Origin of the sequence: Nocardiopsis sp. NPDC050513 (assembly GCF_044457925.1) — a bacterium.
In the GTDB taxonomy this organism is placed as follows: Bacteria; Actinomycetota; Actinomycetes; order Streptosporangiales; family Streptosporangiaceae; genus Nocardiopsis.
The window spans coordinates 114,367-170,373 of the sequence record NZ_JBITHK010000012.1; the positions used below are offsets into that span (position 1 = coordinate 114,367).

Consider the following 56,007-nt stretch of genomic DNA (forward strand, 5'->3'; position numbering starts at 1 on the left):
GAAGGAGAAGTCGACCAGGCGCATGCGGGCGTCCAGGCCGAGCTCGGCGGCGACGTCCTCGGCGGCGAGCAGCGCGCCGGTCGCGCCGTCGTTGAGGCCGGCGGCGTTACCGGGGGTCACGTTGCCGTGGGCGCGGAACGGGGTCTTCAGACCGGCGAGCGACTCCATGGTCGTGCCGGGCCGCGGCGGCTCGTCCTCGGTGGCCAGGCCCCAGCCCTTCTCCAGGGAGCGGACGACCATCTCGACGAGGTCCTGCTGGATCTTGCCGTCGGCGTAGGCCTTGGCGACCTTCTCCTGGCTGCGCACCGCGTAGGCGTCGGCGCGCTCCTTGGTGATGGTCGGGTAGCGGTCGTGCAGGTTCTCCGCGGTGTTGCCCATGACCAGGGCCGAGGGGTCGACCAGCTTCTCGGAGAGGAAACGCGGGTTGGGGTCGACGCCCTCACCCATGGGGTGGCGGCCCATGTGCTCGACGCCGCCGGCGATCACCACGTCGTAGGCGCCGAAGGAGATCCCCGCGCCGGAGGTGGTGACGGCCGTCAGCGCGCCGGCGCACATGCGGTCGATCGCGTAGCCGGGGACGCTCTGCGGCAGTCCGGCCAGGATGGCGGCGCTGCGGCCGATGGTCAGGCCCTGGTCGCCGATCTGGGTGGTGGCGGCGATGGCGACCTCGTCGATGCGCTCCGGCGGCAGACCCGGGTTGCGGCGCAGCAGCTCGCGGATGACGCGGACGACCATGTCGTCGGCACGCGTCTCTGCGTAGAGGCCCTTGCCAGACTTGCCGAACGGGGTGCGGACCCCGTCGACAAACACGACATCGCGTGCGGTTCGCGGCACGATGGGCCCTCCTTCTCAGGCGGTGGGACGGACTTGTCACGGTCATGCTACTCGCCAGTAACAAATAACGCGAGCGGTGGCGGCACCGACTTCGACCGGATCGCCGGGAGAGGGCCGTCCGGCGGGGAGGAACCGGTCCGGGAACACGAAGGGGGCGCGCGGACCGGATCCGCGCGCCCCCGCGTCATCGGGCTCAGAGCAGGGCGTCCGCCTCGCGGGGCCGGCCCGCGGCGTTGTAGGCGCCCGCGAGGTCGCGCCGCAGCCGCAGCGTCAGCCGCCGCACCTCCGGGTCGCCCGAGGAGTTCAGGGCCACGCGGTAGGCGTCGCGCAGCACCTCGACCGCCTCGTCCGGGCGGCCCGCCTGCGTGAACGCCCGGCCGAGCCGGTGGTGCACGCCGAGTGTGTCCAGGTGGCCCTTGCCCAGGCGGCGGCGACGGGCCGACAGCACCGTGCGCAGCTGCCCGATGGCGGCCTCGCAGCGACCCGCCAGGCTCAGCGCCATGCTCAGCCCCAACCGGAGCTCCTCACGCCGCTCGGTGGTGGCCACGTCCTCGATCGCCCGCTCGTAGTGGGCGATCGAGGCGTCCAGGCGGCCGTCGCGCCGGTAGCAGGCGGCCAGATGGCTGCGCGCCTCCACGGTGTCCTCGTCGGCGGGGCCGAACTGCTCCTCGCGCTCGCGCAGCAGGATCTCCCACTGGTCGGCGGCCTCGGCGGGCTGTCCCGCGTCCTCCAGCGCCCAGGCCAGGTTCTCGCGGATGATCTCGGTGCGCGGGTGATCCTCTCCGTGGACCGACACGGCCTCGCCCAGCGCGAGCTGGAACTGCTGCACGGCCGCCTGGCGCCGCCCCATCTGCGCGTACTTGGTCGCGAGGTTGTTGCGCGCGGTGATGGTGTCCGGGTGCTCGGTGCCGTGCCGCTCCACCAGCGACTGGAGCGTGCGCTCCAGCGACGCCGCGCGCTTGCCCCCGGAGCGGGCGGTCGGGGGCTGGGCCGGAGCGGTGGACCTCACGGCGGCTCGGGCGGGCTCCGCGGCCCGCGGGACCGGACGGCGCGGCAGCGGCTCGACGATCTCGGTGACCGTCGCGCACCCCGCGTCGACCTCGGCGGCCTCGGCCCGGCCCACCACGCGCACGTACTCACCCGCGGTTTCCTCGGACGGACCCATGGGAGCGGGCACGGCGGTATACGCCGGGCGCGTCCTGTCCGCTCGGGACAGGCCGGTTTCGCGCAGAAGCGCACGCCAGAACGCCAGCAGACTCACCACATCTCCCTGATCACCGCCCGCGGCGGGCACCGCCGCGGACCGTCGCCTTCGTCAAGAGCCCCCCGGTGTTCGGGGCACATTTCCATAACATAATCGGACACGAGGCGCGAGAACAGGCGTGAACCACCCCCCATCGGGGGTGAGTTCGGTCACTTTGGGGTTACGTGGGTTAAGCAGGGGTAAAGATCATCCCTTTTCGGCTCCCAGCAGGGCCGTGGCCAGGGCTTGCGCGGTCAGACCCACCTGCCAGTCCCGGGCGCCGCGCTCACGCAGGAACACGGCCACCGAGTCGGCGTCCACCGAGCGCGGCGGCGCCCACGCCAACCGCCGGACGGTGTCCGGCAGCAGCAGGTTCTCCGTCGGCATCACCACGTCCTCGGCGATCCCCGTGACCGTCGCGCGCGCCGCCTCCAGCCGCCGCGCGGCCTCCGGAGCCCTGTCCGGCCACCGGTTCACCGGCGGCGGCCCGTCGCCCGGCGCGTTGGGGCGCGGGAGTTCGGCCTGGGGCATGTCCCGCGCCCGGTTGACGGCCCTGATCCACGTGGTCAGGTAGCGCCGCGCCAGTTTGATCCCGAACTGCCGTATCCCGGCCAGCTCACCGGACGTGCGCGGCATCGCCGCCGCGGCCTCCACGATCGCCGCGTCCGGCAGGACCCGACCGGGCGAGACGTCCCGCTCCTGGGCGATGCGGTCCCGCTCGTACCACAGCTCGCGCACGGCGGCCAGGGAACGCTGGTTGCGCACCCGGTGGATGCCCGACGTCCGACGCCACGGATCCGGCCGCGGTTCCTTCGGCGGCGTCGCGAGCACGGCCGCGAACTCCTCACGCGCCCACTCCAGCTTGCCGGTCTCGGCCAGCTCGTCCTCCAGCGCGTCCCGCAGTTCGATGAGGATCTCCACGTCCAGGGCTGCGTAGCGCAGCCAGTCCTCGGGCAGGGGGCGCTGGGACCAGTCCACGGCGGAGTGCTCCTTGGCCAGGCGCACGTTCAGCAGACGCTCCACCATGAAGCCCAGCCCCACGCGCTGGTAACCGAGCAGGCGGCCGGCGAGCTCGGTGTCGAACAGGCTCCGCGGGCGCAGGTTGACCTCCGACAGGCACGGCAGGTCCTGGTGGGCCGCGTGCAGGACCACCTCGGCCCCGTCCAGCGCCGCGTCGAGCGCGCTCAGGTCCGGGCAGGCGATCGGGTCGATGAGCGCCGAACCAGAACCCTCCCGGCGCAGCTGGACCAGATAGGCGCGCTGACCGTACCGGTACCCCGAGGCCCGTTCGGCGTCGACCGCCACCGGACCCGTCCCGGCGGACACGGCCGCGACCACACCGGCGAGCGCGTCGGCGTCGGAGGTGACGTCGGGCAGGCCCTCACGCGGCTCCCGCAGCAGAGGCGCCCTCTCGGCGTCGTCGCTTCCTGGTTCGTGGGGTTCTGTCTTGGAGTTCAACGCGTTCGCCACACCACTACGGTATGCGCTGTGGCCACCGGACGCGGAACGCGGACCGGTCCCACCGGCCTGGGACGGCCCCGGCCGCGCTCAGGACCGGGAGCGCTGCCGGGCGATGTCGGCGACGTCCAGGGGAGGCAGCCCCGCGGCCGACGCGAGCAGCGCCAACCAGGCGTTGACATGGGAGGACAGCTGATCCGACTCCGGCGTCCAGGAGGCGCGCATCTCCACCTCCGTGGTCGCTCCCTCACCGGACTTGGTGCCGAACCCCTCCGTCGTGGCCCGCGTGACCGTGCCGCTGAGCGTGTGGTGGGCGGCCCCGCGCGCCTCCAGAGCGTCGGTGAGCCAGCTCCAGGCGACCGGTCCGAGCAGGGGATCGGTGGCTATCTCCGACTCCAGTTCGGAGTTGACCTGGCACACCACCCGGAACGGTCCGGGCCAGTCGCGGGTGCCCTCGGGGTCGTACAGGACGATGAGCCGCCCCCAGGCGACCTCCTCGCCCTGGACGGTCACCTCGGCCGACACGGCGGCCGCGTGCGGGGCCAGCCGTTGGGGGGCGGGGATCTCCCGCACGGCGATCTCCGGGCGCACGGTGGGGCCGTGCAGCGCCTCGACCGCTCGCCGGAACGTCTCGTGCGCGTTCTCGGCGCTACCGACATCAGGCATGGTGGAAACGTCAGCCTTCATCTTGTGGTGATCACGTCCCGGGGGTCGTTCGGGCATAGCCAGCCGACCGACACCGGGGCGCGGGTCGGTTGATGGGAACGGAACCGACCGTGGCACGAGTCACCTTCGTCGGTACGGAGTTCGCACGGCGTGTCGGTGTTTTGTGATGATCTTGGGACCGTCGCGCCGCGCGGCGCACCGGATTCCGTGCGCGTCCGGGTCACGGTCCGGTGATCCGAACGAGAGCACCGGAACGGGCATGGCACGATCGAGGTGTGACGCTTCAAGACTCTCCCTTCCTCCGCGCCTGCCGAGGGCTGCCGGTGTCCCACACCCCGGTGTGGTTCATGCGCCAGGCCGGGCGCTCCCTGCCCGAGTACCGCCGGGTCCGCGCCGACGTGCCCATGCTCGAGGCGTGCTCGCGCCCGGACATGATCACCGAGATCACGCTGCAGCCCGTCCGGCGCCACGGCGTCGACGCCGCGATCTTCTTCAGCGACATCGTCGTCCCGCTCCGGGCCGTCGGCATCGACCTCGACATCAAGCCGGGCGTCGGCCCCGTCGTCGCCGACCCGATCCGCGACGCGCCCGGGCTCAAACGGCTCCGCGAGATCGAGCCCGGCGACCTGCCCTACGTGGCCGAGGCGGTCGGGCAGCTCGTCGGCGAGCTGGGCGACACGCCGCTCATCGGCTTCGCGGGGGCCCCGTTCACCCTGGCCTCCTACCTCATCGAGGGCGGCCCGTCCAAGAACCACGAGCACACCAAGGCGCTCATGTACGGCGAGCCCGAGCTCTGGGACGAGCTCATGCGGCGTCTGGCCGCGATCACCCTGGGCTTCCTGCGCACCCAGGTGGAGGCGGGCGCGAGCGCCGTGCAGCTGTTCGACTCCTGGGTCGGCGCGCTCAGCGCCGAGGACTACCGCTCCTCCGTGCTGCCCTACACCTCGTGGATCTTCGGCCAGCTCGCCGAGTACGACGTGCCGCGCATCCACTTCGGCGTGGGCACCGGCGAGCTGCTCGGCCTCCTCGGCGAGGCCGGCGCCGACGTCGTGGGCGTCGACTGGCGGGTGCCGCTCGACGAGGCGGTCCGCCGCGTGGGGCCCGGCAAGGCCCTCCAGGGCAACCTGGACCCGGCGACGCTGTTCGCCCCGTGGGAGGTCGTCGCCGGACGGACCCGCGACATCCTGTCCCGGGGACAGGTTGCCGAGGGCCACGTGTTCAACCTCGGCCACGGGGTCCTGCCGAGCACCGACCCGGACATGCTGACGCGCCTGACCGCCTACGTGCACGAGCAGAGCGCCCGCTGACCGCGGGGTCAGCCCGTACTGGGCTGACCCGCCCCGGCCCCCTAGTCCGACCCGTCCCGCCTCGGCGAACCGTCGCCGTCGCCCGTGCCGTTCCCGTCGCCGTGGGCGGCGTGGCCGGTGTCGCCGCCGGCCGTTCCGTCGCCGTCCCCGCCGGTCCGCTCCGAGGCCCGGTCCCCCTCCTCGCGCGGGGACCGCGCGGCGCGGGCGCGCCGCCTGAGGTACCACCACAGCGGCAGACCGACCGCCGCGGCGATCACCAGGAACGGGAGCGCCCAGCCCGCGATGACCGCGATCCACAGGGCGACGGCCGCCAGGGCGGCCCAGCCCTGGCCCAGGGCCTCGAGGAACCCGACGGCATCGCCGGAGGGGCCGTCCACGTAGGTGTCCGGGCTGTCCAGGCTCAGGTGCACCGTCGAGTAGGCGGTCTGGTTGTCCAGCGCCTCCAACCGCGCCTGGAACGCCTCCAGCTCTGACTGGCGGTTCTGGATCTCCTGCTCGACGCGCAGCAGGTCGTCGACGTCCTCGGCCTCCTCCAGGTAGCCGCGCAGCGTCTCCAGGGCCGCCTCCGCGGAGGCGACGCGGCTCTCGACGTCGGCGACCTCCTCGGTGACGTCCTCCACCGAGCGCTCCAGGGAGGACCGGTCGCCCAGCTCCGCCAGGCCGGTCAGCGCGTCCTCGTAACCCTCGGCGGGGACGCGCAGGGTCAGCCTCGCGCTGGGAGACCCGCCGACAGGGGTCGACAGCTCCTCCGAGGACACGTAGCCGCCCGCCTCGACGGTCAGCTCCGAGGCGCGCTGGGAGGCCTCCTCCACGTCCCGGACGCGCACGCTCATGGTCGCCGTGTGGATCAGGTCGCGGTCCGCGGCCTCGACTCCGGAGCCGAGCGCGCCCGCGCCGTCCCCGGCGCCCTCCTCGGACTGGGCGCTCATGTCCGCCGCCGCGCCCTGGTCCACGGCGGCGCTGTCGGCCCGTTCGGGCGCCGCCCCGCCCGCGGCTTCGGAGGTCATGGACTCACTGCCCGCTCCGCCGCAGGAGGTGATCAGGAGAACGGCCAGACCCGCGAACAGTCCGGCCGCGGTGGTACGCCACCGCTGGGGGAAAGTGGTTGCTCTCATGGCCCTTCGACGCGGGGCACGGAGCGGGCGTTTCGGCCCCCGGGTAACGACGGTGCAACGACGGGGTCGCGGGTCGGGCCGTACACGGGACCGGTGGGGCGCGGGGGTCGCACGGCACGCGGAAGGCCCACCGCGTTTCGGGGACGGCGGGTCGGTGTGACCCGCGGCATCTGGAAAGCTGGGGGCATGGCACAAGCACCGCACGTCGTCGTGGTCGGGGGAGGGGTCTCCGGGCTCACCGCCGCGCACCGCCTCACCGGGGCCGGAGCCGCCGTCACCGTGGTGGAGGCCGCGGACGCGCCCGGGGGAAAGCTGCAGGCCTCGCCCGTGGCGGGCGTCCCCGTCGACGCCGGGGCCGAGTCGGTGCTCGCCCGCCGCCCCGAGGCCCTCGACCTGATCACCGAACTCGGCCTGGCCGACCGCGTCGTGCACCCCGGCCCCGGCTCCGCCGGGATCTACACCCGGGGCGGGATCCGGCCGCTGCCCGCGGGCCAGCTCATGGGGGTGCCCGGCGACCTGCGCGCACTCGCCCGCAGCGGGGTGCTGAGCTGGCGGGGGACCCTGCGCGCCGGGCTGGATCTGGTGTGGCCGCGCACGCCCGTGCGCGGCGACCTGCCGGTGGCCGCCTACGTCGGAATGCGCATGGGGCACGAGGTCGTCGACCGGCTCGTCGAACCGCTGCTCGGCGGCGTGTACGCGGGACGGGCCGACCGCCTCTCCCTCGACGCGGCGCTGCCGCAGATCGCCCCCATGGCGCGCGAGGACCGCTCCCTCATGCGCGCGGTGCACGCCAGCCTCGCGGGTCGGGGCGCTGCCCCCACCTCCGCCGGGCCGGTGTTCGCGTCGCTGCGCGGAGGGATCGCCGCACTCGCCGGCGCGCTGGCCGAGCGGCACGGCGACCGGGTGCGCACCGGCACGCGGGCCGACGCTCTGCGGCGCCTTCCGCAGGGCTGGCGGGTCCACCTGAGCACGGGCGACCGGCTGGACTGCGACGCCGTCCTGCTGGCCTGCCCCGCGCCCGAGGCCGCCCGGCTGCTCGCCGACCACGTGCCCGAGGCCGCGCGCGACCTGTCCGCCGTCGAGTACGCGAGCATGGCCCTGGTGACCCTGGTGCTGCCCGCCGCGGCCTTCCCGAGGCCGCTGACCGGGAGCGGCTTCCTCGTCCCGGCGGGAGAGGGGCTGACCATCAAGGCGGCCACCTTCTCCAGCAACAAGTGGCCCTGGATCGCCGACGAGCTGCGTGCGGCCAACCCCGGCGACGACCTGGCCGTGGTGCGGTGCTCGATCGGCCGTGGCGGCGACACCGCCGTCCTGGAGCGCTCCGACGAGGATCTGACGGCGGTCGCCACCGCGGACCTGGCCACCGTGACCGGGCTGGCCGGCCTCCCCGTGCGGAGCCGGGTCACCCGTTGGTGGAACGGCATCCCGCAGTACGGGGTCGGCCACACCGCCCGGGTCGACCGGATCCGCGCCGCGGTCGACCGGCGCCCCGGCCTGGGAGTGTGCGGCGCCGCCTACGGTGGCGTCGGCATCCCCGCGTGCGTCGCCGACGCGGGCCGCGCGGCCGAGCGCCTGGCGCGCACGCTCCCCCCGAACAGTCACACAGCCCCCGGCGGCGACGCCGAAGGAACGAACGAGCAAGGAGTCAACCCGTGACGGGCCAGCAGAACACCGCCGTCGACCAGGACGGCACCGACCTGAACGCGCTCATCCGCTACACCATGTGGTCGGTCTTCAAGGTCGAGGGCCTCGACGGAGTCGACCGGGCCGCGGCGGCCGACGAGCTCCAGGCCCTCTTCGACAAGTCCGCCGAGCGCGGGATCACCACCCGGGGTAGCTACGACGTGCAGGGCCTGCGTGCGGACGCCGACATCATGTTCTGGTGGGTGGCCGAGACCTCCGAGCAGGTCCAGGAGATGTACACGGCCTTCCGCCGCACCCGCCTGGGCCGGGCCAGCACCCCGGTGTGGTCGGTCGTGGGCCTGCACCGGCCCGCGGAGTTCAACCGCGGCCACGTGCCCGCCTTCCTCGCCGGCGAGGAGCCGCGCGACCACCTGTGCGTCTACCCGTTCGTCCGCTCCTACGAGTGGTACCTGCTGCCCGACGACGAGCGCCGCGCGATGCTCGCCGAGCACGGCCGCATGGCCGCCCCCTACCCGGACGTGCGCGCCAACACGGTGTCCTCCTTCGGGCTCAACGACTACGAGTGGCTGCTGGCCTTCGAGGCCGACGAGCTGCACCGCATCGTCGACCTGATGCGCCACCTGCGCGGCGCCAGGGCCCGCCTGCACACCCGTGAGGAGCTGCCGTTCTACACGGGCCGCCGCCGGAGCGTCGCCGAGCTCGTCGACGCCCTGCCGTAGCCAGCGTTCGCCACGGTCCTCCGCCACCCTCGACGGACGCCTGCGGCGCAGTCCCACCCTTGGAGCGCCCCGGCGGTGCCCGAACAGGGCCGGCAGGCCCGCGCCGGTGCGGGGTGCCCCGGGCGGAGATCCGCCCGGGGCACCCCGCGTGCGTCCGTCCCGCGGCTCAGCGCCCCGCCGACCTGCGCGTCGCCAGGACGTAGAAGGGGATCGTGACGATGAAGCCCAGGACCACCGCGCTCATGAGGTAGATGAGCACGTCACCCGCGGGCAGGCCCACCCCCCAGGCGGCCATGAGCGCCACGCCGGTCGCCAGGGAGCCGAGCACGGCGTAGATCTTGCGCCCGCGCGGCTTGGGGTACTCCATCCGGCTCACCATCAACCAGGAGATGAGCAGCACGGCGGAGACGCCCGCGTACAGCGGCGGGTCCATGAGGACCACGGTCACCACCGCCATCGCGCCGAACGGGCAGGGCAGCCCGGTGAAGTAGGTGGCCCCCGGAGCCTGGCAGGAGAAGCGCGCCAGGCGCACGATGACCGCCAGCAGGACGGCGCCCCCGGCGACCACCGGCAGTGCGGCCGGACCTCCGGAGAACACGCCCCACACCACGAAGAAGAACGCGGGGGCGAACCCGAAGCTGACCACGTCCGCGAGGTTGTCCAGTTCGGCGCCCATGCCGCTGCCGCCGAGCTTGCGCGCGACGCGTCCGTCGAGGACGTCCAGGGCGGCGGCCACCAGCATCAGCCCGACCACGGTGGCCATGGCGGCCTTGGGCAGCGGCCCGCCGACACCCGAGGCGGCGTGCGCCGACTGCGCGGCGGCCAGCGCCCACACGGCCAGGAAGCCGCACAGGGCGTTGCCCAGCGTCAGGTAGTCGGCCACGCCCAGCCGGAGCCGGGGGGCGTCGGCCGGCGCCGTGCCGTCGGGCTCCAGGACCGCTCGCTCAGTCGGCGTCAAGACGGGTTTCTCCGGCACGGACCTTCTGGCCGACCTCCACCGCCGGGGCGACCCCGGACGGAAGGTAGACGTCGACCCGCGACCCGAACCGGATGAGACCGATCCTCTCGCCTTGCTCGACCTTCTGCCCCGCAGCGAGATACGGGACGATACGCCGGACCATCGCGCCGGCGATTTGAACGACCGTGACCTCACCGATCTCGGTTTCAAGGGTCCAGATGACGCGCTCATTACGCTCGCTGTCCTTGTCGAATGCGGGGCGGAAACCCCCGGGGCGGTGCTCGACCCGGGTGACCACTCCAGAGAGGGGTGCACGGTTGACGTGCACGTTCAGGGGGTTCATGAACACCGCCACCCGCGTGCGGCCGTCGGCCTGGGGGTCGATGCTCTGGACGACGCCGTCGGCCGCGCAGATCACGCGCCCGGTGGCCGGGCCCCGCTCGGGGTCGCGGAAGAACCACGCCATGCCCGCGGCGAGGGCGACCACCGGAACGGCGGCCGCCGCGCGTCGGCGGGATCCCCGGGCGGCCAGCGCGGCGGCGCCCGCCGCGCCGAGGGCGGGCAGCAGCCAGGGCGCCGACCCCTGGGCCATGCCGAAGCGCGGCCGGGCCGGGGGTCGGGGGGAGGCGGCTGTGGAAGGTGAGTCGTCGGTCATCGAGCGCTTTCGTCACGGGTCGGTCGGTTCGTCCGCGCCCCGGACGCCACCGCGGGGCTGCCCGGCGGTTCGGTGCGCGTGCGCGAGGACCGGGTGGGTCTGCATCGCGCGGCGCCCCGCGGGTGGGCGGAGCCGACCGTTGGTGCGCTGGAGGAGATTATCCCCGATCCGGCGTCGGCGGGGCGTGGGTGCCGACCCGCCGTTGGTCGAGGAGGGGCCTCCCGTGTGTGTCCGGAACCAGGATGGTACGCCAACCTACTGCGTCGGGTCGGTGGGCTCCAGAGTCAGAGCGACGGAGTTGATGCAGTACCGGGCGTCGGTGGGGGTGTCGTACCCCTCACCGTGGAAGACGTGGCCCAGGTGGGAACGGCAGGTCGCGCATCTCACCTCGGTCCGCACCATGCCGAGGGAGGCATCCTCGTGCAGGGTGACGGCGGCGGAGTCGGCCGGGTCGTAGAAGCTGGGCCAGCCGCAGTGCGAGTCGAACTTCTCGCCGGAGCGGAACAGCTCGGTCGCGCACCCCCGGCACCGGTAGACGCCGGTGGTCTTGGTGTCGACGTGGGCGCCGCTCCACGGGCGTTCCGTGCCCGCCTGCCGGAGCACGGCGTACTCCTGCGCGTTGAGCCGCTCGCGCCACTCCGCGTCGGTCTGGGGAATCCTCGGGTCCGCGCCGTTGGCGCCCTGTTCCGCTGCGTCAGCCATGGTGATGACGCTACCGCTAATCGGGCTCGGACGCCGCCTCGACCGCGTTTGGGAAGGAACGCTAATCACTGTCCGTAATGGTGCAAATCCTCCCTAAGCGCCATATACACCTAACCTCCCCCTGGGTCGCGTTCGGTCGTCAAAGCCGCGGGTAGGCCTCAACCAGGGTCAGTGGTCGATGTGCGCCGAGGCGGGTGAGATGGCAGTTACGGCACAGCAAGCACTCGGAGTCGGCAGGCGACCACTGCGCGTGGGGAGAATCAGATACGGACTGTGGTGGCTGGATCAGGCCACCGCGGGCGTCAGGGCCTGGCCCGGATCGGCCGCCGCGGGCGCGGCGGCCGCGGGCCGGGAACTGCGCTGGGCGACGGTGCTCAGCGCGCGCGTCGCCCTGGCGCGGATCGACGCCGCCAGACCCGAGCCGTGGAACGACGGGAAGCTGCTCGCCTTCGTCGCGGTCGTGGCGGCGTGCGCGCTGGCCGTCGCGCTCGTCCTCGGTCTCGGTATCGCCCGATGGGCGATGACGGCGTCCGACAGTCTGCCCTTCGCGGCCGCCGGGGCGGTCGCGGTGGGGCTGGTGTTGCTGGTCCTGACGTATCTGGTGTTCGCCTCCAGGCGGAGTGGCCGCTGAGGACCGAGGGGAGGGGCCGCGTACGCGGCCCCTCCCCCCACGTGCGGTCGCCCGGTCCCAGCGGGTCTCGGGGAGTGTCGGCGGGGAGGCGGGGGACGGGCGGGGATCTGCGGCTCAGGCGTCGAAGTCGTACTGCAGGACGTAGGCCGACCCGTCCATGGTGATCTCGTTGAACTCCACCGGGCGGTGCTCGCCGGTCAGCGCGGTCCGGGCCACCTCCAGCACGGGTGTGCCCGCGCTGAGTTCCAGGTCGGCCCGTTCCTCGGGAGTGGGCATGCGGACACGGATCTCCTCCGTGAAGTGCGCGGGAGCGTGCCCCAGGTCGGCCAGACGCGCGTAGATCCCGCCGGGGCCGGTGTCGTTCTCGCGTACGCGGCGGGCGGCGGGGGAGTCGCCCAGCGCCTCCAGGACGGCCAGCGGCAGGTGCGAGACGGCGCACTGTACGGGTCTGCCGTCCACCAGGTAGCGCCGGGAGCGGCGGAGCACCCGGGCTCCGTCGGGCAGGTCCAACGCGCGGGCCACGTGTTCGGGCGCCACGGCCTCGTCGACGTCGAGGGAGTCCACCTCGTAGCCGCGGTCCTCGCTGTCGGTCTGCCAGATCGCCCGTCCGCTGCCCCACAGTTCCTTGGACAGGCGGCGTGCGCCGTGCCTGCGGACGGGCCGGAAGAGCCGTACGTAGATGCCCGAGCCGCGCACCGCCACGGCCAGGCCCTCGTTGATGAGCACGGAGAGCGCCTGGCGTGCCGTGGCCCGTGCGACGCCATGGCGCTCCATCAGGGCGTTCTCCCCGGGAAGGCGGTCGCCGTCGGCGTACCGCCCGGAGCGGATCTGCCCGCGTAGCTCCTCGGCTATCTCCCGGTAGACCGGAGGGGACCCGTTTTCGGACGTCGGCACTACGTTCATCCTCTCACCCGGGGGGCCAAGCCGGTAAGCCCCGTGGCGGTGTGTCCAGTGGGGGTGTTTCCAGTGGATGGCACACATCGGGTATGTCCGGTTGCGGGGCGATTCATGCGTGGTTGTGGGGCAGCCGAAACCAACCGGATACGGTCCCACCCCCAAGACCTCCCTATTCTCGGACGTAACGTGCGAAGAGGTTCTCCTCCGCCTCCAGAAGGTGCGCCATGCGCACGGGTGTGTTCCTCACCGACGCCCGCGCCGGAGCACCCGGTGTCCCGGGGCCCCCGGCCACGACACGCGGGGCGCCCGACCCCAACACACGCGGGCTGAGGGTGAGGCACAGCTCGTCCAGCAGCCCCGCCCCGACGAACTCCGCCAGCAGGTGCGGACCGCCCTCGGTGAGCACCCGGTACAGCCCCCGCTCGCCGAGGGCGTTCACGACGTGCTCGGGTCCCACGGACAGACCGTCGACCACGACGAGGTCGGCGCACGCGCGGACCCGCTCGCGGCGCTCCCGGGGCGCGGAGGCCGCGGTGAGGACGATGGTTCGCGCGTCCTCGGGCGCCGAGGTCAGCAGGACCTCGGGGATGTCCAGGGTGCGGGAGACGACCGCGATCGCCGGGGTTGCCGGGCGCCCGCGCCGCAGCGGCTCCCAGACTTCACGCGGGCGGACGGGCGCGTACCCCTCGATCCGGGCGGTCGCCGCTCCCACCAGCACCACGTCGCACAGGCCGCGCAGGACGCCCATCACCCTCCGGTCCGAGGCGGAGGACAGGTCGCGGCTGCGCCCGGACGGGCCGACGGCGCCTCCGTCCACGCTGGAGACCATGTTGGCGCGGACGAACGGACGGTCCAGGTCTTCGGGGTAGGCGTACGCGGCGGCCAGGTCCACGTCGGCGCCGGGCTCGGGCAGGAGCTGACGGAACGGGCCGGGACCGGAGGACGCGGTGTTCGGGGTGTTCGGGGTGTTCGACGGCATGGTCACCAAGCGTAGGCGTTCCGGGTCCGAGGCTCGCCGGACCGGCCACCGCCGGGTCTCGGCGGCCTCGCTGAGGTGTTCGCGCCGGGACGGCGCCAACACGCGGTCGACCGGCCCCGCCTAGGGGGTGCGTCCGTGCCGGTGGGACACCCGGCGCAGCAGCACCAGCGCCCGGTCGATCACCCGGACGGGGCCGGAGGCGGCCACGGACGGGCGTCCGGACACGTCGGGTTCGGCGGTGTCCAGGACCGTCTCCCACGCCATTCCGTACTCGGTGCCCGGCACGGTGAAGTCCACCGCGTCCGCGCCGCTGTTGAGCAGCAGGAGGAACGAACTGTCGCGGATGCGCCGCCCGCGCGGGTCCGGCTCGGTGATGGCGTCCCCGTTGAGGAACACCCCCAGCGCCTGCCGGGTCGAGTTCCAGTCCGCGCCCGACATCGGCCTGCCGTTCGGACGCAGCCACACGATGTCGGGCAGCACCCGGCCGTCACCGCGGCCGCTCTCCACCGGGCTCCCGCGGAAGAACCTGCGCCGCCGGAACACCGGGTGGTCGCGGCGCAGACGCGCCAGGACGCGTACGTAGTCGAGGAGGTCGTTGTCGGGCTCCTCCCCGTCCAGACCGGCGGCCTTCCAGTCGATCCAGGAGATCTCGTTGTCCTGGCAGTAGGCGTTGTTGTTGCCGTCCTGGGTGCGGCCCACCTCGTCCCCGTGCGAGAGCATCACCACGCCCTGCGACAGGTACAGGGTGGTGAGGAAGTTGCGCACCTGGCGCCGGCGCAGGGTGATGATCTCGGGGTCGCGGGTGGGGCCCTCCACACCGTGGTTCCAGGACCGGTTGTCGTCCGTGCCGTCCCGGTTGTCCTCGCCGTTGGCCTCGTTGTGCTTGTGGTCGTAGGAGACCAGGTCGGCCAGGGTGAATCCGTCGTGGCAGGTGATGAAGTTGATCGAGGCGACGGGGCGGCGGCCGTCGTCCTGGTACAGGTCGCTCGACCCGGCCAGGCGGGAGGCGAGCTCTCCCAGCACCGGTTGGCCCCGCCAGTAGTCGCGCACGGTGTCCCGGTACTTGCCGTTCCATTCGGTCCACAGCGGCGGGAAGTTGCCCACCTGGTAGCCGCCGGGCCCTACGTCCCAGGGCTCGGCGATCAGCTTGACCTGCGATATCACCGGATCCTGCTGGACGATGTCGAAGAACGTGCTCAGGCGGTCCACGTCGTGGAACTCCCGCGCGAGCGCGGAGGCGAGGTCGAAGCGGAAACCGTCCACGTGCATCTCCAGGACCCAGTACCGGAGCGAGTCCATGATGAGCTGGAGCGAGTGCGGGTGGCGCACGTTGAGGCTGTTGCCGCAACCGGTGTAGTCGAGGTAGTAGCGCTGGTCCTCGTCGCTGACCCGGTAGTAGCTCAGGTTGTCGATGCCGCGCAGCGACAGGGTGGGGCCCATGTGGTCGCCCTCGGCGGTGTGGTTGTACACCACGTCGAGCAGGACCTCGATGCCCGCCTCGTGCAGGGACTTCACCATCGCCTTGAACTCCTGCACCTGCTGGCCGCGCGACCCGAGCGCCGCGTAGCCGCTGTGCGGGGCCAGGAAGGCCAGGGTGTTGTAGCCCCAGTAGTTGGTCAGCCCGCGGGCGACCATGGCGTGCTCGGGGACGAAGTGGTGGACGGGCATGAGCTCGACCGCCGTCACCCCGAGCGAGGTGAGGTAGTCGATCATCGCGGGATGGGCCAGCCCCGAGTAGGTGCCCCGCTGGTGCTCCGGGATCCCGGGGTGGCGCATGGTCAGGCCGCGCACGTGGGCCTCGTAGATGACCGTGCGGTGGTAGGGCGTGCTGGGGCGTGACTCGTTGCCCCAGTCGAAGAACGGGCTCACCACCACGCACTTGGGCACGTAGGGCGCGCTGTCGGCGTTGTTGCGGCGCGCGGGGTCGGCGAAATGGTAGCTGAACAGGGACTCGTGCCAGGTGAGTTCACCGTTCAGCGCCTTGGCGTAGGGGTCCGTGAGCAGCTTCCTGGGGTTGCACCGCAGGCCGTGCTCGGGCGCGTAGGGGCCGTGCACGCGGTATCCGTACCGCTGCCCCGGACCGATGCCGGGAAGGTATCCGTGCCAGACGAATCCGTCGTACTCGGCCAAGGAGACGCGGGTCTCCTCCCCCTCGTCGTCGAACAGGCACAGGTCCACGCGTTCGGCGGCTTCGGAGAAGAGGGAGAAATTGGTGCCGGACCCGTCGAAGGTCGCACCGAGCGGATAGGAACTACCGGGCCAGACTTCCACCATTGGCGTCGTCAGTCTCTTGGTGTCGGGGCCTTCGCCAGCCGGTTCGGGGGCACTGCGTCCCACCACGGCCCGAAAGCGAGCGGTCGCGTTCGCCTTCTTCCTTCCGCCAAGGTCGCCGAATTATGCGGGTCGGGGGCGATGATCATTCGCGCACTGTCTCGATTTGTGGCTTTTCGTGGGAATTATCAGCGTGTCCCAGTACGGGCCGAGGGGTCGGGGAGGGGCCCTCCCCGACCGCCGCGACTACCTCCGGGGGCGGGCCCGCGCCAGGATCGCCTCGGTGTCCACCCAGTCCGGCAGTGTGCCGAAGACGTGGCCCCACTCACCGCCCAGACGGCTGGCGGTGAAGGCCTCGGCGACGGGGGTCGGCGCGTGCCGCAGCAGCAGCGAGGCCTGGAGGGTGAGCGCCATCAGCTCCACCACCGACCGAGCGCGGTACTCCGCCGCGTCCAGGTCGGAGAGGATCCGTTCCAGGCGCTTGAGGGCGGCGTCGAAGGAGGCGTGGACGCCCGCGGCGGCGCGGAGTTCGGCGAATACGGCCTCCACCGACTCGGGGCTGCGGCCCATCGCGCGCAGGACGTCCAGCGCGGCCACGTTCCCCGACCCCTCCCAGACGGAGTTGAGCGGGGAGTCCCTGAACAGGCGGGGCATCCCGGACTCCTCGACGTATCCGTTGCCGCCCAGGCACTCCAGGGCCTCGGCCGCGTGCGGGGGCTGTCGCTTGGTCACCCAGAACTTGCCCACGGCGACGCCCAGACGGCGGAAGGCGGTCTCCGCCTCGTCGCCGCGCACCGACCGGTCCACCGACCCGGCCAGGCGGGTCATCAGCGTGGTGGCCGCCTCGGACTCCAGCGCCAGATCGGCCAGGACGTTGCGCATCAGGGGCTGCTCCACCAACCGTGCGCCGAAGGCGGAGCGGTGCTCGGCGTGGTGCAGGGCGTGCACCACGGCGGCGCGCATCCCGGCGGCCGACCCGATGACGCAGTCGAGGCGGGTGCTGTTGACCATGTCGATGATGGTGCGCACGCCGCGGCCCGGCTCGCCGACCAGGTGCGCGACCGCGCCGTCGTACTCCAGTTCGGCGGACGCGTTGGACCGGTTGCCCAGCTTGTCCTTGAGCCGCTGGACGCGCAGCGCGTTGCGGGCGCCGTCGGGCAGCACGCGGGGGACCAGGAAGCAGCTCAGGCCCTCGGGCGCCTGGGCGAGGGTGAGGAAGAAGTCGCTCATGGGCGCCGACGTGAACCACTTGTGCCCGGTCAGCAGGTGGTGGCCCTCGGCGGTGGGCACGGCGCGCGTGGTGTTGGCCCGCACGTCCGACCCGCCCTGCTTCTCGGTCATCGACATGCCCGCGACGAGGCCCCGCTTGGTCAGAGGAGGGCGCAGGCCGAAGTCGTAGGTCCGCGAGGTGAGCAGGGGTTCGTACCGCGCGGCCAGTCCGGGGGCGTGGCGCAGCGCCGGGACGACCGCGTAGGTCATCGAGATCGGGCAGCCGTGGCCGCTCTCGGGCTGCGACCAGAGGAAGAACTTGGCGGCGCGCGCCACGTGCGCGCCCTCGCGGGAGTCGGCCCACGGGGCCGCGTGCAGGCCGTGGTGGACCGCCTGCTCCATGAGCACGTGGTAGGCCGGCTGGTAGTCGACCTCGTCCACGCGGTGGCCGTAGCGGTCATGGGTGCGCAGAACGGGTGGGTAGGTGTTGGCCGACTCGCCCCAGGCACGGACCCGTTCGGTCCCGGCCGCGTCGCCGACCTCGCGGACCTCGGCCTCGGCCCACCCGGCGCCCTCGCGCCGCAGCCCCTCCAGGAGCGCCGGGTCCTCCGCGGCCGCGTAGTCGCCGAGCGGGATGGCCTGGTTGAACACCTCGTGTGTGGCGGGCATCGTCGCCTTTCCGTCCGTGGGTCAGCGGTGGGAGTGGCGGCATCCTAACCCGCGCGCCCACCCCGAACCGAATCGGGTTCGGTTTGACGGCGGTCTCCGGACTCCCCGAGCGCGGAGCCAGGGGCGTCGGGGCCGCCGTCCGGGCCGCCCGCACCGGCTCAGGGCCACAGCAGCCCGCGGTCCCATTCCGCCTCCACGGTGGGCCTGGTGTAGCGCAGGCGGGTGTGCCGCCGGTCCCGGTCGGCCTGCCAGAACTCGACCTCGGTCGCCGCCACCCGGTACAGCCCCCAGTCCGACGGGACCAGCTCCGGATCGGCCGTCAACCGCGCGCGGCTCTCGTCGGCCGCGCGGTGGACGTCCGCCAGTCCGGCCAACGGCTCGCTCTGCCTCCCGTGCAGACCTGCCACCCGGGACTCCAGCGGTCTGGCCAGGTAGTCGGCGGCGCACCGCTCGGGGCTCGCCAGCTCCGCGAACCCGCCCACCCGGACCTGGCGCCCCTGCGCGCCCCAGTAGAACGACAGCGCGACGGCCGCGTTCCCGGCCAGGTCCCGCCCCTTGCGGGAGCCCGTCGTGGTGGCGAACCACCACCCCTCGGGCGTGAAGTCCTTCATGATGACCACCCGGGAGGAGGGCTCCCCGTGCGCGTTCACCGTGGCCACCGTCATCGCGTGCGGTTCTGGGACACCGGCCTCGACCGCCTCGGCGAACCAGTCCCGGAACAGCCGCGCGGGATCCTCCGGCGCGGTCGCCGGATCGAACTCCGCGAGCGGGCCCGCGAACACCGTCAACCCCCGCAGCAGTTCCCGCATCCCCCCGTGCTCCGACACCTTCGCCCTCCGCGTCCGACGTGGCTTCGGCGCCCCGGACGAAGCGCCGTGCCCACGATTCTTCTCGGCGGCGAGGCACCTCACAAGGGCCGATCGCGCGTCTGTGGACGGCGGGCGCAGCGGCCCCGCACGAGCACGGGCGGCCCCCCGCCGGGGGGGACCGCCCGTGCCTCACACGCGCGCGTGTCGCGCCGCGACCGCGGCGTCGTAGCGCTCCAGCACCACCCGGGCGAGCTCGGGGGCGTCGCCCAGGGCCTCGGACACCGCCGACGCGCCCGCCGCCGCCGACCGGTCGCGCACCCGGTCGGCGAAGAACCCCGGCGCCAGCAGGTAGCTCGCCACCGCCACCCGCGCGGCGCCCCGTTCCCGCAGCGCCGCCACGGCCTCACCGGGTCCGGGCGCCGCCGCCGACGCGAACGCCGGAACCACCTCCCGCCACGGCCCCCGCTCGGCCAGCCGCGCGGCCAGGGAGCCCACGGTCGCGTTGGCCTCCGGGTCGCTGGACCCCGCCGAGGCCAGCACCAGGGCGGTGTCCGGTCCGGGCCGGACCCCCGCCTCCGCCAGCCGCCGCTCGACGGCGTCGACCAGCAGCGGATGCGGGCCGAGGGTTCCGGCGTAGTGCACCCGGAGCCAGGGGCTCTCCTCGCGAGCCCTGTCCAGGACCCGGGGCAGGTCCACCTTGCTGTGGTAGGCCGCCGTGAGCAGGGCGGGCAGCACGACCGCCTCGCCCGCGCCGCCTCTGGCCAGGGCGGTCAGCGCCTCCTCGGCGCTGGGCGACACGTGGTCGAGGTAGGACACGCGCACGTCCAGGCCGGGCCGCAGCGCCCGCACCCGGTCAAACAGCGCCGCCACGGCCGCCGCCGACCGCGGGTCGGCGCTTCCGTGCGCCACCGCCAGCAGCGGGACCGATCCCCGCTCCGCTCCGCCCCGGGTCCCGGTGCTCATGCGTGGATCCCGCACTCGGTCTTGCCGGTCCCGGCCCACCGGCCGCTCCGGGGGTCCTCCCCGGGGGCGACACGCCGGGTGCACGGCTCGCACCCGATCGACGGGTACCCGTCGTACTGGAGCGGATTGACGATCACGCCGTGCTCGGCGACGTACGCGTCCACCTCGTCCTGCGTCCACCGCGCGATCGGGTTCACCTTGGTCATGCGGCGGCGCCGGTCCCACTGGACGATCGGGGTGTCGCGCCGGGTCGCCGAGTCGCCCCGGCGCACGCCCGTCAGCCACGCCGAGTAGGGCGCCAGCGCCCGCCGCAGCGGCTCGACCTTGCGCAGGTGGCAGCACAGCTCCGGGTTCCGTCCGTGCAGGCGCGGGCCCAGGGCCTGGTCCTGCTCGGCCACCGTGCGGTTCGGCTCCACGTTGACCAGCGTGATGTCGTAGACCGACTCGACGGCGTCGCGCGTGCCGATGGTCTCGGGGAAGTGGTACCCCGTGTCCAGGAAGATCACGTCGATCCCCGGCTTGATCCGCGAGGCCAGGTCGACCATCAGCGCGTCGGCCATGGACGAGGTCATGCACAGGCCGTCGCCGAAGGTCTCCGCGGCCCAGGCGATGATCTCCTGGGCCGTGGCCTCCTCCAGTTCGCGCGCGGCCCGCTCGGCGAGTTCGGGACCGCCCACGGAGGTGGTGGTGGCGTTCATGCGTTACCTTCCGTCGGTCTGGAGGGGGCGCCTCCCGCGGAGAACGACGCGGAGCGCAACCCGACGTACTTCACCCGGAACACCCGGGCACAGGAAAGACAGGCCCAGGGGTATCCCTCGCCCTTGACCGCGGCGCCCTCCTCGGGCACCAGGTCCTCGTCACCGCAGTAGGGGCAGTAGTAGGGCGCGGCCCTCTCGGACATGGCGCACCTCTTCTTCCTTGGTGGTGGGTCCGGCCCCGCCTCCGGGGCCGGACGGGCCTACTTCAGGTCGGTTTCGTCGGCCCGGCCGACCCAGGCGGCGAAGGACTCCCCGTCCCCCTTCTGGGCCTGGAAGCGGCGCAGCACCCGCTCCACGTAGTCGGGCAGCTCGTCGGCGGTGGTCTTCAGGCCGCGGACCTTCTTGCCGAAGGACGCGGTGAGCCCCATGCCGCCGCCCAGGTGGATCTGGTAGCCCTCGACCTGCTCGCCCCGGTCGTTCATCACCAGCTGGCCCTTGAGCCCGATGTCGGCGACCTGGATGCGCGCGCAGGAGTTCGGGCACCCGTTGACGTTGATGGTCAGCGGCTCCTCGAAGTCCGGGAGCCGCTTCTCCAGCTCGTCGATCAGGGACGAGGCGCGCCCCTTGGTCTCCACGATGGCGAGCTTGCAGAACTCGATGCCGGTGCACGCCATGGTCTGACGGCGGAACGTGCTCGGCCTGACCTGGAGCCCCTCGGCCTCCAGCGCCTCGCTGATCGAGTCGACCCTGTCCTCCTCGATGTCGAGGACGACCAGCTTCTGGTCGGCGGTGGTGCGGATGCGGTCGGACCCGTGGGCCTCGGCGATCTCGGCGAGGCGCAGGAGCGTGGTGCCCGACACCCGGCCCACCTTCGGCGTGAAACCGACGTAGAAGCGCCCGTCGCGCTGGCGGTGCACGCCCACGTGGTCGCGTTCCAGACCCGGGTCCAGCTCCGGCGCCGGGCCGTCGGGGAGGGCGTAGCCCAGGTACTCCTCCTCCAGGACCTGGCGGAACTTCTCCGGGCCCCACTCCTTGATGAGGAACTTGATCCGGGCGCGGGTGCGCAGGCGGCGGAAGCCGTAGTCGCGGAAGATCGAGCAGACCCCCGCCCACACCTCGCTCACCTGGTCGGGGCGGACGAACGTGCCCAGGCGCTTGGCGAACATCGGGTTGGTGGACAGACCGCCGCCGACGAACAGGTCGTAGCCCGCCTCACCGGCCTCGTTCCGCACCCCGACGAAGGCCACGTCGTTGATCTCGTGGTTGGTGCAGTACGACGAGCACCCGGAGATCGACGACTTGAACTTGCGCGGCAGGTTGGAGAACACCGGGCTGCCGATGTGGTCGTCGTAGACCTGGCGGACCTCCGGAGTGGCGTCGAGGATCTCGTCCTCGGCCACGCCCGCGAGCGGACAGCCCAGGATCACGCGCGGGGTGTCGCCACAGGCCTCCATCGTGGACAGGCCCACCGACTCCAGCTTTTCCCAGATGGCGGGGACGTCCTCGACCCGCACCCAGTGCAGCTGGACGTTCTGCCGGTCGGTGACGTCGGCGGTGTCGCGCGCGTAGTCACGGGAGATCTCCGCGACGGCGCGCAGCTGGGCGACGGACAGCTGGCCGCCGTCGATGCGCACGCGCAGCATGAAGTACCGGTCGTCGAGCTCCTCGGGCTCCAGCACGGCGGTCTTGCCGCCGTCGATGCCGGGTGCGCGCTGGGTGTAGAGCCCGTACCAGCGGAAACGCCCGCGAAGGTCGGCCGGGTCGATCGAGTCGAATCCGGCCTTGGAGTAGACGTTGACGATCCGATCGCGGACGTTGAGTCCGTCGTCGTTCTTCTTGTTCTCCTCGTTCTTGTTCAGCGGCTCACGGTAGCCGAGGGCCCACTGGCCCTCGCCACGGCGGCGGCGGGGCTTGGCCGCCGACGTCGGCGTGCCTGGCTGCGCGGAAGAGGGAGGCATCGCGGGTGTCTCCGATGGGGTCGCGGGGTGCTCACGGGCCCGGCGCCCGCACCGCTGGCCCGATCGCGCCGCACGTCGTCGTGCTGGGCGGACGGGTGGAGACCACGGGTGTGGGAAACGAAGAGGGCGAGCGCCGGGGCCGCGCGCACTCCTGAATAACGGGTGCGTCACAAAGGCGGCGAGGTCAACCGACGCTGCAACAGATGGCGCTACGGACCCGCAGGAAGTCCACGTGGCGGCGCACGCAGAGCATGGGGTCCAGAGCAGCGATCATGCATCGAGAATGGCACGTGGCCAGCCGCCTTGTCCAGGCACGTCCGCCACGACGGCACGTGAGTCACGTCACCCTCCGGGGGGCGGGGGAGGGGGCGGCCCCCGTGGCGGCCGCTAACGTTCTCCCCGTGGCCGGTTTCTGGGAGGGGCTCTGGCGGGCGATCGACGCGTGGCTGCGTCGACACCCGTTCACGCACGGTGCCGTCCTGCTCTTCCTGCGCACACTGCGCTCGTTCTCGCGCTACCGGGTGCTCGGGCTGGCCGCCGAGTCGGCGTTCTTCTCGCTGATCTCCCTTCCCGCCCTCCTGCTGTGCCTGCTGGGAGCGCTCGGGCCGCTGGCGGCGGTGTTCGGCCAGGACCTGGTCGAGGAGATCCGCGTGTGGATCCTGGACCTGGCCGCCCGCACGCTGACGCCGGACACCGTGCGGACCGTCGTGGAACCCCTCGTCGACGACTTCCTCGGCGGGGTCAGGGGAGGCCTGCTGTCGGTGACCTTCCTGGTCTCGCTGTGGTCGGGGTCACGGGCGATGAACGTCTTCATCCGGTCGATCACGATCGCCTACGGCCTGGACGAACTGCGGGGATGGCTGCGCCAACGCGTTCTGGCGTTCGTCGCCTACCTGGGCGGGCTGCTCTTCGCGATCCTGGTCCTGCCGGTCCTGGTCGCCGGGCCCGACCTGGTCCACCAGCTGCTCCCGGCGACGGTGGGGCGGCTCAACCACTTCTACTGGCCGGTGGTCGGGCTCCTCGCCACGACCGCGGTAACGCTCCTGTACGTGCTCAGCGTGCCGGTGCGCATGTCGCCGTGGCGGCACCTGCCCGGCGCGCTGCTCGCGACGATCGTGCTCATGGCCGGGTCCGCTGGGCTGCGCGCCTACCTGGACGCCTCGTTCGGCGACGTGAGCATCTACGGTTCCCTCGCCGCGCCGATCGCCATCCTCGCCTGGCTCTACGTCATGGCGGTCGCGGTCCTCGCGGGCTCCTCGCTCAACTCCGAGATCGACGCGATGTGGCCGACCGTGCGCACCGCCTCCGCCCGCGCGGAGATCGCCGACCGCGGCTTCGAGCGCGCCGACCGGCTGGTCCGCCGGCGGGAGAAGGCCGTCATCGAGACCATGGCGGGAGGGCGCTGACGGCGGCGGTGGCCAGATTCGGCCAGTTTCGGTGTGAACCAATTGCCGCCCTCGGGTGTCCACTCCACAGGCGAGGATGTTCCGGAGGCCGGCGATTGGCCTGAGTGGGAGGGGATTTCCCAGGTCATGAGGGAAATGGGGGGAGCATGTGTGTGCGTGTGCCCGCCATTGACCGAATCCCTGGCCAGAAATCCGTTCCGGCACGACCACCGACGGTCAGTATCATCTCGTGCAGCATTGACCACGCGTGCGCCGAACCGACTCCCGGCGGCTTGGGGCCGCGAGCCGCCGCCATAGCCGACCGAGGCCACCCGTCACCCGCTCACAGGAACAGGTCCACCCTTCCCATGCCTTCGGAGGCACCATGAGCCGGGCGTCCCGACCGGGGCAGTCCCGGCCCACAGTCGTCATCGTCATCGCTCCTGACGAACGGAGCGCCGAGATCTCCATCGAGGGGCACCGCCAGATCGTCACCGGGCACGTGCCCAAGGAGACGAGACGCGCGGCGCTGGACGTCGCCACCGGCTACGCCGCCAGGATCGGGCAGCCGGTACTCGTCGACGCCCGCGACGCCAACGGCTTCTGGCGGTTGGTCGCCACGCCCGACGGGGTGGTCCAGGCGGCCGAGACCGTCGAACCGGGCCCCGCGCACGGCCCGCGGCCCGCTGAGGGCGGTGGGCGCGGACGTGGGCGGGCACTGCTGATCGCCGGAGCCGCCGTGCTCGCCCTGGTGTTGATCGTGGGCGCGGGAGCCCTCGCCCTGCGCTTCCTGCCGGACGATCCCACCGGGCCCGTGGCGGAGGAAACCGACGACCCCGGTGAGCCGCTGCCCGCCCCGGCGCCGCCCGGCTACTCCGAGACCTACGTCTTCGACGCCGCGGTGGCGCCCGGGACCTGGCCGAGGACCAGCCGCGACGGTGAGTACCTGGCCCTCGTCGCGCCCGGCGACCAGCTCCACCTGTACGACGCCGCGGGTGAGCGCCTCTGGGCGGTCGACCTGCCGTCAGACGCGGGCGAGTCCCTGGGCATTCCGCGGATCAAGGAGTACGACGGGGCTCCCGCGGTCGTGCTGGAGACCGCGGACGCCCTGTGGTTCTGGCCCGTCGCGGGCGGGGACCCCGTGAGCGTGGAGCTCCCCGACGACGGGATCGTCTGGTACGTGGGCGACTCCGTGCTCGTCCTCAGCGGCGGAGCCTCCCTCGTCCCGATCGGCGACGAGCTCCGGGAGGTCGAGGTGCCCGAGGGGTATGCCGCCATGCTCGCGGACGGGGACCGGGTCCTCACCGCGGTCGTGGAGGGCCCCTGGGTGTGGGTCGACCCCGACGGCGGATCGACCGAGGTCTTCGCCCAGCGTCCGGAGGAGGCCGGTGAGATGGACCAGGTCCTGACCGCCCTCCGGGACTACGTCATCGTCCTCTGGCGGTCCGCAGACGGCGACGGGAGCTACATGGCCTACCACGACGTCGAGGACGGCGCCGTGGTCGCCGGGATCGAGGTCGACGCCTCCGACGTGGCGGACACGGACCACCAGGCGATGCCCATCGGTACGCGCGTCGCCGCCTACGGCCCCACCGTGGTGGACCTCGAGACGGGCGAGGGCGCCGTCCTCCCCGGTTTCGAGCCGCGGATCGCCGTCGGTGAACGGGCCTTCGGCGAGCTGGACGGACGCTCCGTGGCGGTCGCCGCCGACGGTACGGTCACCGACCTTCCCGAAGGCTCCGAACAGCCGCGCGGCGCGCTCGGCGACAACGCGATCGTGGTCCACGACGACCACCTCTATGCCATCCCCCCTCAATGAGTACACGAAGGAAAGAAAGGAGACGGATGTCCCCCAAGAAGCGGGCTCTGACGGTGACCGCCGCGAGTCTGTTCATGGCCGGATTCTCGGTCGGTCCGGCGTTCGCCGACACCTCCCCCGAGACCCTGCCTGACACCTCCCCCGAGACGGAACAGCAGGCGGTGGCCTCCCCCGAGGTCCCCCTCGTCACCCTCGACGCCGAGATCGATCTCCCCGATCTGCCGATCCCCGGTGACCCCGGTGACGGCGGTGGTGACCCCGGTGACCCGGGCGATCCTGGTGACCCGGGCGACCCGGGCGACCCGGGCGATCCCGGTGACCCGGGCGATCCCGGTGACCCTGGTGACCCGGGCGACCCTGGTGACCCTGGTGACCCGGGCGATCCTGGCGACCCTGGTGACCCGGGCGACCCTGGTGACCCGGGCGACCCCGGTGATCCTGGTGACCCGGGCGACCCTGGTGACCCGGGCGACCCTGGTGACCCGGGCGACCCCGGTGACCCGGGCGACCCTGACCCCGACCCCGGTGACCCGAGCCCCAGCCCCGGCCCGGGCGACCCCGGTGACGACGGTGACGACAGCGGAACGCCGGGCGACGGCGGTTCCGATGACGACGCCGACGACGGTTCCGACGACGGCGACGACCAGTCCCCGAGCGACGACTCGAACTCCAACGGGTCGTCCGACGATGACGAGGAGCAGGAGGCGCTCGCCACGACGGGCGTCGACCTCCAGGGCTTCGTGCTCGGCGGCGTGGTCGTGACCGGGATCGGCGCGATGGCCCTCTGGGCCGGTGCCCGCCGCCCCGCGTCGGTCGCCTGACGACCGCACCCCCACGGCCCCGACGGGTCGTGACGTGCGTCGGGCCCCCGACCCTGTGCGGTCGGGGGCCCTTCCCATGCCTCCGGCACCCGTCCTCCGCGCGGGTCGGCGTTCGGCTCACGGCCGGTCCGCTCGGCGCGTCCGGCGGTGGTCGTGGGGCTGGACGGGGACGCGCGCGTCCACATACCGGCGTGCGCTCCGATCCGGTCCGAGCGGCCCGCGAGAACGCGAGCGAGAGGAGGCGCCACTCCACGGGACGCGCCCCGCCGACCAGGTGCCCGGCCGGTCCCCGGCTCACAGGCCGGACCGGCCACCGCCGCCCGGCGGGCCCGGCCGGCCGACCCGACCCGGCTCACGACGGTGCCTCAGCGGCGCGGGCGCAGTGCGGGGGAGAGAAGGAAGGCCGCCGCACCCGCCGCCGCGACCACCCAGAGCGCGGTGCCCAGGTCGGTGGCGTCCGCCAGCACCCCCACCAGCGGCGGGAAGGCCAGCATCCCCGCGCGCCCCAACCAGCCCACCACCGCCAGGCCGTCCCCCGTGCGCACGCCCGGCACGTCACCGGCGGCGGCGAGTGTCAACGGGAACAGTGTGGACACACCCAGGCCCATGACTCCGAATCCCACGACGGCCGCCACCTGGTGCGGGACCAGGAGGGCCAGGGCCATGCCGCCCGCGGCCAGCAGACCGCACGCGCCGCCCACGGCGGCGGCGCCGAAGCGGTCGGTCACCCGGTCGCCGACCAGGCGTCCCACCGTCATCATCGCCTGGCACGCCACGAACGGCATGGCCGCGAGGAACAGCGGCGCCGACAGCTCCGTCGTCATGTACACCGCCCCCCACGACGCGGCCGAGTCCTCGACCCCGGCCGCGAAGACCAGCAGCACACCCAGCGACAGCAGCAGGAGCAGGCCCCGCGCGGGCACGCGTGCGCGCCGCCCGTCGGCGCCCTCGGCCCCGTCCTCGCGTTCGCTGTGCTCGGCCCCGGGCAGCAGCATCCGGCTCACCGCCAGGTTGACGCACACCAGCACGAGCGCCACCCCGCCCAGGTGCGCCAGGATGGGCACACCCGCGCCGGCCATCGTCGCGCCCACCACACCGCCCGCGACCGCGGCCATGCTCCACACCGCGTGGAAGGTGTTGATGATGGTGCGCCCGTAGCGCCGCTGCACCCGCAGGCCGTGCGCGTTCTGCGCGGAGTCGGTCCACGCGTCGGCGCTGCCCAGGACGAGGAACGCGGCCGCGAGCATCCACCAGTTCTGCGCCAGGGCGATGAACGGAAGCGCTCCCAGGGTGACCAGGCTCGTGCCGACGGCCGCGCGCCCGCTGCCGAACCGGTGGATCAGCGGTCCCGCGAGCATCCCGGTCAGGAGCGCGCCGCCGGGTCCCGCCGCGATCGCCATGCCCAGCTCCGCGTTGCTCAGGCCCAGGTCCGCCTTGATCACGGGCAGCCAGGGCACCGCGTTCGTGTAGGTGAACCCGTTGACGAAGAAGAGGGTGGAGACCGCGACCCGTGCGCGCCGCGCTTCGGGCGGGGGCGCGGCGGTCGGGGTCTTCGGGGCGGTGGACCTGTTCACGGCGGCTCCCGGGGCAGCGGACGGTGCGTGCGGATGCTATCCGTTCGGTCCCAGGGCCGGCACCCCGTTATCGTTCGCGTCGGCTCCGGGCTTGCCTCCGACGCCGCCGCCGATTTACATAGGTGTTCCGCCACCTTCACCGTCACGTTCCGCACCGGCCCCGCGGCCCCTCCCGCAGCGGCCCCACCCCTGTCCGCCGACCCCCAGGCCGGGAACCGTGCGCACGGCCCGGACGGAACCGGAAGTGCCCATGATGAACGCGAGCGCGCTGCGAGACGCGCCCACCCTCGTCGGCGAACGTGTGCGCCTGGTACCGCTGGGCCCGGAGCACACGGACGCCTACTTCGCCGCCAGCCTCGACGAGGAGGTGCGCAGACTCACCGGCACGCACCGCCATCTCACCTACGATCAGGCGCGCGCGTGGTGTGAGACGCGGGCCGGCCGCACCGACCGCCTCGACCTGGCGATCACCGCCCCCAAGGACGGGCGCTACCTGGGCGAGCTGTCCGTCTACGACGTGTCCCCCGAGAACGAGAGCGCCGGGTACCGCATCGCGCTGTCGGCGATCGAGTTCGCCGGACAGGGGTTGGGCCGGGAGGCGACCGAGCTCGTACTGGACTACGCCTTCGACCGGATCGGTCTGCACCGCGTCTGGCTGCACGTGTACGCCTTCAACATGCGGGCCATCGCGGTGTACCGATCGTGCGGATTCACCGTCGAGGGGAGACTGCGCGACGCCCTGCTGTGGGAGGGGCGCAGGCACGACGCGCTGCTCATGGGCGTGCTCAGAACCTCCCTGAGAAACACCTGACCCACGGTTTTTGCCTGACGGCGGGGTTGTGACCGCCTTCGCGCGGGGTATGCCGGTACCACTTTCCCAACGGCTCACCCGGACAGCCGAGAGGAGCGGTGCCGGGGCCAAGGTCCCGGCGCCGGTGAGGACATGAACCCGGTACCCGTATCGCTGCCCTTCACCGACCGGTCCGAGGCGGGCCGCCGCCTCGCGGAGCGCGTGCGTCCCTACGCGGTCACGGACCCGCTGGTGCTCGCCCTGCCCCGAGGCGGGGTTCCGGTCGGCGCCGAGCTCGCCCGCCTGCTCGACGCCGACTTCGACGTGCTCATGGTCCGCAAGGTCGGTCTCCCCGGCCGTCCCGAACTCGGAGTCGGCGCGATCTCCGAGGACGGGCACGTCACCTTCGACGACATCGCCCTGGCCCGGATGCGCATTCCGCGCCAGGCGCTGGCCGAGACCGTCGAGGCCGAGCGCGACGAGCTCGAACGCCGCCGTCGCGTGTACCGCGGGGACCGTCCCGCGCCCCGGATCGCCGGGCGCGACTGCGTGGTCGTCGACGACGGAGTCGCCACCGGCGGCACCGCCCGGGCCGCGCTGCGGATGGTCCGCCAGGCCCAGCCCGCCCAGCTGATCCTGGCCGTGCCCGTCGCGGCCCCGGAGGCGGTCGAGAGCCTGCGGCCGGAGGCCGACGCCCTGGTCGTCCTGAGCGCCCCGGACAACTTCCACGCGGTCGGGGAGTGGTACCGGGACTTCTCCCAGCTCTCCGACGGGCACGTCACCGCGATCCTCGCCGAGCGGGGCCGCGCCCAGCCGCCGTCCGACGCCACCCGCGGTGTGCGGATCCGGTCCGGTGAGGACTACCTCGACGGAGATCTCACCATGCCCGCGACCCTGCGCGGCGCGATCGTCGTGGCCGTGGGGGAGGGCCGGGCCGATCCGCGCTGGAGGGCCGTCTCCGCGGTGCTGCGCCGAGCCGGCTACGCCACCCTGCTCCTGGACCTGTTGACCGCGGGCGAGCGGGCGGAGCGCGCCGAGGGCGCCGACACCGGGGTGCTGGGCGACCGGTTGAACGCGGCGGTCACGTGGCTGAGGCGCGCCACGGACGCGGCAAGCGAACCGGTGGGGATCCTCGGTTCGGGGACGGCGGCCCCGGCGGCGCTGCTCACCGCGGCCGGGCGCCCCCAGGACGTGGGCTCGGTCGTGGTCTACGGAGGCCGGATCGACCTGGCCGAACCGAGCCTGCCCAAGGTGCGGGCGCCGACGCTGGTGATGCTGGAGAGCGGTGACTCCTTCGTCCGCGAGTTGAGCGAGTGGGCGCGCGGCCGGATGGGCGGGCCCACCGACCTCCGTGTGATGGAGGGCGCCGAACAGCTCCTCGAAGGGGGCGCGGAGTGGCGCCGGGTCGCCACCGAGGCGCTCGACTGGTTCGACCGGCACCTCGCGGGGCGCGGGGGGTGAACCCGCCGCCGCGCCGGGCGGCGTTCTCCCGCGTCCCGCCGAGGGCCGGGGGTACGGGCACGAGAAAACCCGCGGCGCCCTCGACGAACGATCGTCGGGGCGCCGCGGGTTGTTCGGGGGCCGGGGCCACCGGGGGAGATCCGCAGAGCGGGCGTCGGGCGCCTCGGCTAGGCAGCGTTGGCGCGGCGCATTCGGCGGCGGCGCTCGGAGGCGCGCTCGTCCTCGTTGAGCCCGCCCCAGGTGCCGTATTTCTCCGGACGCGAGATCGCGTAGTCCAGGCAGTCGGTTCGCACCGGACAGGCCGCGCAGATCTCCTTGGCCTTGCGCTCACGGATCTCCCGCTCCGGCTGGCGCTCGCCATCGGGGCCGAAGAAGAGCACAAGGTCCTCGCCCCGGCACGCGGCGGCATCCTGCCACCCCCAGCTCGGGCGGGGGCGCAGCGCGGCCTGCCGACGTACCTGAGACATGCTTGAACCACCTCTACTGAAATCGCTAGTAAGCTGTCGAAAAAAGCTTCAGTCACCAAAAGTTGTCGTGCGGCGTGAGGCACCCCGCACGACGCGAACGCCGGACGGTGTGGCGGTGTTCCCCGGTGTGGCTGAGACCACGAGATGACACGGTCCTGGCGGCGCTGGTCCGCCGGGGACGGAGTGCTCTCACACGAACGGCTGCGGAGGCGGTGACGGCCTCCGTCCGAGCCGGTACGTAATCATGCCATCCCCACTCCCGCTCATGCACGGGGGGTAGGGAAATTACTCGCAGAACCGTTACCGAAACCTGATGCCCGCTGGGTGGCATCTGGCGGATTGCCCGAGTTTGTCGCAAATTGCACGTTCTATGGCCTTGCGAAGGACACAGCACATCGTATGGGGCGATGTCCCGCCTGCCTAGGGGCTCTCCCTGATGCGCCGATCACATTGTGGACAGCACCAGGACGCGCGATAGGGCTTGACCGTATGTCCTCACCCTGGGCGACGGTCGCCGGGAGGGGACGGGCGCCGGCCGCGACCCCTAGGGGAAGGGTCCGGGAAACGGCGCCGAACGGGTCGTGGCGTCCGCGCGTCACAGGCGGTAGAAGTGCGGAGGCGGCCACGCGGGTCGCCGACCCGACCGGACACACAAGGAGACGAGGCACACCATGGCCCTCCTGCGACTCATCCTCAACATCATCTGGCTGTTCGTCGCCGGGTTCTGGCTGGCGGTCGGCTACGTCGTGGCGGGGGTGATCTGCTGCGTCCTCATCGTGACGATCCCCTTCGGTGTCGCCTCCTTCCGCATGGCCAGCTACGCCCTGTGGCCCTTCGGCCGGGAGCTCGTCCGCAAGCCGGGATCGGGCGGGGGGAGCACCGTCCTCAACGTCGTCTGGCTGATCGTCGCCGGATGGTGGCTGACCATCGGCCACGTCGTCACCGCCGTGGGTCTGGCCGTGACTATCATCGGGCTACCCATGGCGTGGGCGTCGCTGAAGATGATCCCCGTGGCCCTGGCACCCTTCGGCAACGAGATCGTCCGGAGCGGCAGCCCTCGGGAACCCTGGCAGTTCTGATTCGTTGGGAACCGTGTGACGTGGGAGAACCGGATCGCGCACCCCCGCGGTCGCGGTGACGGCGGCTCCTCGGGCCCGTCGGCTCCCGGACGCCCGACCCGCAACCCCCAGAGAATGGAGTCCATGTGCAAGCCCAGCGGCCGGGAGTGTGGGCGCTCCTGAACAAGTGGATCTCGGCCCGCAGAGTCCGTGCCGAGCGCCGCGCCCGGGCGGCGGGCCCGATCGCGGCCGCGCCCGAGCCCGACATCCCCGAGGAGGAGCTGGCCCAACAGGACGACGTCGGCGCGGGCGACATCCTGCGCATGGTCAGCGACGTGGCCTGGCGGGTGCTCATCATCGGCGGTGTGGCGGGCCTGCTCGTCTACGCGCTCATCTACCTGAGCGTGGTCACCTTGCCGCTGATCCTCGCGGTGTTCCTGACCGCGTTGCTCATGCCCATGGCCAACTGGCTGCGTCGGCCCAACCCGGTCAAACGCTCCGGGTTCGGCCGGGGCACGTCCACCGCGGTCAGCGTGGTCTTCGGGCTCGCCGTGTTCAGCGGGGTCATCTCGCTGATCGTCACGCCCGCCGTCAGCGGTTTCGACGACCTCGTGGCGAGCGTCAACAGCGCGGTCATCCAGCTCCAGGAGCTGGAGGTCCCCTTCGGCCTGGACCCCGCGCTGTTCAGCAACATCATCGACAGCGCCTGGGCCCAGATCGAGGACACGATCACCGAGAACCAGGACCAGATCCTCACCGGCGCCTGGACCGCGACGACGGCGGTGTTCCAACTGCTCGTCGGTCTCGTGCTGATGCTCGCGCTGACGGTGTACTTCGTGCACTCGGGCGACCAGTTGGTGGAGTGGATCGTGACCCTGCTGCCGCCCAAGTCCCGCCCGGGTCTGCGGTACAGCGGAAGGGTCGCCTACGGGGTCATGGGCCGGTACGTGCGCGGAGTGGCGATGGTCGGCCTCTTCGACGCCGTCGGCATCGGTGTCTTCCTCGTCTTCCTCATCGACACCAACCTGGCCATCCCGCTGATCGTGCTGACCTTCGTCGGCGCGTTCCTCCCGATCATCGGCGCCTTCCTCTCCGGCCTGCTCGCCGTCCTCGTCGCCCTGGTGACGGAGAACTGGGTCGTGGCCCTGGTCGTGCTCGGCGCCGTGGTCCTCGTGCAGCAGCTGGAGAGCAACGTCTTCGCCCCCCGCATCTACGGCCAGGCGCTCGAACTGCCCTCGGCCGTGGTGCTCATCGCCCTGACCGTCGGCGGCATCCTCGGCGGCATCCCCGGCCTGTTCCTGGCCACGCCGATCGCCGCCGTGCTCGCCGCCCTGTTGCGCAACCGCCCGCCGGCGCACCACGCCGTCGCGGCCGTCGAATCCGAGGGCTCGGTCGACACCGGCGGAGCGGGACCGCCCGGGAACGCGGGGCGGCCGGGCGGCGAGGGGGCGGACGGCGCCTCCGCGACGAAGGCCTGACCCGCGACCGCGGAGCGGCTCCGCGGGGGAGGACGTCCGCGGTGGACGTGCGGGGCGGCCCGGTCCCCTGGGGGAATGCGTGCAGCCCCGCTCCCGTTGTCGGGGCGGGGCCGCCCGCTCCGGCCTCCGGCCTTATCCCGGTGCCAGCTCGGACAGGTGCCGTTAGGCTGTGTCGGTCGGCCGCCCGGAGCGGCGTTCGGGGCCGACCGCCGCTCCGCCGTCGGGCCGTGCCCGGGCCCCGGCCGCCACCGTTCCGTCCCACCACCGCTAGGAAGCCCCTGCCATGCTGATCGCCACCGACCTCGAACTGCGCGTCGGACCCCGGGTCCTCTTGGAGCCGAGCACGTTCCGCGTCGCGGCGGGAGACCGGATCGGACTGGTCGGTCGCAACGGCGCGGGCAAGACCACCATGACCAAGGTGCTCGCGGGCGAGGGTCTGCCCACCGGCGGCGCCGTCACGTCCTCCGGGTCGATCGGCTATCTGCCCCAGGATCCGCGCACCGGTGACCTCGACGTGATCGCCCGGGACCGGATCCTGTCGGCGCGGGGCATCGACGAGGCCCTGGACGGGCTGCGCGCGGCCGAGAAGAAGATGGCCAGCACCGACAGCAAGACGCGGAACAAGGGTGTGCGCGCCTACGCGCGGTGGGAGGAGCGGCTGCACGTGCTGGGCGGGTACGCCGCCGAGTCCGAAGCCGCCGCGATCGCGTCCAGCCTGGGACTGCCCGACACCGTGCTCTCCCAGCCGCTGCACACGCTCTCCGGCGGCCAGCGCCGCCGGATCGAGCTGGCGCGCATCCTCTTCAGCGGGTCGGACACCCTGCTGCTGGACGAGCCCACCAACCACCTGGACGGCGACTCGGTCGTCTGGCTGCGCGACTTCCTCAAGAGCCACCAGGGCGGCCTCATCGTGATCAGCCACGACGTCGACCTGGTCGAGCACGTGGTCAACAAGGTGTTCTACCTCGACGCCAACCGCAGCGTCATCGACATCTACAACATGGGCTGGAAGCAGTACCTGACCCAGCGCGAGGCCGACGAGCGCCGCCGCCGCCGGGAGCTGGCCAACGCCGAGAAGCAGGCCGACACCCTGCGCAAGCAGGCGGACAGGTTCCGGGCCAAGGCCTCCAAGGCGCGGGCGGCGCAGCAGATGCTCAACCGGGCCGACCGGATCATGGGCGGCGTGCAGGGGGTGCGCAAGGTCGACAAGGTCGCCAAACTGCGGTTCCCCGACCCCGCGCCCAGCGGACGGACGCCGCTCACGGCGGAGGGGCTCTCCAAGTCCTACGGGTCCCTGGAGATCTTCTCCGGCGTGGACCTGGCGATCGACCGGGGCAGCCGCGTCGTGATCCTCGGGCTCAACGGCGCGGGCAAGACCACGCTGCTGCGCCTGCTGGCCGACGTCGAGACACCCGACACAGGACGGGTCGTCCCAGGCCACGGGCTCAAACTCGGGTACTACGCCCAGGAGCACGAGACCCTGGACGTGGACCGCAGCGTGCTGGAGAACATGATGGGCGCGGCCCCGGACCTGCCCGAGGTCGAGGCGCGCAAGACCCTGGGCTCCTTCCTCTTCACCGGCGACGACGTCGACAAGCCCGCCGGGGTGCTCTCGGGAGGTGAGAAGACCAGGCTGGCCCTGGCCACGCTCGTGGTGTCCAGCGCCAACGTGCTCCTGCTGGACGAGCCGACCAACAACCTCGACCCCGCCAGCCGCGAGGAGATCCTGGCGGCGCTGCGCAACTACAAGGGCGCGATCGTCCTGGTCACGCACGACGAGGGCGCGGTCGAGGCGCTCCAGCCCGAGCGGGTCATCCTCTTGCCCGACGGAGTCGAGGACGTCTGGAACGCCGAGTTCGAGGACCTCATCGCGCTCGCGTGAGCCGTGCGCCGCGCGGCTCCGGAGGTCCGCGGCAGCGGGGACGCCCAGCGCGCCTCGAGGTTCACCCCCGTCCGTTTCGGGCGTGGATTGCGGTGTTCCGAAATCCTGTCCGAGGAGAGTGACGGGGGCGTGGCGCACCGTGGGTGTGGCGTCGCCCCGTTCCGGTGCCGGATCATGGCGGTGAGCCCGATCCGGCTCACGACGACTCCGAGGAGTGATCTGTGAACGATGCGCTGAGCAAGGGCACGCGCGTGTCCGGGGAGGACCGCTCGGCTCTGGCCACCCGACTCAAGCGCCGCTACGACGAGGGCGAGAGCATCCGCATGCTGGCCGCGGCCACCGGCCGGTCCTACGGGTTCGTCCACCGGCTGCTCGGTGAGGCGGGGGTCGAACTGCGCGGACGGGGCGGGGCCACCCGCCGCCAGCGGCCGGTCGTCTAGGGGGCGGCGGCGTCGCGCCGCGCTGGGCCGCCCGGCCGCGGCGTTTCGGTTACCTGCGAGTAATGTCAGGGTCGAACCCGACACGACGGAGGAACCCATGGCACAGGCAGCGCACGGTCCCGGGGCGGCGCCCACCGAGGAGCAGCTGTCCAGGGCGGGGCTGCGGCTGGCGGTGGACGGGCCGGTCGCCCGGATCACCATCAGCCGTCCGGAGCGCCGCAACGCGATGACCGGGCGTACGTGGACCACGCTGGCCCACATCGGCCACACGCTGCCGAACGATGTCCGAATCGTCGTCGTCGCCGGAGACGGTGACATCTTCTCCGCGGGCATCGACCTCGCCATGTTCACTCCTGAGGGAGTCGACGGCGAGCGGTCCATCGTCGCGGGCCTGGCCGACGGATCGGCCGACACCGCCGACCTGGAGGAGTACATCGCCGGCCTCCAGGAGGGCTTCCTGTGGCTGCGCCGCCCCGACCTGGTGACCGTCGCGGCCGTGCGCGGCCACGCCATCGGCGCCGGGTTCCAGCTGGCCCTGTCCTGCGACCTCCGCGTCCTGGCCGACGACGCCTCCCTGTGCATGAAGGAACCGGCGCTCGGCTTGGTGCCGGACCTGACCGGGACCAAGCCCCTCGTGGACATCGTGGGTGTGCACCGCGCGACCGAGATCTGCCTGACCGCGCGCCGGGTGGGCGCCCACGAGGCCCGCGAGCTGGGTCTGGCGGAACTCGTCGTCGGCGTCGACGAACTCCCCGGCGCCGTCGACGACCTGGTCCAGGCTCTGCTCGCGACCGACCGCGACGCCGCGACCGCCACCAAGGCGCTGCTCCAGCAGGCCGCGGGCAACACGCTCGAACAGCAGGCCGCGGCCGAGCGCCGGGCCCAGATCGGTCGGCTCACCGCGCTCGCCGCGGGGATGGCCGCGGGGCGGGGGTAGCGCGCGCTCCCGCGCGGGGCGGGGTGGGGAGACCTGGATCACCGGTGAAATCCGCCCATCCCGTCCCCGATCCGAGGGGATCTCTAGTACGCTGCTCCAAGCGGTCATTCCATTGCCGCGCGCATCCGAGCGTGCCGGGCCGCACAAGACGCGGACAGCGTGTCGACGGTGTCGACACCACTCTCGACTCGAAGAGCCCAGGAGCCCCATGTCTATCGGGGCCCGCTTCCGCGTGTGATCAGGCGCGTTTGTGTGATTTCTTCGCTGGGTCCCCGTGGCCGTGTGGAGCCTTCCTCGAAACGCCGCCAAACGATGAGGAAGGTACACGTCACTTGACGGACACTGCCGTAGAGCCTGCCTTCGACGGTCTCGGGCTGCCCCAGGACATCGTCGACGAGCTGGCCAAGAACGGTGTGACCACCCCGTTCCCGATCCAGGCCGCCACCATCCCCGACGCGATCGACGGTCTCGACGTCCTCGGCTGCGGCCGCACCGGATCGGGTAAGACCCTGGCCTTCGGCCTGCCGGTCCTGACCCGCTGCTCCGAGCGCCGCGCCGCCTCCGCCCGACCCCGGGCCCTGATCCTCGTGCCCACCCGCGAACTCGCCCACCAGGTGCGGGACGCCCTGCGCGGCTACGCCCGCGTGCTGGGCGTGCGCGTCGGCGACGTCGTGGGCGGCAGCTCCTACACCCGCCAGATCAACGAGCTCCGCCGCGGTGTCGACGTCCTCGTCGCCACCCCGGGCCGCCTCACCGACCTGATCGAGCAGGGCGCCTGCGACCTGGGCGACGTGGAGATCTCGGTCCTCGACGAGGCCGACCAGATGTGCGACATGGGCTTCATGCCGCAGGTCAGCGAGCTGCTCGACCAGGTGCACCCCGACGGCCAGACCCTGCTGTTCTCCGCCACGCTCGACGGCGACGTCGACAGGCTGGTGCGCAAGTACATGGACAACCCGCGCACCCACTCGGTGGACCCGCCGGTCTCCCAGGTCACCACCATGGAGCACCACCTGCTCAAGGTGCTCCCGCGCGACAAGAACAAGATCGTCGCCCAGATCGCCGCGCGTGAGGGCCGCACCATCCTGTTCGTGCGCAGCAAGTACCGCGCCGACACGATCAGCGAGCAGCTGGTCCAGGCCGGCGTGCCCTGCGCCTCCCTGCACGGCGGCAAGACGCAGAGCGTGCGCACCCGCACCCTCGCCAAGTTCCGCGAGGGCCGCATCCAGGCCCTGGTCGCCACCGACGTCGCCGCGCGCGGCATCCACGTCGACGGCATCGACCTGGTCGTCAACATCGACCTGCCGACCGGCCACAAGGACTACCTGCACCGCGGCGGTCGTACCGCCCGCGCGGGCTCCTCGGGCGCCGTGGTGTCCCTGGTGGCGCCCAACCAGCGCCGGACGGCCCGCCGTCTGCTCAGCGACGCCGGCGTCGAGGCCAAGCAGCACCTGGTCAACCCCGGCGACGAGCTGCTCACCGAGGTGACCGGGGCCAAGGAGCCCAGCTGGGAGCCCTGGATCGAGCCGCCGGAGCCCGAGCGTCCGCGCCGCGGCCGCGGCGGTCCGCGCCGGGGCGGTCCCCGTGGCGGCGGATACCGTGGGGGCGGTCCGCGCGGCGGCTACCGCGGCGACCGCCGCGGCGAGGGCGGCGGCTTCCGCGACGGCGAGCGTCGCGGCGGGTACCGGGACGGCGAGCGCCGGTCCGAGCACGGCGAGGGCGGCGGCTTCCGCGGTGACCGTCCGCGCGGCGAACGCTTCGGCGACTCCGGCGAGCGCCGGGGCGGCGGCCCGCGCGGCGGCTACCGGGGCGATCGTCCCCGTGGCGAACGCCGCGGCGAGGGCGGCGGCTTCCGCGACGGCGAGCGTCGCGGCGGGTACCGGGGCGACAACCGCCGCGGCGACCGCTACGACTCGGCATCGCGGTACTGATCCGCACTGACGGGCGCCCCTGACCCGGGCGTCCGCGCACACCACGGGCTCGGGTCCGGCTTCGGCCGGGCCCGAGCCCTCGTGCGTTCGGGGTCAGCGGCCGGCCGGTTCGGGCGCGGCCTCGCCCAGGTCGCGTCCGCGCGTCTCCCGGGAGACGGCCACGGCCACGAGGGTCACCGCGCACATGGCGGTGAGGTACAGCGCCACCGGCAGCGAGCTCCCGAACGCTGCGAGCAGGGCGGTCGCGATGAGCGGCGCCAGACCGCCGGCGACGATCGACGCCAACTGGTAGCCCACGGACGCGCCCGAGTAGCGCACCCGTGTGCTGAACAGTTCGGAGAAGAAGGCGCCCTGGGGGCCGTACATGGCGCCGTGGAAGATCAGTCCGACGGTCGCGGCCAGGGTCGCCGCCCAGAAGGTCCCGACGTCGATGAGCGGGAAGAACGCGAAGGCCCACAGGGCGATGCCGACCGCGCCGACGGTGACGACGGGCCGGCGGCCGATCCGGTCGGACAGCGCTCCCCACGCGGGGATGGTCACCAGGTGGACCGCCGAGGCGACCAGCACCGCGTTGAGCACCTCGGCCCTGGACAGCTCGGCCTCCTGCGTGGCGTAGACGAGGATGAACGCGGTGACGATGTAGTACGACACGTTCTCGGCCATGCGCACGCCCATGGCGACGAGCGCCTCGCGCCAGTGGTCGCGCAGGACGCCGACGATGGGGGCGCGCTCCGGGACGGCCTCGGTCTCGGCGCGCTCACGGGCTTGGCGGAACACCTCGGACTCGCTGACGGCGAGCCGGATCCACAGCCCGACCAGCACCAGCACCCCCGACAGCAGGAAGGGCACGCGCCAACCCCAGGAGACGAAGCTCGCGTCGGTCATCGTCACCGACAGGATCGCCAGGACGGCCGTGGCCAGCAGGTTGCCGCCGGGCGCGCCCGCCTGCGGCCAGGAGGCCCAGAAGCCCCGGTGCTCGGGCCGTCCGTGCTCGGACACGAGCAGGACCGCGCCGCCCCACTCCCCGCCCAGGGAGAAGCCCTGGACGACCCGCATGAGCGTGAGCAGCAGGGGAGCGGCCACACCGATCGCGGCGTAGGTGGGCAGCAGGCCGATGGCGAAGGTCGAACCGCCCATCATCAGCAGGCTGATCACGAGCAGTTGCTTGCGGCCGATCCGGTCGCCGTAGTGCCCGAAGACCAGCCCGCCCAGCGGTCGGGCCACGAAGCCCACCGCGTAGGTGGTGAATGCCAACATGGTGCCGACCAGGGGGTCGGACTCGGGGAAGAAGACCTGGTTGAAGACGAGGGCGGCGGCCGCACCGTACAGGAAGAAGTCGTACCACTCGATCGTCGTGCCGACGAGGCTGGCCGTCACCACGCGCAGGATGGGCGTTCTCGCCCGATCCGGGGTGGGGGAGGAGGCGGTGTTCGGTTCCATGGAACGAACGGTAGGGACCGAACGTGACCTGGGCCATGTTCATGGTCCCCACAGGCGGGCGCGTCGCCATGTGGGGGACGGGCATAGGTCGGCGCTGCCGGATCCTGACGGTCCTTTACCCCGATTCCGCGTGTCCCGCGTGCCCCGGACGCCCGTCCTTGTGGACAGTGGCGGGACGGCCCCGGTCCCGGTCCGGGGACCGCGTCACCAGAAGGGGAACGGGTGAACGTCCTCAACGACGCCATCAGCGCGGCCAACGACGTCTTCTGGAGCTGGTTGGTCATCCCGCTCCTCGTCGTCTTGGCCGTCTACTTCACCCTGCGTTCGGGCTTCGTCCAGCTCCGGCTGCTCCCGGAGATGTTCCGGGTGATCCGCAGCAGTCCGGGTGTGGCGCCCGACGGGAGGAAGGAGATCTCCTCCTTCCAGGCCTTCGCCATCTCGGCCGCCTCCCGGGTGGGCACCGGGAACATCGTCGGCGTGGCCAGCGCGATCGTCCTCGGCGGACCCGGCGCGGTCTTCTGGATGTGGCTGATGGCGACGGTCGTGGGATCGGCCGCCTTCGTGGAGTCCACCCTGGCCCAGCTGTACAAGGTACGCGCCGACACCGGGTTCCGGGGCGGTCCCGCCTACTACATGCTGCACGGGCTGGGCCAGCGCTGGATGGGCGTGCTCTTCGCCGTGGTCATCACCCTCACGTTCCCGCTGGTGTTCAACTCCGTGCAGGCCAACAGTATCTCCGGTTCGGTGGGCACCTCGGTGGCGGCGCTCGGCGGGCCCGGCGGTTGGCTGCTGAACGCGGTCGTGGGACTGCTGCTGGTCGGCCTGGTCGCCCTGGTCATCTTCGGCGGCGTACGCCGGATCGCCCACTGGACCGAGGCGCTCGTCCCGACCATGGCCCTCCTGTACCTCCTGCTCGGGCTGGCCGTCGTCCTGCTCAACGCCGGGGAGGTCCCTCGGGTGATCGGCGACATCCTGGCCTCGGCCTTCGGCGTGCGGGAGTTCGTCGCCGGGGGTGTGGGAGCGGCGATCGTGCAGGGCATGCGCCGCGGCATGTTCTCCAACGAGGCGGGTCTGGGGTCGGCTCCCAACGCCGGCGCCACCGCGTCGGTGTCGCACCCGGTCAAGCAGGGCCTGGTGCAGTGCCTGGGCGTGTACTTCGACACCCTGCTCATCTGCTCGGTCACCGCGTTCATCATCCTGGTGGCCGAGCCGGAGTACGGGGGGGAGGGCGGCGCCCAGGTCACCCAGGTGGCACTGGAGTCCACCCTGGGCGGATGGGCGGTGCACGCGCTCACCGTCATCCTGTTCCTCCTCGCCTTCTCGTCCGTGCTGGGCAACTACTACTACGGTGAGACCAACCTCAGGTTCCTCGACGCCGACCCGCGCCACCTGACCTACTTCCGCGCGTTCGTCCTGGCGGCCGTGTTCGCCGGGAGTGTGGCGCCGCTGACCCTGGTGTGGGCCCTCGCGGACGTGTTCATGGGCGTGATGGCGGTGATCAACCTGATCGCGCTGATACCGCTGTCGGAGATCGCCTTCCGCCTGCTGGCGGACTACGGCCGCCAGTACCGCAACGGTCTGGACCCCCAGTTCACCCTGGCCAAGATGCCCGAGCTGAGGAACGTGGAGTGCTGGGGCGACGCCGAGGGCGCGCTGCCCGAGGACATCGCGCGCGGCCACGGCGTGCGGCTGGGCGACCCGGTGGTGCCGACCGACGACCAGGACCGTCCCGACGACGGCGGAGACGGCGGAGGCACCGGTCGCTGACCCGGCGGCCGTCCGGGCGTGGAGGTGGGCGTTGTCCACAGCCCGAGCCCGTCGGTCCCGGACGAAAACGGTTTTCGGTTACCATTCCTGAAGATCCCATCCGACAACGCGGAGTAGCACCGTGCCCGACCGGACCCCTTCAGCCGCCGGTTCCACCCCCAACGCCTCCCTCGGCGACTCGCTCGCCGCAGGGTGGGACGAGCGCGGGGACGAACTTCCCCCCTCGGAGTGGGGACGCCGCTCCGGAGCGCGCAGGACCGGGACGGTCTGGCTGTTCGCCCTGTTCATCACCGCGATGGCGCTCGCGCACGCGTGGCTGTCCGATCAGCTGACCAGTCAGGCCTTCCTCGCCTGGGCCACCGTCTTCACCGCGATCAGCTTCCAGGCGCTGCCGTTCCTGGTCTTCGGCGTGGCGCTGTCGGCCGCCCTCACGGCCTTCGTGCCCGCCTCCGTCTACCAGAGCTTCTTCCCGTCCAGGCCGAGCGCGGCCGTGCCCGTCGCCGGACTGTCCGGGGCACTGCTGCCCGGGTGCGAGTGCGCGTCGGTGCCCATCGCGGGAAGCCTGGTCAAGCGCGGGGTCGCTCCAGCGGCCGCGCTCACGTTCCTGCTGGCCGCGCCCGCCATCAACCCGGTCGTCATGATCGCCACCGCCGTGGCCTTCGCCGGACAGCCCGAGGTGGTGCTGGCCCGGTTCGCGGCCTCGCTGCTGGCGTCGGTGGTCATCGGCTGGATCTGGGTCCGGTTCGGCCGGGCGGACTGGCTGCGGCTGCCCGCCCCCACGCACGCCGAGGGCGCCGGCCGCTGGCTGGTCTTCCGTGACTCGATGCTGCACGACATGATGCACGCGGGCGGCTACCTCGTGGTCGGCGCGCTGGCCGCCGCGAGCCTGAACATCCTCGTGCCGCGCGAGTGGCTGCTGTCGGTGGCCGAGGCGCCCGTGGTGTCGGTGCTCGTCCTGGCGGGGCTGGCGGTCGTGCTGTCCATCTGCTCGGAGGCCGACGCCTTCGTCGCGCTCAGCTTCACCGACTTCTCGCCCACGGCCAAGCTCGCCTTCATGGTGATCGGCCCGATGGTGGACCTCAAGCTGATCGCGATGCAGGCGGCGGTGTTCGGATGGCGCTTCGCCGTCCGGTTCGCCCCGCTGTGTCTGGTGGTCGGCCTGCTCAGCACGTTCCTGATCGGAGGCCTGCTCCTGTGAACCGCATCGCCCAGGGACTCACCCTCGTGCTGCTGGGCGCCGCCGCGCTGACCAGCACCGTTCCCACCGACATGTACCTGAACTGGGTCAAACCGGGGTTCGGCCCCTTCCTGGTCGCCGCCGGTGTGGTCACCGTCGCGCTGGGCGCCGTGGTGGTGGTCGCCGAGATCCGCCGCGGGAACCGGGGCGGGGACGACGGGCAGGACCACGCGTTCTGCGCCGCCGCGACCGGCGACGGGGGAGCGGACGGCGGTCACACCCCCGGGGACGCGCACGGTCACGACCACTCCCGCGCGCCCCGCGTGGCCTGGTTGCTGCTGGTGCCGGTCGTGGCCGTCTTCGTCGTGGCCCCGCCCGCGTTGGGCGCCTACACGGTGGAGCGCAGTGAACCCGCGAGTGCGCCACAGGAGGGGCCGCCCTCGGGTCGGTTCGACGACGGCCTGGACGACGCGGAGACGGGCGAGGTGGTCGCCATGGACATCCGTCAGTTCGTGATGCGGGCCTGGATCGACGAGGAGCGCGCGCTGTCCGGCCGCGAGGTCGAGCTGACCGGGTTCGCCGTGCCCAACCCCGAGGGCGAGGGGTGGTACCTGGCCCGGCTCCAGATGGCGTGCTGCGCCGCGGACGCCATCGTCAACCGGGTGCTCATCACCAACGTGCCGGAGCCGGAGGCGGACTCCTGGTGGACGGTCCGCGGCACGTGGGTCGAGCCGGAGGGCGAGCTGGTCGACGTCAGCGAGCACCGCTTCGAGGCGCTGGAGCGCTCGGAGGTGGCCAACCCGCCGGACCCCTATGAGGCCTGACGCCGGCCGGTCCCCGGCTGTCCGCGCCCTGCCGGTCGAGGGACCGGGACCGGTGGGGGCGCTGCGGGAACCGCGCTGATCCCCACCGACCGGCTCCCCGCGCGCAGTTCCGGATCGCCACACCGAGCACCATCCGACGCAATTGCGTTACTGTGGGTGACAATGGCCGGGTGTCAGAGTGGATCGACGAGAGTCAAACGATGTGGCGCCGTCTGCGTCCGAAGTCGATCCGTGCCCGCGTCACCCTCTGGGCGGTCGCGGTGCTCCTCGTGGTCATAGGCCTCTGGTCCCTGGCGACCGCCATCGCCGTCCGGGAGTTCGTTCTCGACCGCGACCGGGACCAGGCGGCCAGGGCGGCGCGGTTGGTGGTCGGCGACATCGTCGACAGCCGCTACGACGAACTGATCCCGACCGACGCGCCGATCCTGTGGCTCCAGATCGTCGACCAGGACACCCACGAGGTGCTGGCGTCCAGCGCCGCCATGCACGGTGAGCCCGCCCTCGCCATGCCGGACCCGGACTCCGAATCCGAATCCGTCCGCTTCGACACCACCGTCTGCGCTCCAGAGGTCCATCTCAGGGGCCGCGAGTGCCTTCTCGTGGTCGGCTACGAGGCGGACGCGACGGCCTACGGGGACGTCTGGGTCCTCGCGGCCTCCCTGAGGCCCACCCTGGTGGAGACGGTCACCCCCGAGGTGTTGCTGGGCGGAATGTCGGCGTTGCTGCTCTGCATCAGCGGGCTCGTCACGTGGTACGGCGTCGGCCGGGCCCTGCGCCCCGTGGGACGGATCAGCGCGGAACTGGACCGGCTGTCGGCGAGCAACCTGGACCGCAGACTCCCGGTCCCCAGGAGCCACGACGAGATCGCGCGCCTGGCGCGCACCGCCAACGCCAGTCTCGAACGCCTCGCGGAGGCCGTCGCCAAGCAGCGCCGGTTCGTCTCCGACGCCTCGCACGAACTGCGCAACCCCATCGCCGGTATGCGCGCCCGGATCGAGGTGGAGCTGTCCGACCCGGATCCCGACCCCTGGGCTCGCGAACTCCTGCTCACCGCCCTCCTCGCCGACACCGAACGGCTGGAGAACATCGTCGCCGACCTCCTGGAACTGGCCCGCCTGGACACCGGTGCGGTCGCCGACAGCCAGCGCGTGGACCTGTCCGCGCTGGTGGCCGACGAGATCGTCGGCCGCCGCAACGGCCCCGTGATCAGGGTGCACTCGGCGGGGCCGGTGTGGGTGCTCGTCAACCGGCTGCGCATCACACGTGTGCTCACGAACCTGCTCGCCAACGCCGAACGGCACGCCCGGTCGCGGATCGAGGTCACCGTCGACCGCGAGGGGGAGAGCGCGGTCCTGCGGGTGCACGACGACGGCGCCGGGGTGCCCGAGCGTGATCGGGGGCGGGTCTTCGAACGCTTCGCCCGACTCCAGGAATCACGCGAGCGCGACCCCGGCGGCAGCGGCCTGGGCCTGCCGATCTCCCGGGAGATCGCCGAGGACTACGGAGGCACGCTCACGGTCGCGGACAGCGACGTGCTCGGCGGGGCCGTGTTCACGCTCACGCTCCCCGCCGAGCCCGGTCGGCTGGCCTGACCCGCGCCGCCTACCCGGCCGCGTCCGCGTCCGAGAGCGGGACCTCGCCGGGGCTCGGCCGGTCCAGCTCGAACTCCAGGATCTCGCCGCCGCCGCTGTCGGTGGTCCTGGGCTCCTGGAGGACCTCCAGGCCGCCCTCGGCGTGGTGCTGCACGACCATGACCCCGGTGTACCCGCTGTGGTCGTTCTCGGTAGCGGAGAAGGGCACCAGGCCCGGTCCCGTCCAGGCGTGGGAGTTCAGGGTGGCCAGGAGCGCCTCACGGTCCAGGTCCGGGCCGACCTCCATGAGCACCTGGGCGAACAGCGTCGCCTGCGCCATGCCGTAGATCGTGGTGTCGGTGAACGGCGTCCCCTCGTTGTACCGTTCGTGGATCTCCCGGAAGAACTCGGTCCACGGGTCGTCGGACTGGGCGGCCATCGGCAGGAACGCGGTCATGATCAGCCCGTCCAGGAAGGCCTCGGCCGGGATGTCCTCGGCCGGGGTGCCCTGGGCGTACTCCTCGATGAGGCCGGTCACGATCCGCACGTCGGCGCCGAAGCTGGGCGCGACCCACTGGGGCTCGTAGCCGATCGCGGCGGACTCCATGACGGCCAGGGCGAGGTAGGAGGGGATGCAGTAGCACACGGCGATCTCCGCGCCGGACTCCTTCATCGCGGCGATCTGACCGGCGAGTTCGGGCACGCCGGGGTCGTAGGACTCCCAGGCCACGATCTCCTCGGAGAGGTACTGCTCGATCCCGGCGTGCGACGCGGGGCCCACGTCGTCGTTCTGGTACAGGAGCGCGACCTCGTCGCCGGCGAAGTGCTCGGCGATGAACGCGCCCTGGACCTTGGCCTCGCGGGTGTAGTCCACCTGGAAGCCGTAGCTGTAGGGATACTCCTCGGGCTGGTCCCAGGACAGCGCGCCGGAGGAGACGAACAGGTCCGGCACGCCCTGTTCGTTGAGCTCGTCGATGACCGACTCGTGGGTGGGGGTGCCCAGACCGCCGAGCATCGCGAAGATCTCGTGGTCCTCCATCAGGGTGCGGGTGGCCTCCTGCGTGTGCGCGGGGTCGAAGCCGTCGTCCTGGACCTGGTACTCGATCCGCCTGCCGTGGATGCCGCCGTTGTCGTTGACGTAGTCGAAGACGGCCCGCGCGCCGGTGGACACGTGCCGGAAGCCGGGTGCCGCGGCACCGGTGAGCGGCTGGTGCGTGCCGATGACGACGGCGTCGTCGGTCACCCCCTGGGTGAGGTTCGCGGCGCCGGCCCCGCCGTCCGACTGCTCCCCGCCGCAGGAGGCGGTGAGGACCGCGACGGCCAGGGCCAGAGCGAGGGTTCTCAGAGTGCGCATGATGGTGTGTCCTGGGGGTCCTTGATAGGTCTCGGCGGGCGGGGGCTCCGTGATCGGGGGGCGGAGCCGGAGGTCAGAGAGGGTTTCGGTGGGTTACTCGGGAGTACGTTACCCGCGGGTTAACACCATACGCGTGTCGCAGACCACTGCAACCTCCTGGGGGTCTGTGCGTGGCCCTCTGGCCGGACCCGGCCACGCGGCCTCCCGCCCGCGCCCGGGGTGCGGCTCGCCGCGCGGGGTGGAGGACGCACGGCCGCGTTGCGGAACACCGCCGACCCCCTCGGCGGCGGGGAAGGATGAAGCGCTTTCCCGTAGCACGGATCGTGAGGGCTCGAAGGCGGCGGGACGACTCCTCCCGAAGGCCCGGAGGCGGGTCACCCCACCGGCCGGACCTCCATCGTGGGCGCGGGCTCCGCCGTCCGGGAACGGGCGCCGGTGCTCCGACGGCGGGAGCTGCCCCGACGGGGCACGGAGGCGGCGCGCGGCCGGGGGAGGCGTGCCAGGGCCCAGCCGACGCCCACGTGCGCCGTGCAGACGCGGGACCGCCCGGGACCGGCGAGGTGGGCGCTCAGGCGCGGGCCGCGGAGAGCCGGGGCGTCCAACACCGTGAAGCCCGTCGCGGCGCCCTCGTTCGCGGGGCCGCGGAAGCGGGTGGGGGTTCCGTGCGGGAGCGGGACGACGCGTTCCGGGTCCCTCGTCTCCGCGGCGTGCCCCCGGTCAGGAGGGACCCGCCACGGTCCCGGCCATGTGCCGGTCGTCGGGCTCACCCGAAGGGAAGCCGCGTCTGCGGACGTGCGTCCAGGATGTGCCCGGGGCCGGCGCGCGGTGCCGCGGTGCCCTGACGGAGGTGTGCGCGGTGCCTCCCGGGCGCGGGGGTGGATCAGCCGCAGACCAGGGCCGCGGATCCGCCGTCCTGGTACTCGGCCTGGAGGGGGGAGGTGTCCGCGAGGGTCACCGCGATGGGGGCGTCGGTGGGGGCGAGCCGCCGCATCGGCAGGTGGGTCCTGGCCTCGTTGCCCGGCGAGACCTCGACACGGGCCGGGGAGGCGCCGACGTAGACGTTCTCGCGGCCGTGGGAGATCCCGGTCCGCATGGCCAGGGCGACGATCGTCCAGTTCCCCGCCGGCACGTCCGTGAGCGTGAAGCCGACACGGGGTCCCGAGGGGAGGAGCCTGTGGGCGACGGGGGCCTGCTGCGGGATCCGGGAGTGGAAGGCCCCGACCAGGATGTTGGTGTCCCTGGCGGCGCGGGGCAGCTCCACCGTGCCGCTCAGGGTGCCCGTGGGGCGACCGCTCGCGGGCGCCGGGCCGAGGCCCGTCAGTTCGTGCGTGCAGGGCATGCGGCTGAACCCGCCCGAGGCGGCCACCAGCAGCCGCTCGACGTCGGGGTGGCGGTACTGGCGGGGAGTCATCCCCACTGTGCGGGTGAATCGGCTGGTGAACGTGCCGACGCTGTTGTATCCGACGGTGTAGACGATGTCGCACACGTTCATCGGTGAGCTGATCAGGAGTTTCTTGGCCTCGAACATGCGCACCGCGGTCAGGTACCTGCCCGGTGGAACTCCGACTTCCTGCGCGAAAACCCGAGACAGGTGGAAGGGGCTGACGAAGACCTCGTTGGCGATGTCCTCCAGCGTGATGGGATCGGAAAAGCGTCTGTGGATCATCGCGACTGCCTTGCACACTGCTTCGCGCACTACCACTCCTACGGTGACGGGCCAGCACGGAGTCGACGTGAGCGCGAGCCCGAGGGGAAGCGCGCGGCTCACCGCTCCATCCTTCTCAGGGGGTCAGGCGCTAGCGTCTCCAAAATTGCTCTCTGCATCCATAACTATCTTTTCCGATCGTGTGCACTAATCGGACATGTGTTCGCATCGCGTCGAATTATGTGCTGGCTCAAATTCCCCACCAGTCAGCATGGGCCATTTCGGTCCCGTTTGTCGCATGGTGCTGGTGTGAGTCGAGTTAAGAGTCTCCCATTCAGTGCTAATAAAACATTCTGTGATTGCGGTCAAGGGGGTGGTGTCCCCCGTCCTGCCGCCGTGGGGTGCGCGGGGATGGCACGGGCATGTCGGCGGTACGGGTGTGCGCGGGGGTGACTGTCACATGAGAAAGACATAGTGGAAGTCGACCGTGTGCGCGGTGCCCCGGATGGGCCGGGAACCGCTTGCCAATGCGTTCCGACCCAGTTCGGAGCGGGTGCCGCGGCCAGCGGAGAGAGCAAGGGCAAAGTAGTATGTGTTTAGGAAGTGGATCTACGATTCCGTGGGGTGGATTCTGGTGAGTCGGTCTCGGCGTAGGTACAACCAGTACTGCGGGCTGGCGTCGGCGCTGGACGTCATCGGGGAGCGGTGGACGCTCCTGATCGTGCGGGAGCTGCTCATCGGCCCGGCGCGCTACCGCGATTTACTGGAAGCGCTCCCGGGGATCGGCACCAATCTCCTGGCCGAACGTTTGAAGTTCCTGACCGAGCACGGGGTGGTGCGCAGACTGTCGGGGGGAAACGAACGCGGGTACGCGCTCACCGACCACGGGGAGCGGCTCCGGGCCCCGGTCCTCCAGATCGCCCACTGGGGCCTGGGCCACCTCGGGGCGTCCACGGGGGACGAGGAGGTCCGACCGGGTTGGGGGTTCCTGGCGGTCCAGTCCATGATCGACCCCTCCCGGGTGGGCGACGCCGACGAGTGCTACGAGTTCCGCGTCGACGGCACTGACTTCCACATCCGGGTCGGGGACGGACGCGCCACCGCGCACGAGGGGCGGTGCGAGGCGCCGGCGATGGTCGCGGCCACCGACGCGCGGACGTTCGTGGAGATCGGCTCGGGCAACCTCGATCCGATCATGGCGGTGGTGAGCGGCCGGCTCTCGCTGGAGGGCGACGAGGAGGCGGTCCAGCGGGCCATCGCCCTCCTGGGACTCGCCGGTGCTCCGACGGGCGTGCGCCGACGGGTCACCGGGGCCGCGTGACGGGCCCGGTCCCGGGGGCGGCAGGCCATCAGCCCATCCCATGCTTGAAAATCCAGTGGTCATTCTCCCGGAGGAGGGCAGCGGTGCTCGTGCCCGGTCGCCGGGTGCGCCAGCACGGCGTCCCTCCCGCCTGCCTGGGCCTGGAGCAGCGGATTGCTTTCCTGCATGTCCGCGGTTGCCTCCCGCGGGCGGATCGGCGTCCGTACGCGGCAGTCAGGAGGGAGACACGCTTGCCGCTATAGGCAGATAAAGCTCATGGAGGAGGGTGTATCCGCGAGGCGGAACGGCGCCCTCCTTCTTTTCCCTTGCGCCCCGTGCGCGGGTCGCGGCGGAGAGCAATCCTGAAGAGGAACGGGGTTCGGCGCCCGCCCACGATGGGCGTTGTCCCCCGGGTCGCCCGCGACCTCCCCCACCTCCGAGGAACGCTCATGCGGTTGTTGTTCCGCCTGGCCAGAATCGCCAGCACCGCCCCGCCCGCGGGCGCCCTGGCGTCCATGACCGTCCGCCCCGCCCCCAGTCCCGCCGTCGCGCCCCTGGCCACCCGAGGGCGCCAGCGTCCGACCACCGACTCCGGGAGTGTCCGATGACCCTGAGCAACAGCGCCCGCCGGGCCTACCGCGGCGGCATCGACGTGCTCAACACCCGACGCCACCGGACCGGGCTGCGCGTCTTCATGGTGATCGTCCTCGCGCACTGGGCCGAACACCTGGCCCAGGCGGCGCAGATCTACGCGCTGGACTGGCCGGTGGCCGAGGCGCGGGGTGTGCTCGGCATCCCCTTCCCCTGGCTGGTCACCTCGGAGTGGCTGCACTACGGCTACGCGCTCGTGATGCTCGTGGGGTTGTTCCTGCTGCTGCCCGGCTTCACCGGGCGCTCGCGCACCTGGTGGTGGATCTCGCTCGGCATCCAGCTCTGGCACCACCTCGAACACCTGCTGCTGCTGGTCCAGGCCCTGGTCGGAGTCAACATCGCCGGCCGGGACGCCCCGACCAGCCTCGTCCAGCTGCTCATTCCGCGGGTGGAGCTGCACCTGCTGTACAACTCCCTGGTCTTCGCGCCGATGGTGGTCGCCCTGTACCTGCACGCGCGGCCCAGACCCGCCGAGCGGGACACGATGGTGTGCGACTGCGCCGACGAGGAGGAACCGTCCGGGGCGGTCGCGTGACCCGCCGCCGGATGGGCGCCTTCCCGGTGGTGGTCCTCGTGCTCGGCCTGTTCCTCGCCTACCTGGGCGCGGGCAACGTGGACCGCAGCATCCGCGCGCTGCGCGCCGACGGGGACCCCGGCCGGTTCACCGCGGCCGCGCAGGACTGCGTGAACCACTTCGGGCACGTGTCCTGCACGTGCTACGGGGACTACAGCGCGGACGACGGGTCGGTGGAGCGAGAGTGGGTCTACCTCTCCGGCGGCGACTTCGCCTGTGAGGAGGGCAGCGTGTCGGCGGCGGTGGACATCGGAGCCGAGACGCGCGTGTACCACCCCGACGGCTCGCACGAGTGGATCGCGACCGCCGCGCTGATCCTGGCGGGGCTGGGCATGGCCGCGTGGTCGGTGGTGCCGTGGGCACGCGCCGTGCTGCGCGCCCGGGTCCACGGCTGAGGGCCTACTCCCGGTCGGCGTCCACCCGTCCGGCCGCCACCGACTTCGGGGACCGGTCCAAGAGTTCGCGCGCGGCCCGGGCGATGCGGTCCGAGGCCTGGTGGACCGGGCTGTCGCGGCGCCATACCAGCAGGTGGCGCAGCTGGATCGGGGCCCCGGCCAGGGGCCGGATGACGACGCCGCCGGAGGCGTCGAAGTCGGACTGGCACGGGGCCACCGCGCGGTGGTCGGCGATGAGGTCGTGGATCTCCGAGCGGTCGTAGAGGCGGAAGGGCACGTCCGGGGTGAACCCGGCCCGTTGGCAGGCCAGATAGAAGCACTCCGGCCAGCCGCTCCCGTCCGGAGGCGTCAGCGCCCACGGGCTGTCGGCGAGGTCGGCCAGGCGCACGGTCGGCCGGCCGGCCTCGGGGTGGCCCTCCCACAACGCCACGTGCAACGGCTCGACGGCGAGCATCGCCCACGCGAGCGGCCCGTCGGTGGGCAGGTCGCGGTCCACGTAGTCGACGGTGGTCCCCATGTCCAGGCGACCGGCGCGGACCAGGTCGGTCACCAGCTTGGGGGAGTACTCGGTGCGCACGTGGACGGGCGCGTCGGGGAAGACCTCGGGCAGCCGCGCGGACAGCTCCAACGTCAGCGGCCCCACACCCCCGATCCTGATCGTGGTGGGGGAGGCGCGCCGCGCCGTGATGTCGTGCAGCAGGTCGTCCATGGACAGCAGGACCGACCGTGCTCGGACCAGGACGAACTCGCCCAGTTCGGTGGGGCGCACCCCGGAGCGCCCCCGGTGGAACAGGGGGCCGCCGACCTCGCGCTCGATCCGCTGGAGCTGCGTGGTCAGCGCGGGCTGCGACGTCGACAGGGCCGCGGCGGCCCTGGTCACGCTGCCGGTGTCGGCCAGGAGGCAGAGGGTACGCAGGTGGCGGAGTTCGAGGTCCATTCCTGGAATGTAGGACGAGTGGATGGTTCGTGTACAGACGTGCGTTCGCAGGTCGGTGAAACCAACGCCCCGTCAAGCCGATCGCGTTCCCCCGCCCCGCCCGTCCAGCCCCGAACGACCTTCGCGCGGTCCTTGTGGGATAGGGTGCCGTTCGTCACCATATAGTTGGACGACCTACTAAATCGCTCGTGGGTCGCCGCAACCGTGGGAGAGGCTCATGGCGGTCGAACGCACACTGCACACACCGGAGGCCGAACAGCTCCTGGAGCTGACGCGGGAGATCGCGGACAAGGAGCTGGTCCCCCGCGCCGCCGGGGACGAGGAGAACGCCGCCTTCCCACGGGACGTCTTCCGCACGCTCGGCGCCGCCGGGCTGCTGGGCCTGCCCTACCCCGGCGAGTACGGCGGCGGCGACCAGCCCTACGAGGTCTACCTCCAGGTCGTCGAGGAACTCGCCCGCGGCTGGCTGGCCATCGGTCTCGGAGTGAGCGTCCACACGCTCTCCTGCTACCCCGTGGCAGCCTTCGGCACCGACCGCCAGAAGGCCGCCCACCTGCCCGACATGGTCGGCGGCGACCTGCTCGGCGCCTACTGCCTGTCCGAGTCCGGCTCCGGCTCCGACGCCGCCGCCCTCACCACCCGCGCCGAACCCGTCGGCGACGGCTACCGCGTCAACGGCGCCAAGGCGTGGATCACCCACGGCGGCCGGGCCGACTACTACACCCTCTTCGCCCGCACCGGCGGCCCCGACTCCGGCGCGGGCGGCATCAGCTGCTTCCACGTCCCCGCCGGAACCCCGGGGGTCGGTGCGGCCGCCCCCGAGCACAAGATGGGCATGGCCTCCTCACCCACGGCCGGGATCCTGTTCGACGACGTCGAACTCGGCCCCGACGCCCTCACCGGCGAACGCGACCGCGGCTTCGGCATCGCGCTGGCGGCGCTGGACTCCGGGCGCCTCGGCATCGCGGCGTGCGCGGTCGGCCTCGCCCAGGCCGCCCTGGACACGGCGCTCGCCTACTCCCGCGAACGCCGCCAGTTCGGTCAGGCCATCGGCGACTTCCAGGGCGTGGGCTTCATGCTCGCGGACATGGCCACCCAGATCGCCGCCTCCCGCGAGCTCTACCTGGCCGCGGCCCGGCTCCGCGACGCCGGCCGCCCCTTCACCACCCAAGCGGCGATGGCCAAGCTCCTGGCCACCGACACCGCCATGCGGGTCGCCACTGACGCCGTCCAGGTCCTCGGCGGCTACGGCTACACCCGCGACTTCCCCGTCGAGCGGTACATGCGCGAGGCCAAGGTCCTCCAGATCGTCGAGGGCACCAACCAGATCCAGCGCCTGGTCATCAGCCGCAACCTGGCCCGCGGCGTGTGACCGGTCAGGACCGCAGGAGCGCGACCGTGTCCCCGTGTGTGCGGACCACCGTCCGCACGGGCCGGTCGGTGAGCACGGCCAGCGCGGCGCGGTAGTCGGCGCCCCGGTCCAGGTCGGTCAGCCAGGCCGCCTCCGGGCCGCCCCCGCCCGACCAGGACACCAACCGGGCCTCGGCGTGCGGCGGGCTGACCGCCACCCGCCGCAGCCCGCCCGACAACCCCAGCCCGGTCGCCTTGAGCAGGGCCTCCTTACGGGCCCAGTAGCCGAAGAACGCGGCGGTCCGCTCCGACGGCGGCAGCGCGTCCCACACCGAACGCTCCGCGTCCGCCAGCGTGTAGCCGACCAGCCCGTCCAGGTCGCGCGCCGCCGACACCCGTTCGACGTCCACCCCGACCGGCGCCCCCTCGGCCACCGCCAGCACCACCCACTCACCCGAGTGGCTGACCGACACCTCCCAACCGCCCGCCGGACCAGACGGCACGGGCTTGCCGTGCGGCTCGCGCTCACCCGGGTCCGCGCCCGCGCGCGCCTTCTCCTCACACGAACGGCAGACCAGGTCGAAGGTCACCTCCTCGGGCGGGCACTGCGCCAGCCGTGCCAGGGCCAGCCGGGCCATCGCCCTGCCGAGCAGGTGGCGGTCGCGGTCGGCCTGGTGCCGGAACCGGTCGTTGCGGGCGCGCTCCGTCCCGTCCAACAGGCGCAGGAGCCGGTCGGCCGCGTCGGAGGTGTGTGCCCACCACACCGTGGACGTCAGGGGCGTGAGGGTGGAACCGAGGGTCATAGGCCCATTGTCGCTCCATGCGCCGTGTGTTGGATGGTGTGAGCGCGACCGAAAACGGGAATCCGGTAGATGGCAGGTCAGCCCGTCCCCCTGGGAGGCCCGTATGTCCGTCGTGATGATGTTCGGAGCGGGAGCGATCGTCGGCCTGGTGGCCCTGTCCGCGGTCCTCGTGGTGACCCTCCTCCTGGACGGGGCCGGGGCGGACGTTCCCCCCTCCCGCGACAGGTCCGTACTCTAGGGACGCGCGGGACCGCCCGTGCTGCCACCGGTACGGGGGAGGGGTCACGTCCATGGCCGAGGAGAGCCGCCCGGCGTTCGCCGCCGAACGCAGGGACCGCATCCTCGAACTCGTCCGCGCCCACGGCACCCTGTCCCTGCGCGACCTCGCCGCCCGGGTGGGCGCCTCCGAGGTCACCGTCCGCCGCGACGTGCGCGCGCTGGAGGCCGAGGGACTGGTCGACCGGCGGCGCGGCGGGGCCGCGCTCCCCGGGCGCGTCGCCCACGACCAGAGCTACTCGGGCCGCAGCGGACAGTGCGCCGCGGAGAAGGCGGCCATCGCCGCCTCCGCCGCCCGGCTCGTGCGGCCCGGCGAGGCGATCGCCGTCGGCCCCGGTACCACCACCGAGGCCTTCGCCCGTGAACTGCTCACCCGTACCGAGTTGACCGTCGTCACCAACTCCCTGCGCGTGGCCGAGGCCCTGGCCGGGGCCGCCGGGGTCGAGGTGGTGATGACGGGCGGAACCCTGCACGGCCCCATCCGCGCCCTGGTCGGCGCCGCGGCCGAGCAGACCCTCTCCGGACTGCGCGTCACCCGGGCGTTCCTGACGGGCAACGGGGTCAGCGCCGACCGCGGGCTGAGCACCCCCAACCCGGCCGTGGCCAGCGTGGACCGGGCCCTGGCGGCGTGCGCGGAGGAGACCGTCGTGCTGGCCGACCACACCAAGATCGGCACCGACACCATGGTGCCCACGGTCGGCCCCGAGGAGATCGCCCACCTGGTCACCGACGCCAGCGCCGACCCGGAGGTGCTCATGACCCTGGAGGAGATCGGGGCGCTCGTGCACGTCGCCGTGGTCGCCGAGGAGAGGGGGAGCTGACCGGGCACGGCCGCCGGGTCGTGGACAGAACACGTACCCTTCCGTTCACGCACGCTTGTGCCGTTGGTGCCCTATGCGTGATCCTGGGCCCAACCCGCTCGACCACCGCCCCCGCACCGCCGTCCGCACCCAGGAGCCGCCGCACATGCCCTCCCAGCCGACACAGCCGGAGCACGCCGGGTCCGCCCCGGTGCGCGTCACGCCCACGCCCGTCGCCCTGCCCGATCCCTGGTCGCAGGCGCGCCTGACCGTCGTCGTGCCCACCTACAACGAGGCGGCCAACCTCCCGCTGCTGGTCGGCCAGTTGATGGCGCTCGGCCTGCCGAACCTCGCGGTCGTCGTCGTGGACGACAACTCGCCGGACGGCACCGGCGAGGTCGCCGACAAGCTCGCCGTCGAGCACCCCGGAAGGGTCTCCGTCGTGCACCGCACCCGCAAGGACGGCCTCGGCCGCGCCTACGTCGCGGGCATGATCCGCGCCCTCGACGACGGCGCGGACCTCGTGGTCCAGATGGACGCCGACCTCAGCCATCCCGCGGGCTACGTACCCCAACTGCTCGGCGCCCTGCTGTCCACCAACTCCGACGTGGTCATCGGCAGCCGCTACGTCCCGGGCGGCAGCCTGTCCGAGCACTGGGGGACCGGACGCCGCCTGCTGAGCGGATGGGCCAACGCCTACGTCAAGACCGTGCTG

52 protein-coding genes (2 of these 52 cut by a window edge) are annotated in these 56,007 nt (G+C 72.4%); 27 read left to right on the plus strand and 25 right to left on the minus strand.

Going from position 1 to position 56,007, the window contains the following annotated elements; translation table 11 throughout:
* The 4 genes from ACIBFB_RS20895 to ACIBFB_RS20910 all read right to left on the minus strand — a co-directional run.
* Positions 1 to 834 carry the 5' portion of a thiolase family protein gene (locus ACIBFB_RS20895; RefSeq protein ID WP_397232560.1) on the minus strand. It extends 366 nt beyond the left edge of the window, so 834 of the gene's 1,200 nt are visible here — the first part of the coding sequence; the start codon lies at positions 832 to 834; the stop codon falls past the left edge of the window.
* A gap of 193 nt (positions 835 to 1,027) precedes the next feature.
* Entirely contained in the window at positions 1,028 to 2,089 is a 1,062-nt protein-coding gene (locus ACIBFB_RS20900) for a tetratricopeptide repeat protein (protein WP_397232704.1), read from the minus strand.
* A 195-nt stretch (positions 2,090 to 2,284) separates the two neighbouring features.
* Positions 2,285 to 3,547: an HRDC domain-containing protein gene (locus ACIBFB_RS20905; RefSeq protein WP_397232562.1), complete on the minus strand. Its 1,263-nt coding sequence runs from the start codon at positions 3,545 to 3,547 to the stop codon at positions 2,285 to 2,287.
* 78 nt (positions 3,548 to 3,625) lie between these two features.
* Positions 3,626 to 4,201 carry a DUF3000 domain-containing protein gene (locus tag ACIBFB_RS20910; RefSeq protein ID WP_397232564.1) on the minus strand — a complete coding sequence of 192 codons (576 nt, stop codon included), beginning with the start codon at positions 4,199 to 4,201 and terminating at the stop codon, positions 3,626 to 3,628.
* A gap of 275 nt (positions 4,202 to 4,476) precedes the next feature.
* Between ACIBFB_RS20910 and hemE the strand changes: the two genes are divergently transcribed.
* Positions 4,477 to 5,508, plus strand: coding sequence for a uroporphyrinogen decarboxylase (hemE, locus tag ACIBFB_RS20915; protein WP_397232566.1), 1,032 nt, complete (start codon positions 4,477 to 4,479; stop codon positions 5,506 to 5,508).
* Between the two features lie 41 nt (positions 5,509 to 5,549).
* Here hemE and ACIBFB_RS20920 read toward each other — a convergent pair whose 3' ends face one another.
* Positions 5,550 to 6,623 (minus strand): DUF4349 domain-containing protein, encoded by a 1,074-nt coding sequence (locus ACIBFB_RS20920; protein ID WP_397232568.1) that lies wholly within the window; start codon positions 6,621 to 6,623, stop codon positions 5,550 to 5,552.
* Between the two features lie 186 nt (positions 6,624 to 6,809).
* On the opposite strand from ACIBFB_RS20920, the gene hemG reads away from it, so the two are divergent.
* The gene (gene hemG / locus ACIBFB_RS20925) at positions 6,810 to 8,279 is read left to right on the plus strand and encodes a protoporphyrinogen oxidase (RefSeq protein ID WP_397232570.1); all 1,470 of its coding nucleotides are present in this window, start codon (positions 6,810 to 6,812) and stop codon (positions 8,277 to 8,279) included.
* The gene (hemQ, locus tag ACIBFB_RS20930; protein ID WP_397232572.1) at positions 8,276 to 8,986 is read left to right on the plus strand and encodes a hydrogen peroxide-dependent heme synthase; all 711 of its coding nucleotides are present in this window, start codon (positions 8,276 to 8,278) and stop codon (positions 8,984 to 8,986) included. Before hemG ends, hemQ begins: the two co-directional genes overlap by 4 nt.
* A 166-nt stretch (positions 8,987 to 9,152) precedes the next feature.
* Here hemQ and ACIBFB_RS20935 read toward each other — a convergent pair whose 3' ends face one another.
* The 3 genes from ACIBFB_RS20935 to msrB all read right to left on the minus strand — a co-directional run bounded on the left by ACIBFB_RS20935 (position 9,153) and on the right by msrB (position 11,301).
* Positions 9,153 to 9,944, minus strand: coding sequence for a CDP-alcohol phosphatidyltransferase family protein (locus ACIBFB_RS20935; RefSeq protein WP_397232574.1), 792 nt, complete (start codon positions 9,942 to 9,944; stop codon positions 9,153 to 9,155).
* Positions 9,931 to 10,599: a phosphatidylserine decarboxylase gene (locus ACIBFB_RS20940; protein WP_397232576.1), complete on the minus strand. Its 669-nt coding sequence runs from the start codon at positions 10,597 to 10,599 to the stop codon at positions 9,931 to 9,933. Before ACIBFB_RS20940 ends, ACIBFB_RS20935 begins: the two co-directional genes overlap by 14 nt.
* 255 nt (positions 10,600 to 10,854) lie before the next feature.
* On the minus strand, positions 10,855 to 11,301 hold the full coding sequence (gene msrB / locus ACIBFB_RS20945) for a peptide-methionine (R)-S-oxide reductase MsrB (RefSeq protein ID WP_397232578.1): 447 nt from the start codon (positions 11,299 to 11,301) through the stop codon (positions 10,855 to 10,857).
* 250 nt (positions 11,302 to 11,551) lie between these two features.
* On the opposite strand from msrB, the gene ACIBFB_RS20950 reads away from it, so the two are divergent.
* Positions 11,552 to 11,932 (plus strand): hypothetical protein, encoded by a 381-nt coding sequence (locus ACIBFB_RS20950; protein WP_397232580.1) that lies wholly within the window; start codon positions 11,552 to 11,554, stop codon positions 11,930 to 11,932.
* Between the two features lie 114 nt (positions 11,933 to 12,046).
* On the opposite strand, the gene ACIBFB_RS20955 is transcribed toward ACIBFB_RS20950, so the two are convergent.
* The 9 genes from ACIBFB_RS20955 to ACIBFB_RS20995 form a co-directional block, all read right to left on the minus strand.
* Positions 12,047 to 12,835, minus strand: a complete 789-nt coding sequence (locus tag ACIBFB_RS20955; protein ID WP_397232582.1) for a GntR family transcriptional regulator — start codon at positions 12,833 to 12,835, stop codon at positions 12,047 to 12,049.
* 163 nt (positions 12,836 to 12,998) lie between these two features.
* Complete coding sequence (locus tag ACIBFB_RS20960) at positions 12,999 to 13,808, minus strand: dihydrofolate reductase family protein (RefSeq protein ID WP_397232584.1); 810 nt, start codon at positions 13,806 to 13,808, stop codon at positions 12,999 to 13,001.
* Between the two features lie 120 nt (positions 13,809 to 13,928).
* Positions 13,929 to 16,082, minus strand: coding sequence for a glycogen debranching protein GlgX (gene glgX, locus ACIBFB_RS20965; protein ID WP_397232586.1), 2,154 nt, complete (start codon positions 16,080 to 16,082; stop codon positions 13,929 to 13,931).
* Positions 16,083 to 16,325: 243 nt separating this feature from the next.
* Positions 16,326 to 17,957, minus strand: coding sequence for an acyl-CoA dehydrogenase family protein (locus tag ACIBFB_RS20970; protein WP_397232591.1), 1,632 nt, complete (start codon positions 17,955 to 17,957; stop codon positions 16,326 to 16,328).
* A 158-nt stretch (positions 17,958 to 18,115) separates the two neighbouring features.
* Entirely contained in the window at positions 18,116 to 18,766 is a 651-nt protein-coding gene (locus tag ACIBFB_RS20975; RefSeq protein WP_397232706.1) for a pyridoxal 5'-phosphate synthase, read from the minus strand.
* A gap of 189 nt (positions 18,767 to 18,955) precedes the next feature.
* Positions 18,956 to 19,729: a sirohydrochlorin chelatase gene (locus ACIBFB_RS20980; RefSeq protein ID WP_397232593.1), complete on the minus strand. Its 774-nt coding sequence runs from the start codon at positions 19,727 to 19,729 to the stop codon at positions 18,956 to 18,958.
* Complete coding sequence (locus ACIBFB_RS20985; RefSeq protein ID WP_397232595.1) at positions 19,726 to 20,427, minus strand: phosphoadenylyl-sulfate reductase; 702 nt, start codon at positions 20,425 to 20,427, stop codon at positions 19,726 to 19,728. Before ACIBFB_RS20985 ends, ACIBFB_RS20980 begins: the two co-directional genes overlap by 4 nt.
* Positions 20,424 to 20,630: a hypothetical protein gene (locus tag ACIBFB_RS20990; RefSeq protein ID WP_268643108.1), complete on the minus strand. Its 207-nt coding sequence runs from the start codon at positions 20,628 to 20,630 to the stop codon at positions 20,424 to 20,426. The genes ACIBFB_RS20985 and ACIBFB_RS20990 overlap by 4 nt, the downstream gene beginning before the upstream one ends.
* Positions 20,631 to 20,687: 57 nt before the next feature.
* A complete protein-coding gene (locus tag ACIBFB_RS20995) occupies positions 20,688 to 22,385 on the minus strand; it encodes a nitrite/sulfite reductase (protein ID WP_397232598.1) in 1,698 nt (565 codons plus the stop codon).
* Positions 22,386 to 22,786: 401 nt separating this feature from the next.
* Here ACIBFB_RS20995 and ACIBFB_RS21000 point away from each other — a divergent pair, with 401 nt between their 5' ends.
* The 3 genes from ACIBFB_RS21000 to ACIBFB_RS21010 all read left to right on the plus strand — a co-directional run bounded on the left by ACIBFB_RS21000 (position 22,787) and on the right by ACIBFB_RS21010 (position 26,410).
* Complete coding sequence (locus ACIBFB_RS21000; RefSeq protein WP_397232600.1) at positions 22,787 to 23,791, plus strand: YihY/virulence factor BrkB family protein; 1,005 nt, start codon at positions 22,787 to 22,789, stop codon at positions 23,789 to 23,791.
* Positions 23,792 to 24,155: 364 nt separating this feature from the next.
* Positions 24,156 to 25,589, plus strand: a complete 1,434-nt coding sequence (locus tag ACIBFB_RS21005) for a hypothetical protein (protein ID WP_397232602.1) — start codon at positions 24,156 to 24,158, stop codon at positions 25,587 to 25,589.
* A gap of 26 nt (positions 25,590 to 25,615) precedes the next feature.
* Complete coding sequence (locus tag ACIBFB_RS21010; protein WP_397232604.1) at positions 25,616 to 26,410, plus strand: hypothetical protein; 795 nt, start codon at positions 25,616 to 25,618, stop codon at positions 26,408 to 26,410.
* Positions 26,411 to 26,775: 365 nt separating this feature from the next.
* On the opposite strand, the gene ACIBFB_RS21015 is transcribed toward ACIBFB_RS21010, so the two are convergent.
* Positions 26,776 to 27,984, minus strand: a complete 1,209-nt coding sequence (locus ACIBFB_RS21015; RefSeq protein WP_397232606.1) for an MFS transporter — start codon at positions 27,982 to 27,984, stop codon at positions 26,776 to 26,778.
* A 250-nt stretch (positions 27,985 to 28,234) separates the two neighbouring features.
* On the opposite strand from ACIBFB_RS21015, the gene ACIBFB_RS21020 reads away from it, so the two are divergent.
* Both ACIBFB_RS21020 and ACIBFB_RS21025 read left to right on the plus strand, forming a co-directional pair.
* Positions 28,235 to 28,795 carry a GNAT family N-acetyltransferase gene (locus ACIBFB_RS21020; protein ID WP_397232608.1) on the plus strand — a complete coding sequence of 187 codons (561 nt, stop codon included), beginning with the start codon at positions 28,235 to 28,237 and terminating at the stop codon, positions 28,793 to 28,795.
* Positions 28,796 to 28,927: 132 nt separating this feature from the next.
* Positions 28,928 to 30,235 (plus strand): phosphoribosyltransferase, encoded by a 1,308-nt coding sequence (locus tag ACIBFB_RS21025; RefSeq protein ID WP_397232610.1) that lies wholly within the window; start codon positions 28,928 to 28,930, stop codon positions 30,233 to 30,235.
* Between the two features lie 167 nt (positions 30,236 to 30,402).
* On the opposite strand, the gene ACIBFB_RS21030 is transcribed toward ACIBFB_RS21025, so the two are convergent.
* Positions 30,403 to 30,702 (minus strand): WhiB family transcriptional regulator, encoded by a 300-nt coding sequence (locus ACIBFB_RS21030; protein ID WP_017588640.1) that lies wholly within the window; start codon positions 30,700 to 30,702, stop codon positions 30,403 to 30,405.
* Between the two features lie 671 nt (positions 30,703 to 31,373).
* On the opposite strand from ACIBFB_RS21030, the gene ACIBFB_RS21035 reads away from it, so the two are divergent.
* From ACIBFB_RS21035 to ACIBFB_RS21060, 6 genes are all read left to right on the plus strand, one after another.
* Entirely contained in the window at positions 31,374 to 31,781 is a 408-nt protein-coding gene (locus tag ACIBFB_RS21035; protein ID WP_397232612.1) for a YccF domain-containing protein, read from the plus strand.
* Positions 31,782 to 31,906: 125 nt separating this feature from the next.
* On the plus strand, positions 31,907 to 33,238 hold the full coding sequence (locus ACIBFB_RS21040; RefSeq protein ID WP_397232614.1) for an AI-2E family transporter: 1,332 nt from the start codon (positions 31,907 to 31,909) through the stop codon (positions 33,236 to 33,238).
* A gap of 283 nt (positions 33,239 to 33,521) precedes the next feature.
* Entirely contained in the window at positions 33,522 to 35,120 is a 1,599-nt protein-coding gene (locus tag ACIBFB_RS21045; protein WP_397232616.1) for an ABC-F family ATP-binding cassette domain-containing protein, read from the plus strand.
* Between the two features lie 221 nt (positions 35,121 to 35,341).
* The gene (locus ACIBFB_RS21050; RefSeq protein WP_397232618.1) at positions 35,342 to 35,560 is read left to right on the plus strand and encodes a helix-turn-helix domain-containing protein; all 219 of its coding nucleotides are present in this window, start codon (positions 35,342 to 35,344) and stop codon (positions 35,558 to 35,560) included.
* Between the two features lie 97 nt (positions 35,561 to 35,657).
* A complete protein-coding gene (locus ACIBFB_RS21055; RefSeq protein WP_397232620.1) occupies positions 35,658 to 36,497 on the plus strand; it encodes an enoyl-CoA hydratase/isomerase family protein in 840 nt (279 codons plus the stop codon).
* A gap of 332 nt (positions 36,498 to 36,829) precedes the next feature.
* A complete protein-coding gene (locus ACIBFB_RS21060) occupies positions 36,830 to 38,428 on the plus strand; it encodes a DEAD/DEAH box helicase (protein ID WP_397232622.1) in 1,599 nt (532 codons plus the stop codon).
* 93 nt (positions 38,429 to 38,521) lie between these two features.
* On the opposite strand, the gene ACIBFB_RS21065 is transcribed toward ACIBFB_RS21060, so the two are convergent.
* Positions 38,522 to 39,868, minus strand: a complete 1,347-nt coding sequence (locus ACIBFB_RS21065) for an MFS transporter (protein WP_397232624.1) — start codon at positions 39,866 to 39,868, stop codon at positions 38,522 to 38,524.
* A 222-nt stretch (positions 39,869 to 40,090) separates the two neighbouring features.
* Here ACIBFB_RS21065 and ACIBFB_RS21070 point away from each other — a divergent pair, with 222 nt between their 5' ends.
* From ACIBFB_RS21070 to ACIBFB_RS21085, 4 genes are all read left to right on the plus strand, one after another.
* Entirely contained in the window at positions 40,091 to 41,635 is a 1,545-nt protein-coding gene (locus ACIBFB_RS21070; RefSeq protein WP_397232626.1) for an alanine/glycine:cation symporter family protein, read from the plus strand.
* A gap of 121 nt (positions 41,636 to 41,756) precedes the next feature.
* On the plus strand, positions 41,757 to 42,833 hold the full coding sequence (locus ACIBFB_RS21075; protein ID WP_397232628.1) for a permease: 1,077 nt from the start codon (positions 41,757 to 41,759) through the stop codon (positions 42,831 to 42,833).
* Positions 42,830 to 43,636, plus strand: coding sequence for a TIGR03943 family putative permease subunit (locus ACIBFB_RS21080; RefSeq protein ID WP_397232630.1), 807 nt, complete (start codon positions 42,830 to 42,832; stop codon positions 43,634 to 43,636). The genes ACIBFB_RS21075 and ACIBFB_RS21080 overlap by 4 nt, the downstream gene beginning before the upstream one ends.
* 170 nt (positions 43,637 to 43,806) lie before the next feature.
* Positions 43,807 to 45,228, plus strand: coding sequence for a sensor histidine kinase (locus ACIBFB_RS21085; RefSeq protein ID WP_397232632.1), 1,422 nt, complete (start codon positions 43,807 to 43,809; stop codon positions 45,226 to 45,228).
* Between the two features lie 10 nt (positions 45,229 to 45,238).
* On the opposite strand, the gene ACIBFB_RS21090 is transcribed toward ACIBFB_RS21085, so the two are convergent.
* From ACIBFB_RS21090 to ACIBFB_RS21100, 3 genes are all read right to left on the minus strand, one after another.
* Positions 45,239 to 46,561 carry an ABC transporter substrate-binding protein gene (locus tag ACIBFB_RS21090; RefSeq protein WP_397232634.1) on the minus strand — a complete coding sequence of 441 codons (1,323 nt, stop codon included), beginning with the start codon at positions 46,559 to 46,561 and terminating at the stop codon, positions 45,239 to 45,241.
* Between the two features lie 374 nt (positions 46,562 to 46,935).
* Complete coding sequence (locus ACIBFB_RS21095) at positions 46,936 to 47,328, minus strand: DUF1702 family protein (RefSeq protein WP_397232636.1); 393 nt, start codon at positions 47,326 to 47,328, stop codon at positions 46,936 to 46,938.
* A gap of 113 nt (positions 47,329 to 47,441) precedes the next feature.
* Positions 47,442 to 48,227 carry a helix-turn-helix transcriptional regulator gene (locus ACIBFB_RS21100; protein WP_397232638.1) on the minus strand — a complete coding sequence of 262 codons (786 nt, stop codon included), beginning with the start codon at positions 48,225 to 48,227 and terminating at the stop codon, positions 47,442 to 47,444.
* Between the two features lie 613 nt (positions 48,228 to 48,840).
* Between ACIBFB_RS21100 and ACIBFB_RS21105 the strand changes: the two genes are divergently transcribed.
* From ACIBFB_RS21105 to ACIBFB_RS21120, 4 genes are all read left to right on the plus strand, one after another.
* Positions 48,841 to 49,527, plus strand: a complete 687-nt coding sequence (locus ACIBFB_RS21105; protein ID WP_397232640.1) for a winged helix-turn-helix transcriptional regulator — start codon at positions 48,841 to 48,843, stop codon at positions 49,525 to 49,527.
* Positions 49,528 to 49,955: 428 nt separating this feature from the next.
* A complete protein-coding gene (locus tag ACIBFB_RS21110) occupies positions 49,956 to 50,114 on the plus strand; it encodes a hypothetical protein (RefSeq protein ID WP_397232642.1) in 159 nt (52 codons plus the stop codon).
* Positions 50,111 to 50,692, plus strand: coding sequence for a hypothetical protein (locus tag ACIBFB_RS21115; protein WP_397232644.1), 582 nt, complete (start codon positions 50,111 to 50,113; stop codon positions 50,690 to 50,692). The genes ACIBFB_RS21110 and ACIBFB_RS21115 overlap by 4 nt, the downstream gene beginning before the upstream one ends.
* On the plus strand, positions 50,689 to 51,126 hold the full coding sequence (locus ACIBFB_RS21120; protein ID WP_397232646.1) for a hypothetical protein: 438 nt from the start codon (positions 50,689 to 50,691) through the stop codon (positions 51,124 to 51,126). Before ACIBFB_RS21115 ends, ACIBFB_RS21120 begins: the two co-directional genes overlap by 4 nt.
* 4 nt (positions 51,127 to 51,130) lie before the next feature.
* Here the strand turns inward: ACIBFB_RS21120 and ACIBFB_RS21125 are convergent, their stop codons facing one another.
* On the minus strand, positions 51,131 to 52,063 hold the full coding sequence (locus ACIBFB_RS21125) for a LysR family transcriptional regulator (protein WP_397232648.1): 933 nt from the start codon (positions 52,061 to 52,063) through the stop codon (positions 51,131 to 51,133).
* A 217-nt stretch (positions 52,064 to 52,280) separates the two neighbouring features.
* Between ACIBFB_RS21125 and ACIBFB_RS21130 the strand changes: the two genes are divergently transcribed.
* Positions 52,281 to 53,435, plus strand: coding sequence for an acyl-CoA dehydrogenase family protein (locus ACIBFB_RS21130; protein WP_397232650.1), 1,155 nt, complete (start codon positions 52,281 to 52,283; stop codon positions 53,433 to 53,435).
* 4 nt (positions 53,436 to 53,439) lie between these two features.
* Here ACIBFB_RS21130 and ACIBFB_RS21135 read toward each other — a convergent pair whose 3' ends face one another.
* Positions 53,440 to 54,216 (minus strand): 4'-phosphopantetheinyl transferase family protein, encoded by a 777-nt coding sequence (locus ACIBFB_RS21135; protein ID WP_397232652.1) that lies wholly within the window; start codon positions 54,214 to 54,216, stop codon positions 53,440 to 53,442.
* A 103-nt stretch (positions 54,217 to 54,319) separates the two neighbouring features.
* On the opposite strand from ACIBFB_RS21135, the gene ACIBFB_RS21140 reads away from it, so the two are divergent.
* The 3 genes from ACIBFB_RS21140 to ACIBFB_RS21150 all read left to right on the plus strand — a co-directional run.
* A complete protein-coding gene (locus ACIBFB_RS21140) occupies positions 54,320 to 54,454 on the plus strand; it encodes a hypothetical protein (RefSeq protein WP_397232654.1) in 135 nt (44 codons plus the stop codon).
* Between the two features lie 52 nt (positions 54,455 to 54,506).
* Complete coding sequence (locus ACIBFB_RS21145) at positions 54,507 to 55,313, plus strand: DeoR/GlpR family DNA-binding transcription regulator (RefSeq protein ID WP_397232656.1); 807 nt, start codon at positions 54,507 to 54,509, stop codon at positions 55,311 to 55,313.
* Between the two features lie 145 nt (positions 55,314 to 55,458).
* On the plus strand, positions 55,459 to 56,007 hold the 5' portion of the coding sequence (locus tag ACIBFB_RS21150; protein ID WP_397232708.1) for a polyprenol monophosphomannose synthase. 270 nt of this gene lie beyond the right edge of the window; only the first 549 of its 819 coding nucleotides appear in the window; the start codon lies at positions 55,459 to 55,461; its stop codon lies off the right edge, out of view.

Excerpts from the sequence above, each read along its gene's own strand:
- msrB (WP_397232578.1), bottom strand. The coding sequence starts at position 11,301 with ATGGCTGACGCAGCGGAACAGGGCGCCAACGGCGCGGACCCGAGGATT.
- ACIBFB_RS21005 (WP_397232602.1), top strand. The coding sequence starts at position 24,156 with ATGAGCCGGGCGTCCCGACCGGGGCAGTCCCGGCCCACAGTCGTCATC.
- ACIBFB_RS20960 (WP_397232584.1), bottom strand. The coding sequence starts at position 13,808 with ATGCCGTCGAACACCCCGAACACCCCGAACACCGCGTCCTCCGGTCCC.
- ACIBFB_RS21135 (WP_397232652.1), bottom strand. The coding sequence starts at position 54,216 with ATGACCCTCGGTTCCACCCTCACGCCCCTGACGTCCACGGTGTGGTGG.
- ACIBFB_RS21030 (WP_017588640.1), bottom strand. The coding sequence starts at position 30,702 with ATGTCTCAGGTACGTCGGCAGGCCGCGCTGCGCCCCCGCCCGAGCTGG.
- ACIBFB_RS21125 (WP_397232648.1), bottom strand. The coding sequence starts at position 52,063 with ATGGACCTCGAACTCCGCCACCTGCGTACCCTCTGCCTCCTGGCCGAC.
- ACIBFB_RS20940 (WP_397232576.1), bottom strand. The coding sequence starts at position 10,599 with ATGACCGACGACTCACCTTCCACAGCCGCCTCCCCCCGACCCCCGGCC.
- ACIBFB_RS21110 (WP_397232642.1), top strand. The coding sequence starts at position 49,956 with ATGCGGTTGTTGTTCCGCCTGGCCAGAATCGCCAGCACCGCCCCGCCC.
- ACIBFB_RS21065 (WP_397232624.1), bottom strand. The coding sequence starts at position 39,868 with ATGGAACCGAACACCGCCTCCTCCCCCACCCCGGATCGGGCGAGAACG.
- ACIBFB_RS21130 (WP_397232650.1), top strand. The coding sequence starts at position 52,281 with ATGGCGGTCGAACGCACACTGCACACACCGGAGGCCGAACAGCTCCTG.
- ACIBFB_RS21020 (WP_397232608.1), top strand. The coding sequence starts at position 28,235 with ATGATGAACGCGAGCGCGCTGCGAGACGCGCCCACCCTCGTCGGCGAA.
- ACIBFB_RS21090 (WP_397232634.1), bottom strand. The coding sequence starts at position 46,561 with ATGCGCACTCTGAGAACCCTCGCTCTGGCCCTGGCCGTCGCGGTCCTC.
- ACIBFB_RS21100 (WP_397232638.1), bottom strand. The coding sequence starts at position 48,227 with ATGATCCACAGACGCTTTTCCGATCCCATCACGCTGGAGGACATCGCC.
- ACIBFB_RS21045 (WP_397232616.1), top strand. The coding sequence starts at position 33,522 with ATGCTGATCGCCACCGACCTCGAACTGCGCGTCGGACCCCGGGTCCTC.
- ACIBFB_RS20990 (WP_268643108.1), bottom strand. The coding sequence starts at position 20,630 with ATGTCCGAGAGGGCCGCGCCCTACTACTGCCCCTACTGCGGTGACGAG.
- ACIBFB_RS21145 (WP_397232656.1), top strand. The coding sequence starts at position 54,507 with ATGGCCGAGGAGAGCCGCCCGGCGTTCGCCGCCGAACGCAGGGACCGC.
- ACIBFB_RS21115 (WP_397232644.1), top strand. The coding sequence starts at position 50,111 with ATGACCCTGAGCAACAGCGCCCGCCGGGCCTACCGCGGCGGCATCGAC.
- ACIBFB_RS21010 (WP_397232604.1), top strand. The coding sequence starts at position 25,616 with ATGTCCCCCAAGAAGCGGGCTCTGACGGTGACCGCCGCGAGTCTGTTC.
- ACIBFB_RS21035 (WP_397232612.1), top strand. The coding sequence starts at position 31,374 with ATGGCCCTCCTGCGACTCATCCTCAACATCATCTGGCTGTTCGTCGCC.
- ACIBFB_RS20985 (WP_397232595.1), bottom strand. The coding sequence starts at position 20,427 with ATGAACGCCACCACCACCTCCGTGGGCGGTCCCGAACTCGCCGAGCGG.
- ACIBFB_RS20995 (WP_397232598.1), bottom strand. The coding sequence starts at position 22,385 with ATGCCTCCCTCTTCCGCGCAGCCAGGCACGCCGACGTCGGCGGCCAAG.
- ACIBFB_RS20910 (WP_397232564.1), bottom strand. The coding sequence starts at position 4,201 with ATGCCTGATGTCGGTAGCGCCGAGAACGCGCACGAGACGTTCCGGCGA.
- ACIBFB_RS20920 (WP_397232568.1), bottom strand. The coding sequence starts at position 6,623 with ATGAGAGCAACCACTTTCCCCCAGCGGTGGCGTACCACCGCGGCCGGA.
- glgX (WP_397232586.1), bottom strand. The coding sequence starts at position 16,082 with ATGGTGGAAGTCTGGCCCGGTAGTTCCTATCCGCTCGGTGCGACCTTC.
- ACIBFB_RS20980 (WP_397232593.1), bottom strand. The coding sequence starts at position 19,729 with ATGAGCACCGGGACCCGGGGCGGAGCGGAGCGGGGATCGGTCCCGCTG.
- hemG (WP_397232570.1), top strand. The coding sequence starts at position 6,810 with ATGGCACAAGCACCGCACGTCGTCGTGGTCGGGGGAGGGGTCTCCGGG.
- ACIBFB_RS20970 (WP_397232591.1), bottom strand. The coding sequence starts at position 17,957 with ATGCCCGCCACACACGAGGTGTTCAACCAGGCCATCCCGCTCGGCGAC.
- ACIBFB_RS20975 (WP_397232706.1), bottom strand. The coding sequence starts at position 18,766 with ATGCGGGAACTGCTGCGGGGGTTGACGGTGTTCGCGGGCCCGCTCGCG.
- ACIBFB_RS21025 (WP_397232610.1), top strand. The coding sequence starts at position 28,928 with ATGAACCCGGTACCCGTATCGCTGCCCTTCACCGACCGGTCCGAGGCG.
- ACIBFB_RS21055 (WP_397232620.1), top strand. The coding sequence starts at position 35,658 with ATGGCACAGGCAGCGCACGGTCCCGGGGCGGCGCCCACCGAGGAGCAG.
- ACIBFB_RS21140 (WP_397232654.1), top strand. The coding sequence starts at position 54,320 with ATGTCCGTCGTGATGATGTTCGGAGCGGGAGCGATCGTCGGCCTGGTG.
- ACIBFB_RS20955 (WP_397232582.1), bottom strand. The coding sequence starts at position 12,835 with ATGAACGTAGTGCCGACGTCCGAAAACGGGTCCCCTCCGGTCTACCGG.